Raw genomic sequence first — 46,232 nt, 5'->3', positions numbered from 1 at the left:
GATAACCGCTGAAAGCATCTAAGCGGGAAACCAGCCACAAGATAAGTTCTCCCTTGTCGCAAGACACTTAAGATCCCAGGAAGACCACCTGGTAGATAGGCCGGAAGTGTACGCGCAGTAATGTGTTCAGCTGACCGGTACTAATAGATCGTGAGTCTTAACTCTCTCTCTTCACCTGTTTTTCTTACATATTTCGTCCTGGTGACCACGGCGGAGGGGCCACACCCGATTCCATTCCGAACTCGGAAGTTAAGACCTCCAGCGCCAATGATACTGCCAGTCCACTGGTGGGAAAGTAGGTCGTCGCCAGGACTTTTTTTATTTCTGCTCTTTATCCCCCATGTCCGCCGTAATCTGAGCCCTCGCCTTCCACTTTTTTCATCGCCTTTGCTACGCTATCTTTGTAGTCCCATCTCCTCGTTATTGCTGAATTATTTTGACATATGAGTCTTTCTGGCCTTGTGCGGTACGATCAGATAAAATGATTGTGTGTTGCTAACTGAGCACTATAGACATCAATCATGAAGCAAATAGTAGCGTGGGCCGGGAATGCCTACTTCGTTTCGCACATGCGCAATGCAGGATATCATGTCGTTGTCCTGCCAAAAAGTTTTCGCGCGGTCGGCTGGGATGACATCATTGAACATTGCGGCACGGTTCCCGACATGTTCATCTACGGTGATTGCAGCGTCCTCCCATTTCTTCGGGATATTGAATCATTCCCGTGTCCCACGATTTTTTACGCGATAGATACGCATATCCACAGTTGGTATCCACGGTTTGCGCAGGCCTTCGACTTGTGCTGTGTTGCGATGCGCGATCATCTTTCAGCGTTTGCGGGGCATCGGCTCAGAGATGATCAGATCTCTTGGTTGCCGCTATTTGCCAAGGACCAGGATCGGCGAACCGATATCCATGATAACCCTCGCTACGATGTCGTATTTGTCGGCAAGAACGATCCGTCTCTCACTCCAGTCAGGCACAGGCTCCTTCAGGAATTAGGCGACAAGGTCCCCCTGACGGTTTTGCAGGGCAGGTACAATGAAGTGTATGCCCGCGCGAAACTCGTGCTGAACATATCCGAGCATGGCGATCTGAACTTCCGGGTGTTTGAGGCCCTTGGATGCGGTGCCTGCCTGATCACGCCTCGAGTCGGTCATGGCCTTCTCGATCTTTTTTCTGACGGGAAGGATCTGTTCACCTATGATGCGGATGATCTGCCGGCGCTGGTGAGGCTCATAAGGGAACTGCTGGCGGATGAATCGAGGCGGGACAGAGTTGCCGACGCCGGTCTGGCTGCCGTTGAGGGGAAGCATCGAGCGGCAGACCGTGCGCGCGAGTTCATGGAGTGGATTTCAGCCCAGGACCTCACGCACCTGGTCCGGGAAAGACTGGCCGCGAAGGAAGGGATCAGGCAGGGCTATCTGCGCCTGCTGTACCTTCATCTGGCCAAAGCCGAGGCTGACGCCGAACGGGCGCGGATGTATATGGAATTTGCCGGTTCGGGACCGGTCCTTTGATTGCCTGCGCACCTCCCGCATGATTCGCGGATGATAGCCGCTGCAGATTATCGGTGTTGGACCGGGTAGATCGCCGTCATGTCGACTGCTCACCCCAGGGTGGCTTTGAGCGCCCTGGCGACGTCCTCAATAATCCACGACGGTGTCGACGCACCGGCGGTGAGTCCGATACGTTCGAAGGCTTCAAGTTCGCCCCAGGGCAGCTCATCGGAGGTTTCGACATGCACGGTGAACACGCCAGCCTCCTGGGCGATTTGGGCCAACCTGCGGGTGTTGCCGCTGTTTTTTCCTCCCACCACGACCATGGCCTGAACCTCCCGCGACAGGATGCGCACCTCTTCCTGCCTGTCTTTCGTCGCCGTGCAGATGGTGTCCAGAATGGTCATCTCCTGATCGATTTCACCCAGAAGAAATTCGCGGATGGCGGTGAATGACTCGCGGTCCTGCGTTGTCTGCGCGGCAAGGAAATATCTGCTGCCCTGCGGAAGCGTCATGGCTTTCACTTCCTCAAGGCTTTCAAACACCGTGTGCTCCGGTGCGTAGCTGATGAGCCCCTTGACTTCGGGGTGGTCCCGCTCGCCGAAAAGCAGGAGATGCTTGCCCTGCTCGGCCTGTTTCTGGATGAGGATCTGCGCCTTTTTAACTTTCGGGCACGTGGCGTCGATCAGGGTTACACCAAGCCTTTCGAAGTTTTCCTGCACCTGCTTAGGGATTCCATGCGCCCTGATGATGACCACATCCGCCGGGTCGAGTCGTTTCGAGCCGTCCGTCTGTTTCACCCCGAGGTTCCGGTAGCGTTCGAGCACCTGCGGGTTGTGGATGATCGGTCCCAGAGTATGGATGGTGCCCTTGCCGGGCGGGTTGCGAACGGCCTTGTCGAGCTTGTTCAGGGCCATGTCCACGCCCATGCAGAATCCCGCGGTTTCAGCGATGATGAGTTCCATGTTCCTCCTCCGTCTCCATGTGCGTCGCTTGTCCTTCCAGCAGGGCAAACACTTCGTCCCAGGTTTTGCAGAACACGATGTCGCGCCGCAGGCTGCGCGCGCCGGGAAGGCCTTTGAGAAAGCGAGGCACCAGAGTACGCATCTTCAAAAGCCCCAACCTGTCCATGCGGGGTCCCGTATAGAGTTCGCACAGCCTGCGAACCATGGTGATGGCCTGGCGGCCGCTCTTCTCCGATGCTTCGGCATGTCCGCGCAAGGCCAGGTAGCGCTCGAAAATCGCCGGATCGTTCAGGGCGCCCCGCGCGAACATGATGCTGTCGACACCGGTCTGCTCGACGCAGCGGACCGCGTCTTCCGCCATGAAAAGGTCTCCGCTGGCGATGACGGGCAGGCCGACGGTTTTCTTCAACTCGGCCAGCCGGGGCCAGTCCGCCTGGCCGGTGAACCCCTGGGCCCCGTAGCGTGGGTGCATGGTCACCCAGCCGGCGCCCAGATCTTCGAGCCCCTTGGCTACATCCAGAAAGACCGGCTGTCCGACGTACCAGCCCAGACGGATCTTGAACCCCATGCATCCGGGTTCCGTGGCGCCGATCATGGCCTTGGCGAGTCGCAGGAGGTGCTGCGGCTCCTTCAGCAGGGCTGCGCCGCTGCCTGTTTTGGAGACTTTGCGCACCGGGCAACCGCAGTTGAGGTCGAAGTAGCGGAAACCGGCCTCCCGCAGGCGTTCAACAGCCTGTACCAGGAATTGCTCCTCGGATCCGAAAAGCTGGACGACCAGGGGCTCGTCCGCCGCACTGGTCATGAGCAGTTCCTGGGTGCCGGGGCTTTGGTAGATAAGTCCTTTGGCGCTGACCATTTCCGTCACGGCCATACGGCAGCCGTATTCGCGGCAGAGCAGTCTGAAGGGCAGGTCCGAATAGCCGGCCAGAGGGGCAAGCCATGGCGCGTCGGGAGAAAAGGATATGCGTGGGGTCATGGGAGCTGTGGTCTATGGTTTCAATTCGATGTGTCGCACGGATCGTGGCGGGTCGCGTGGTGGATTTCAGGCCGAGGCAGCTCGAAAATTCCCGGGGCATCAGGATTCGGTCTTGGGCTGGTCGAGGATCAGTTCCACCTCGTCGACGCTGAGACCCGTGGCCTGAGCCAAGGCCTGGGCAGACTGGCCGCGCCGGAACCCGCTCAGGATGGTCTGCCGCAGGAACTGGGGCGATTTGGTGAAGTTCTCGGCCTGTTCGAGGAGGCGGCGCATTTCCGTGGAGCGCTGGTGCAGCTTGTCTTCGAGCAGGGCCAGCTCTTCCTGCCGCTTGGCGAAGGTTTCGACGATTTCTTTTTCCAGGCGCGCGTTGAAGTCGAGCTTCTGGAGGAATTCCTGCTGCTTGTCCTGCAGGGAGCGGACGAGGAGCTCCGACTTCTTGAGCTTCATGTAGAAGATGCACGCCAGCACCATGAGCAGGAGTTCCACTGCCGTGGACGCTGCCAGAATCCAGTAGGAAAAATCCGGGTTCATCTAGACCTGCGTGTCGATCAGGCGGCCCTGATCCGATTCCGGTTCCGGTTGCGTGTCCTGGGCTTCCCCGTGCCCGGCAAAGAACTGCCCGCTCGACTGGCTGTGGCCCTCGGGATCCACCAGGTTGCCGGAGTCTGTCGCTTCACTTTTGAGGACCTGTTTCTGCTCCTGGCGCTGGCGGCGCAGCACCGCTTCCTGGGCAAGGGCCTGCTGCGCTTCGGGGTGGGCGACCTGGGTATGGTGGATTTTCTGGGCCTCCGGAATCTGGCTGATGAGCGTCGTGAGATTGAGATTGTCGACCATTACCGCACCACATATTCCTCGATAAGGATTTCCGACACGGTCCCGCTTTTCATGTGCCGGTTGATGACCGCCGCCAGATCGCTTTTGAGCTTATCGGAATTGGCCGGGTTGTCCAGAAAGGACAGGGGCGCGCTCTTCAGGTAGCCATAGATGCCGTCTCTGATGAAAACCGATTTGACCTGCATTTCCAGGCGCATGATCTCCGTCACGTTGGGGATCGACAGGGTGAAGGTAAGGATGCGAATCTGGTCCGCAAGCGCGAATTCCACCTGAAACCGCTCCAGGCTGTGGGTCACGAGCACCGGAGGCTGCTTCGTTGCGTTGTCGGCTTCGGGCGACGCGGCTTCGGGCTGGGCATGGGGAGCGGCTTCAGTCTGTTGCTGTGGTTCTTCGGCTTCCGCCGGTTGCTTTGTTGGCTCGTCGGACGAGGATTTCATGAAGAAATACGCTCCGACCGCGCCGAACAGCAGGCAGAGTGCCGCAGCGAGACCGAATATCAAGATTTTTTTCCGCGAACGTTTGGGGGCTGTCTGCTCTTGGGGGGCCAGAGCCGGGACTGTCTGCTCGGGCTCCTGTTCGGCGGGAGGGGGAGGCGGTTCTTCCTCTTTCTCCTCGAATTCGAGGAACAGGGCGTCGTCCAGGTCGAGTTCGACCTTCTGCAGGCCCTTGGGGACCTCGTCCCGCAGACGTTCATCATCCAGGGCGACATTGGTGTCGCCATTCTGGAGCGGCTGGGCGAGAAGGACGAGAAGGATCATGGGGCGGCCCCGACCGGCAACGGGGGACGCTGCCGGCCAGGATGGTTATTCAAAGATTTTGTTGATTTTCTGGCCCAGGGTTTCCGCAGTGAAGGGCTTGACGATGTAGTTGGAAACCTTGGCCTGCACGGCCTCGATGATGTTCTCCTGCTGGGCCTCGGCCGTGACCATGAGGAAGGGCAGGTCCGCGAACTCCTCGCTGGCGCGTACCTTGCGCAACAGTTCGATGCCGGTCATCTGGGGCATGTTCCAGTCGGAGATGATGAAATCCACCTGGTCCTTGTTCAGGAGCTCCCAGGCCGCGGCGCCGTCGTCGGCCTCGATGATGTTGGAGAAGCCGAGCTGTCTGAGAATATTTTTAATGATCCGGCGCATGGTCGAGAAGTCATCGACAATGAGCACCCGCATGTTCGTGTTGACCGCCATGTATTCCTCCGCATTGGAAATTCATGAAACCGAAGGGCCCGTCAGGTGATGTCCCCGTACTCGCGCATGAACATATGCTTGAGCTTCCCCAGGGCCTGCGAGTGCAGCTGCGAGACCCGTCCCTCGGTGATGTCCAAGGCGGAAGCCACTTCCTTCATGTTGAGTTCTTCGGTGTAGTACAAGCTGAGCACCAGCTTTTCCCGTTCGCTCAGTCTATCGATGAGATGCCCCAGCTTGTCAATGATATCCTGGAATGCCGCGGCGGCAAAGGGTTCCTGGTGATTGCGCCCCTCTCCGGCCTGCTCTCCGTGCTCCTGGATCGCCTCGAGACTCAGGATGATCTGGGAGTTCAGGGCTTCAAGCGTCGACTCCAGTTCCAGGCGGTCCTGGCCCGTGACTTCGAGCAGTTCATTGCGGGACGGGGCGTGTCCGTTCTCCTGCTCGAACTCGCGGATGACCTGTTCCAGCTTCTTGATTTTCTGTCTGAGCCCCCGCGAGAGCCAATCCATGCGCCGCAGTTCGTCGAGCATGGCGCCGCGGATCCTGTTGTCGGCGAAGGTTTCGAAGCGGATGCCCAGATCTGGCCTGAATTTGCCGAAGGCCTCCATGAGGCCCAGGGTCCCCGCGCTGATCAGGTCCGGCAGTTCGATGTGGGACGGGAGTTTGGACTTGAGGTGCAGGGCGCTGGCCTTGATGCGGGGGGCGAAGGCGCGGGCGATGCGGTCCTTGTCGGCGGGGGACAGGGACGAGAAGGAGGTTCCGGTCTGCTCCAGCACGGACCAGACCGGTTCGGCGGCGTTATTCCGCAAAGAGGAGCTTCTTCCAGAAGAACTTGATGTTCCCATCGAGATGGTCCTGCGGTTTCCATTGCGCCAGCTTGCGGGCCACGGCGGACATGGCTCTGGACGCCTCGGCCTCCGGGTTCAGGCTGCAGAAGGGCTGCTGCCGGATGACGGCCTGGCGCACCGTTGGGTCCTGGGGGATTGCGCCGACGAAATCCAGGGAGATGCCTCCCAGGAAATGGTCGCAGGCGTTGTAGAGCTTGGCGAAGATTTCCCTGGCCGCTTTTTCGCTGCCGGCCATGTTGACCAGCACGTGGAACGAGTCGACCCCATGCCGCAGCTTCAGGACCTTGATGAGGGCGTAGGCGTCGGTCAGGGACGTCGGCTCGGGCGTGATGACCAGCAGTCGGTTCTGGACGGCCAGGTTGAAGTAGAGGACGTTGTCGTTGATGCCCGCCCCCGTGTCGACGATCAGAAAGTCGATGCTGTCCTCCAGGACGTCCATGGCCTCCAGGAGTTCGAGCTTCTGTCCCGTGGACAGGGACAGCATGCCGCTCACGCCGCTGGCCGCCGGCAGGATGGAGAACCCGAATTCCGTCGGGTGGAGGATGTCGCCGATGGACACGCCTTCGTGAAAGACGTGGAACAGATTCTTTTCCGGTGTCATGCCCAGTACGACATCGACGTTGGCCAGGCCCAGGTCCGCGTCGAGGATGACGCAGCGCTTGCCCAGCCGTGCGAGGCACAGGGCGAGATTGACGGAGACGTTGGTTTTTCCGACGCCACCCTTGCCGGAGGTGACCGAGAGAACGATGGGGAGGTTGGCGCTCATGCTCTGTCCGGGACGTGTTATCAGTTGGTTGCGAGGGGCAACTCGTGCCGCAGCAGGAGTTTCCAGACATCGTGCCCGCAGGGCTGGGCCAGGGTGTTCTTCAGATCCGGCCCGACGGAAAAGAGGGAGACGGGCAACCCGGTGCTGCTGGCCAGATTGATTATTTCCCCGTAATTACAGGCTTCGTCCAGCTTCGTCCAGATAATGCTGGACGCCGACGGGCAGCGCAGCCGGCTCATGAAGCTCTCCATCTGGGACGAGCCGAACAGCGGGCTGAGGACCAGGTGAACGTGGCAGGGGGGCAGGGCGCCGCCGGCGGCGTCGTCCAGCCAGGACGTCAGGCTCTGGCGGCCGGGCAGACCGGGCAGGTCCACCAGGATGAGGTCGTAACTTTGCGCGTCGCCGCGCAGGGCCTCCCAGTGCTCCCTCGTGTCCAGTTCCCGGTACGAAAGCCCCGAAAGCTCGGTGTAGTGGCGCAGGTAGAGGCGCCCCTTGCCCTGGGAGCGGTCGGCGTTGACCACCAGGATGCGCGGGCCTTTTCCGTTTTTCTTCGCGGCCAGGGCCAGGCGCAGCGCCGTGCTGGTCTTGCCGCTGCCGAAGGGGCCGGCCAGGAGATGGATCTTGTGTTCCCAGGGGGTGTCCAGCCAGGGGGCGACGCCGACCATGTCGTTCATGACCGAGAGGGTGGGCGTGTCGGGCGAACGGCGGAATTTCTCCCACAGGTCCATGAGCACGTCCTCCTTCACTCCCTCGCGTTCCAGGTATTCGAAGACCAGCTGCTGTCGGGGCGTGAGCAGGCCCACATCCATCTGGGGCTTGAGCACGGCCATGAGCTGCTTGCGCAGCCTCGTCCACTCCTCGCGCAGGCAGGATGCGTCGTCCTGGCCCAGGGGCGGGGCGATCTCGGCCGTTTCCGTGGCGGCGGGGGGCACATCCAGGGCGGCCATGATCTCGTAGGTGGTCACCCCTTTGACGGACCGCTTCTGGTTGCTGAGGATGATGGCGTCAGGGCCCAGCTCGTTCTTGATCCGGGCCATGATGTCCTTGGTGCTCGTTCCGGTGAATGTCCTGACCTGCATGCTAGATTTCCACCATGGCTACGGATTCGAGTCTGATGTCGGCCGGAATCTCCGCCTGGGAGATGACCGGCATGGTCGGCAGGAAGCGGGCCAGGAGCTGGGCGAGGTGCTGCCGGATGACCGGGGAGGTCAGCAGCACGGGCTGGCCCTCGGCCACGATACCCTTTTCGGAGGCCTTGTTGATGGCCTGGATGATCTTGTGCGCCAGCCCCGGCTCCATGGCCAGGTAGGTGCCGTTGTCCGTGCGCTTGATGCTCTCCTGGAAGGCGTTTTCGATGGCCGGGTTCAGGGAGATGATGGGCAGCAGGTTGCCGGATCCCAGGTAGGGCTTGATGATGGTCCTGGACAGGCGCTGCCGCACGAATTCCGTGAGCTGGTCCGGGTCCTTGATGGAATGGCCGTAGTCGGCCAGGCATTCCACGATACTCAGCAGATCGCGGATGGACACGTTCTCTTTCACCAGGTTCTGCAGGACCTTCTGCACCGAGCCCAGGGCCAGGATGCCGGGCACCAGTTCCTCCACGACCTTGGGGGCGCGCTGGGACAGGTTGTCCAGCAGAGCCTGGACCTCCTGGCGGCCCAGGAACTCGTGCAGGTTCTGCTTGAATACTTCGGTCAGGTGTGTGGCGATGACCGTCGAGGGGTCGACCACGGTGTACCCGGCCATGACGGCCTCGTCCTTCTTGGCGTCGGGGATCCACAGGGCCGGAAGGTTGAAGGCCGGCTCCAGGGTCTCGATGCCCTTGATGCGGTGGCGCGCGTCGCCAGGGTCCATGGCCAGGAAGTGGTCGATCATGATCTCGGCCGAGGCCACACGGTTGCCCTTGATCTGGACCACGTACTCGCCGGGCTTGAGCTGCAGGTTGTCGCGCAGGTGCAGGGACGGCACGATGACCCCCATGTCCAGGGCGAACTGGCGGCGGATGGAGCGGATGCGCGCCAGCAGGTTGCCGTTCTGCTCCTCGTCCACAAGGGGGATGAGCCCGTAGCCCACTTCCAGTTCCATGACGTCGAGGGGCAGCAGGGCCTGGACCTCTTCGGGGCTGTCGGGCGCCGCGCCCTTCTTTTTCCTGGGTTCGGGCTCCTTGGTTTCGGCCTTGATGCGGTCGGCCAGGACGGACACGCCGAAGAGGGCGCCGGAAATGATCATGAAGGCCAGGGTCGGCATGCCCGGTACGATGGCGAAGAGCAGCAGCACGCCCGAGACGAGCTTCAGGGCCTTGGGGTGGTTGGTCAGCTGGCCGATGAACTCCTCGCCCATGCGCGCCTCGGCCGCCGCGCGGCTGACGATGATGCCGGCCGAGGTCGAGGTGATCAGCGAGGGGATGGTCGAGACCAGGCCGTCGCCGATGGTCAGCAGCGAAAAGGTCTTGGCCGCTTCCATCCAGCTCATGTCCTTCATCAGAACGCCGATGAAGATGCCGCCGACGATGTTGATGAAGGTGATGAACATGCCCGCGTTGACGTCACCGGATACGAACTTGCCCGCGCCGTCCATGGCGCCGTAGAAGTCCGCCTCGCGGCGCAGGTTCTCGCGCTGCCTGACGGCCTGCTCCTCGTCGATGAGGCCGGCGTTCAGGTCGGCCTCGATGGCCATCTGTTTGCCGGGCATGGCGTCCAGGGTGAAGCGCGCCGCGACTTCGGCGATGCGCGTCGTGCCGGCCACGATGACGGTCTTGTTCAGGATGAAGAGGATGAGGAAGATGACCGCGCCGATGGCGAAGTTGCCGCCGACCACGAACTCGCCGAAGGCCTGGATGACCTTGCCCGCGGCCCCGGTGCCCTGGTCCCCGTGCAGCAGGATGAGCCTGGTGGAGGCCACGTTCAGGGCCAGGCGCAGGAGCGTGGTCACGAGCAGGACCGACGGGAAGATGGAGAATTCCAGCGGCGAGGTCATGAACATGGAGGTGATGAGGATGACCAGGGAGAAGGAGATGGAGAAGGCCAGCAGCACGTCCAGGATGATGGTCGGCAGCGGCACCAGCATGACGAAAAGCGTCAGAACCACACCGCCGGCCAGGAGGAAGTCTCCCTGCTTGGTGAAGCGCTTGTAGTTGATGGTCATGGCCTGGGCGCGTGAAGACATTATTTTGACGTCCTGAAGCGGTTGCGGTTCTAGGGGCGGCGCTGCCTGGTCCGGTAGATCTGGGCCAGGATCGCGGCCACTGCCTGGTAGAATTCCTCGGGGATGGTGTCCCCGACCTCGACCACCTTATACAAGGCCCGTGCCAGGGGTTTGTTCTCGCGGATGGGGATGCCGTGTTCGCGTGCGATCTCCCTGATGCGTTCGGCCACCTTGCCGGCGCCCTTGGCCAGCACCACCGGTGCGGGAGCTTCCTGGGCGTTGTAGCGGACGGCGATGGCCAGGTGGGTCGGGTTGGTGATGATGACGTCGGCCTTGGGCACGTCCTGCATCATGCGCCGCATCATGACGGCCATCATCTTCTGGCGCTGCTTGCTCTTGACGACCGGGTCGCCCTCGGCCTGCTTGCGCTCGTCCTTGACCTCGCTCTTGGTCATCTTGATGTTCTCTTCGTAGTCCCAGCGGGAATAGAGGAGGTCGGCGACGCCGATGATGAGCATGGGCGCCAGGGCGTACTGGAACATGGTCTGTCCGGCCGAGAGGACGTAGGCGGCGATGGCCTCGGGAGTCTGGTAGAAGAGGGGGATGACCTCACCGAGGGCCTGCTTGAGGACCACGTAGGGCCCGATGGCCACGGCCACGGCCATGAAGATGCTTTTGAGCAGGCGGACGACCGCCTGTTTGCTCAGGATCAGCTTTTTGAGTCCGGACACGAAGTTGAGGAACTTGAACTTGGGCTTGAGGACCTTGGGCGCCCAGAGCTTGCCGACCTGCAGTCGGACCATGACGAAGGCCGCGACGGCGATGACCAGCATGACGGGCAGCACCATGACGGCGACGCTGACGAGGCAGTCCTTGAAGAGCGCGTAGACCGAGGTTCGGGTCAGTTCGAAGGTGAAGCTTTCATGGAAGAACCAGCGCATGAGCTTGTCCATCTCGGCGTGGATGGTGTCCAGATACAGGCGCAGCATGATGATGCCGAAGAGCAGGGTCACGGGCTTGGGCAGCTCCTGGCTCTTGGGCACACTTCCCTCGCCGCGGGCCTTGTTGCGGCGTTTGGGGGTGGCTTGTTCTGTGCGGCTCGGATCGGTCTGGGACATGGGGTCCTAGCGCATGGCGCCGATGAGTTGGGAGAAGAGGAGCGGCATGCGCGACACGAAGCCCTCCATGTGCAGGGTCAGAATCTCGAAGATGATGCCCAGAAACAGAAAGCCGACGCTAATCTTGATCGGGAAGCCGATGATCAGCACGTTCATCTGCGGGGAGGCGCGCGAAACCAGGGCCAGGGCCAGGTCCACCAGCAGGATGGCGGCGATGACCGGGGCGCCGATCTGGATGGCCAGGACAAAAATCTGACCCGAGAGGGCGAAGACTTGGGAGACCAGCCGCTCGGTGATGAGGATGGAACCCGGGGGCAGCAGGTCGAAGCTTTTCATCAGCCCGCTCAGGAGATAGAGGTGGCCGTTGAAGCTCAGGAACGTCAGCAAACTGACCATGTAGAGGAAATGCGCCGTGACCGCCTCGGACGCGCCTGAATCCGGGTCCACGACGTTGACCATGGCGAAGCCCATCTGGAAGCCGATGAGCTGGCCGCCGGTCTGGATGGCGGCGAAGACGAAGCGGATGACCAGGCCCAGGATCAGGCCGATCAGCAGTTCCGCGCCGAGCATGACCGCCAGGGAGAACGGGTGCGCCGGCAGTTGGTCCCCGACCAGCGGCAGCCGCGGCCAGAGGGCCAGGGTCAGGGTCAGGCAGAGGGCCGCCTTGGCGGGCGTGGGCAAGGTCTGGCCGCCGAAGAAGGGCATGAGGAAAAGGATCACGCTGATGCGCATGAGCGCAAACAGAAAGGTCAGGGTGACGCCCGGATCGAAGGAGAAGAGGTCCATGCGCCGCCTGAAGCAAAACGCGGACCACGGGACGGGGCTGGCCCCGATCTGTCTTTGCTGGCTGTGGAAAAACTCGAAATTCGCAGGCCGCTCAAAAACGGCGGATTGCTAGACCATGCCTGGCCAGGACTCGGTCTGCCAGCGGCGCAGGGCGTTGAACATGTTGGTGCGGATGCGCTTGTCGCCCTTGCACAGGGACAGGGCGGCGTCCAGGGTCTCGCTGCGGGCCGTGGCGTCCTTGGATGGGCAGTCGTTCTGCCAGAGGGGGAGCTTCCACTGCCGGCAGGCTTGGGAGATGGTGGACTTGTCCAGCAGGAGCAGGGGGCGGATGAGGGTCAGGCGGCCGCCGAAATAGGTCTCCTTGGGCACCAGACCGTATATTTTCCCCGTCTTCAGCATGTTCATGAAGAAGGTCGAGACCAGGTCGTCGGTGTTGTGCCCCAGGGCCAAGTGGGTCAGGTTGTACTGGCGGCAGAGGTCGAAGAGGCGCTTGCGGCGGTGCCATGCGCAGAAGAAGCACGGCGATTTCTTGCGGTTTTCGGGCGAGTGGGCCCGGGGGCCGAAGTCCGTGGTTTCGAGATGGCCGGCCACCCCGTGCTCCCGCATCCAGTCGGCCAGGGGGGCGTGGTTCGTCGAATCGAAGCCGGGGTTCAGATGGATGACGAAGAGTTCGAAGGGGAAGGGCACGATGCGCTGGCGCATGGTCATGACCTGGAGCATGACCCAGCTGTCCATGCCCCCCGACACGGCCAAGCCGATGCGTGCCCCGGGCCAGGCCATGCCCGTCTGCTGCATGAGTTTGCCGGCCTGTCCGAGGCAGGACTGCTGGGCGTATTTGAGCTTGCCCCACTGGGCCATGGCGGTCTCCGGATAACGGCTTGCAGCGGAGCGCACAGGCGCCCCGCAGGGGTTTGACAGATTCGCGATGCGTATTATGAGCCTTGGGTGCCCGCCTCCCTATCGACGCCGCAGGCCCGTGTAAAGGGCCGGCCCCGGGGAGGAGGCGAGTTGCACGTTGACAGGGCCCGGAGGTTGTGCGTAACGTGAAATGTTATTCCCGACTCGATCCGTTGAGCCGGGCATTTTTTCCGTGTATTCTCAACTCGATATATATTTGCGGAGGTGTAATGGCCAGGATTACCGTTGAAGATTGCCTGGAGAAGGTCAACAACAGATTTCTGATCGTGCAGATGGCCATCAAGCGGGTCAAGCAGTATCACGAAGGGTACGATCCCCTCGTCTCGTCCAAGAACAAGGAAATCGTGACCGCCCTGCGCGAGATCGCCGAAGGCAAGGTCCTGCCCGATGTGGAGCACATCGAGGATTTCAGTTTCGAAGCCGACGATCAGGATGAGTGATGGCTGACAAGCGTGATTACTACGAAGTGCTGGGCGTCGGCCGCAGCGCCTCGGCGGACGAGATCAAGAGCGCCTATCGCAAGCTCGCCCTGAAATACCACCCCGACCGCAACCCGGACAATCCTGAGGCCGAGGACATGTTCAAGGAGGCGGCCGAGGCCTACGAGGTTCTGAGCGACGCGCCCAAGCGCGCCCAGTACGACAGGTTCGGTCATGCCGGCGTCAACGGCCAGGGCTTCGGGGATCATTTCCACTCCTCCGAGGACGTGTTCAGCGCCTTCGGCGACATCTTCGGGGATTTCTTCGGATTCGGCGCGGCCGCCGGTGGCCGGCGCCGTCCGCGTGCCGGGGCGGACCTGCGCTACAACCTGACCGTGTCCTTCCGCGACGCGGCCAAGGGAACCGAGGTCGAACTCAATATCCCCAAGAAGGAGACCTGTTCCGACTGCGGCGGGTCCGGCTCCACGCCGGGGCACACCCCCGAGACATGCCAGCATTGCCGCGGGCAGGGTCAGGTCACCCAGAGCCAGGGATTTTTCCGCATCTCCGTGCCGTGTCCCGTCTGCCGGGGCGAGGGCAAGGTCATCACCCACCCGTGTGCCAAGTGCCGCGGCCAGGGCGTGACGCAGATCAACAAGAACCTCAAGGTGCGCATCCCCGGCGGCGTGGACAACGGCAGCCGCCTGCGCCTGCGCGGCGAGGGCGAGCCCGGTGATTTCGGCGGGCCGCATGGCGATCTCTACGTGGTCATCTACGTCGAGGACGACAAGATATTCACCCGCCGTGGCCAGGATTTGGTCATCGTGGCGGAGATCTCCATCGTGCAGGCCATCCTCGGGGCCAAGATCGAAGTCCCGACCCTCGACGAGCCCGTGAGCCTGGAAATCCCCAAGGGCACCCAGTCCGGCAAGATCCTGCGCATCAAGGGCCTCGGCCTGCCGCACCTGGGTAGCACCCAGAAGGGCGACCTGCTGGTGGAAGTCTCGGTGCGCATCCCGACCAACGTGACCAAAAAGCAGGAGGAGCTGTTGCGCGAGTTCGAAAAGCTCGAGGACAACCGTCCGCTGAACAAGGTCAAGGATTTCTTCAAGAAAGCCATGGGCGACTAGTCCGGGCGAAAGCTGCGAACGGCCGGAACCTGTTTCCGGCCTTTTTCATTTCAGGGAGGGCGTGTGGAAGAGAAATTGACGCATATCGACGAGGCCGGGAACGTGGTCATGGTGGACGTCGGCGGCAAGGCCGACACCAAAAGACGGGCCGTGGTCCGCTGCCGCGTGCTTCTGAACGCGCACACCTTCGACCTGCTGACCAAAAACGCCCTGCCCAAGGGCGACGTGCTGACCACGGCCAAGGTGGCCGGCATCATGGCAGCCAAGCGCACCTGGGAACTCATCCCCATGTGCCACCCCATCCTCCTTTCCAAGGCCGACGTGCGCCTGACCCCGGTGCCGGTCGACCTGTCCATCGAGATCGAGGCCGAGGCCCGCACCACAGGGCCCACGGGCGTCGAGATGGAGGCCCTCATGGCGGCCCAGGTGGCAGCCATGACCATCTACGACATGTGCAAGGCCGTGCAGCGGGACATCCGCATCACGGACTGCAGGCTGACGCACAAGAGCGGCGGCAAGAGCGGCGAGTTCAACGCCGAGTGACGTTCATCTCGATTTCCGGTTTTCACGGCGCGCCCCGGTTCATCCCCGGCGCGCCTTTTTTCGCGGCCCAGGCCTCCCGTGGCGGCATACGCCGCGCAACCCTTTGACACACAAGACAAGGATATATTCGTGACCACTGAGAGCATCATCAAGGACACTTCGGCCAATCCCGCCCCCCTGGGCCTCCTCGGCTTCGGGCTGACCACCATCCTCCTGAACATCCACAACGCCGGGCTCTACCCGGTCAACTCCATGATCATGGGCATGGGCATTTTTGTCGGCGGCATCGCGCAGATCTTCGCCGGCCTGCTGGAGTCCAAGAAGAACAACACATTCGGCCTGACGGCCTTCACGGCCTACGGCTCCTTCTGGCTGTCCCTGGTGGCCATCTGGATCCTGCCCGCCCTGGGCCTGGCCGAGAAGAGCGACGAGACGGCCATGGGCATCTATCTGGCCATCTGGGGCCTCTTCACCTTCTGCATGTTCCTCGGCACCTTCCGCCTGAGCCGGGCCCTGCAGGTCGTCTTCGGCACCCTGGTCGCCCTGTTCTGGCTCCTGGCCATCGGCGACCTGACCCACATCGCGGCCTACAAGACCACGGCCGGCTACGTCGGCATCCTGTGCGGCTTTTCGGCCTTCTACACGGCCATCGCCCAGGTCCTGAACGAGGTCTACGACCGCACGGTTCTCCCGCTGGGCCTAGTGGCGAAGAAGTAGCTCGGGGACGCCATGGCGCCAGGAAAGGCCGATCACGCTGTGGTCGGCCTTTTTTTCGGCGTGCGCCCGGCAAAAGAAAAGCCCCCGTCCGGGAACGAAGGCCTTTGATCGGGCATGTCGAGGGGCGCGCTACCAGATGCGGCGCACCTTGACCCCTTTGTCGGCCATGTAGTTCTTGAGGTCCGTCACCGTGTACTCGCCGTAGTGCACGATGGAGGCGATGAGGGCGGCCGAGGCGCGGCCTTCGGTCACGGCGTCGACCATGTGCTGCGGGTTGCCGGCCCCGCCCGAGGCGATGACCGGGATGCGCACGCTGTCCGCGATGAGCCGGGTCAGGGTCAGTTCGTAGCCGTCCTTGGTGCCGTCGGCGTCGATGGAGTTGACGCACAGTTCGCCCGCGCCCAGGCGCTCGACCTCCCTGGCCCACCACAGGGCGTCGATGCCCATGTGCTTGCGGCCGCCGTGGATGACGATCTCGTAGCCCGAGGGGATGGCTTTGCTTGTGGGCACGCGCAGCACGTCCATGCCGACGACGACGCACTGGGAGCCGAAGGCTTCGGCCCCTTCGGTGATGATGTGCGGCGTCTTCACCGCGGCCGAGTTGACGGAGATCTTCTCGGCGCCGGCCAGGAGCACGTCGCGCATGTCGGCCACGGTGGAGATGCCGCCGCCCACGGAGAAGGGGATGAAGATCTGCGAGGCGACGGCCTCCACGACCTTGAGCATGATGCCCCGGCCCTCGTGGGAGGCCGTGATGTCGTAGAAGACGATCTCGTCGGCCCCTTCCTCGTAGTAGCGCTTGGCCGTCTCGACCGGGTCGCCGATGTCCACGTTGCCTTCGAACTTGACGCCCTTGGTCAGCTTGCCGTTCCTGACGTCCAGGCAGGGGATGATCCGTTTACTGAGCATTGGCCGCCTCCCTGCAGTACGCGTAGAAGTTGGAGAGCAGTTTCAGGCCCGGCCGTCCGCTCTTCTCCGGGTGGAACTGGGCCGACCACAGCCCGTCGCGGCCGTGCACGGAGCAGAACTCCCGTCCGTAGTAGGTCGTGCCGATGACGTATTCGGGGGCGGGGTTGGGGTAGTAGCTGTGCACGAAATAGAATTCGCTTTCCGGGGAGATGCCGTCGAAGAGATGGCAGTCCTTCTTGAGGGCCACGGTGTTCCAGCCCATGTGCGGGATGTTGATGGGCGAACCGTCCTCCTCGGCCAGATCCGGGGTGAAGATGTCGCAGCGGCCCGGGATGAGGCCAAGCGTCGTCGTGTCGTTTTCCGGGCTGTATTCGAGCAGGATCTGGCAGCCCAGGCAGATGCCCAGGAGCGGTTTGCCCGAGGCGATCTCATGGGCCATGATTTCTTTCAGCCCCGACCGGCCGAGGTAGGCCATGGCCGAACCGGCCGCACCCACGCCGGGGAAGATGAGCCCCTCGCAGCCCGCGATGACGTGGGCGTCGGCCGTGATGGTGCAGGGGATGGAGAGATAGTCCAAGGCGCGCTTGACGCTGGTCAGGTTGCCGGCCTTGTAGTCAAGGATGGCGAGCATAGGGTGCTCCTCGTGGAAGTGGTGGACAGGAAGGCGGCACTGTAGCCAAAGCCCGTGCAAAAACCAAGACCCGAATGTTCCTCTGGCCGGAACGCCGGCGCGTCAGGCGGACTGGAATCAGTCCCGTACAGGGGCTGGCGTCTTGCCCCTGGGTCCCTTTCAAGCTAGGGGCGGTGGGAGAAGACTCGAAAGGGAGGCACTATGATCATCATCACCGGCGGCGCCGGCTTCATCGGCAGCGCCATGGCCTGGGAACTGAACCGCCAGGGCATCCGCGACATCCTCGTGGTCGACAACCTTGCCAGCACGAACAAGTGGCGCAACCTCGTGGGCCTCAAGTACCACCGCTACATCCACAAGGACGAATTCCTGGGCCTGACCAAGACCCGGTACATGGAAGGCCGCATCGAGGCCGTGATCCACATGGGCGCCTGTTCGGCCACTACCGAGGCCGACTGCGACTACCTCATGCGCAACAACCTTGAATACTCCAAGGCCCTGTGCCGTTTCGCCCTGGAGCGCGACGCGCGCTTCATCTACGCCAGCTCCGCCGCGACCTACGGCGACGGCAGCCGCGGCTTCGACGACTCCGACGAGGCCATGGAGTCCCTGCAGCCGCTCAACATGTACGGCTACTCCAAGCATCTCTTCGACCTCTGGCTCAAGGGCGACGGGCTCCTGGAAAAGGTGGCGGGACTCAAGTTCTTCAATGTCTTTGGCCCCAACGAGTACCACAAGGACGACATGCGCTCCGTGGTCTGCAAGGCCTTCACCCAGATCCGGCAGACCGGGAAGCTGAAGCTCTTCAAGTCCTACCGCCAGGAATACGCCCACGGCGAGCAGCGCCGCGACTTCGTCTACATCAAGGACTGCGTGCGGGTCATCGACTGGCTGCTCAAGAACCGCGGCGTCGGCGGCGTCTTCAACGTCGGTACGGGCCAGGCCCGGACCTGGAACGACCTGGCGCGCGGGGTGTTCGCGGCCATGGGCCGGGAGACGCAGGTCGAGTACGTCGAGATGCCCGACGCCCTGCGCGGCAAGTACCAGTACTACACCTGCGCCGACCTGAAGAAGCTGTCCGGCCGCGGCTGCGACGTGGACTTCCGTCCCCTGGAGGACGGCGTCGCCGACTACGTCCAGAACTACCTGATGCACGGCTACGCCCACCTGACATCGCGCTACTGACGGTCGTCATAGAAACAAACAAGACAGGCGGCCCGGGGTTTTCCGGGCCGCCTGTCTTGTTTGCTGCGGATGCGATCTGGTTTCGCCCGGCGTGCTTGATCGCTCAGGCGCTTTTTCGATGCCAGGAAGGTTCGTCCACAACGCCCAGCAGCGCGTCTATGGACAGGTCCTCGTCGAGCAGGGGCCAGTGGATTCCGTAGCCGGAGGGCGAAACCTCGAAGGTGTCGCGTTCCCGTGGAGAGGCACCGGCCAAGAGAGGAGAAACGGCCTTGAGGGGGAATTTTTTCTGCGCCCCATCGATACGGACCAGCAGACTGCCCATTTCGAAGCGAATATCTTCAACGACGTGCTTCTTCATTTCTCCCGTCCTGGAATATTTTCCACTGTTCTTCAATATATTCGAAGTGTTCGAAGATTATTTTGCGGACAACCCTTTTTTCGGAGCGTGTGACATTGAAAGAAAACGCCTCTTCGATGTCAAACGTTTGGGTGTTGAGCCAAAATTTGCATTCCATATCCCCTTTTCGACAATGGATGTGGATGGGCTCGTTGCCTTCGTTGGCGTAAAAGAAAAGTCGCCAGCCAAGAAGCAGGAGGATTGTCGGCATGCGCATCCCATTTGGTATCAATTTGTCACAACATAGCGCCGACTCCTGAGTTCGACAAGTATGCCCCTTGATTACAGTTCCAGGAAGGGGCCCGTGACTGAGCCGGGGTTTTGTTTCAGTTCCTCGGGCGTGCCCTGGGCCACGACCAGGCCGCCGTTCTCGCCGCCGCCGGGGCCCAGGTCGATGACGTGATCCGAGGCGGCCACCACGTCCAGGTTGTGCTCGATGACGATGACCGAGGCGCCCTTGTCCACCAGGGTGTGCAGCACCGAGATGAGCTTGCCGACCTCGTGCATGTGCAGGCCCGTGGTCGGTTCGTCCAGGATGTAGAGGGTGCCGGGGAGGCTCCGCTTGCCCAGCTCGCGCGAGATCTTGATGCGTTGCGCCTCGCCGCCGGACAGGGTCGTGGCCGGCTGGCCCAGGCGGATGTACTCCAGGCCCACCTCCTCCAGGACCCCGAGCTTGCGCTCCAAGGCCGGGTGGTTGGCGAAGAACTGCCGGGCCTGGCGGACCGTCATGTCGAGAACGTCGGCTATGGACTTGTCGCGGTACAGGATGTCCAGGGTCTCGCGGTTGTAGCGCTTGCCGCCGCAGACCTCGCAGGTCACGAAGACGTCGGGCAGGAAGTGCATTTCGACCCGGATCTGGCCGTCGCCCTGGCAGGCCTCGCAGCGGCCGCCGCGCACGTTGAAGCTGAAGCGCCCGACGTTGTAGCCGCGCTTGCGGGCGTCCTTGCTGCCGGCGAAGATGGCCCGGATCTCGTCGAAGATCTTGGTGTAGGTGGCGGGATTGGAGCGGGGCGTACGGCCGATGGGGCTCTGGTCGATGGAGATTATCTTCTCCAGGGCCTCGGCGCCGTCGATGCCGCCGATGGTCCCCGGCGCCTCGACCTTGAGGCCTTGGGCGAGGGCCAGGTGCTTGTACAGGGAGTCCACCACCAGGGAGCTCTTGCCCGAGCCCGAAACCCCGGTGATGCAGACCAGGGAGTCCAGGGGGAAGCGGACGTCGATGCCGCGCAGGTTGTTGGTCGTCACCCCGCGCAGGGTGATGGCCCGGCCCGATGTCCTGCGCGCCGGCGGCCGGGCGATGCGCAGGTCGCCGCGCAGGTATTTGCCCGTCAGGCTCTGGGACTCGTTGACCAGCTTCTCGGGCGTGCCGGCGAAGACCAGGTCCCCGCCCAGGAAGCCCGAGCCGGGGCCGAGTTCCAGCACGTGGTCGGCCGAACGGATGGTGGGCTCGTCGTGCTCGACCACCAGCACCGTGTTGCCGCGGCTTTGGAGCTGGCGCAGGGTGCTGATGAGGCGCACGTTGTCGCGCGGGTGCAGGCCGATGCTCGGCTCGTCCAGGACGTAGGTCACGCCGACCAGGCCCGAGCCCAGCTGCCCGGCCAGGCGGATGCGCTGGGCCTCACCGCCGGACAGGGTGGTCATGTTGCGGGCCAGGCAGATGTAGTCCAGACCCACGTTGGCCAGGAATTCCATGCGGTGGCGCAGCTCTTTGAGCAGCGGCGTGCTGATCTCGGCGTTCACGCCGGCGAAGTCCAAACCATGCAGCCACTTCAGGGCGCGGGCGATGGGCAGGGCGCAGAAGTCGAAGATGTTGAGCCCCTCCACGCGTACGGACAGGGCTTCGGGCCGCAGGCGGGCGCCCCTGCATTCGGGGCAGTCCATGGTCTGGCGGTAGCGCGCAAGCTCGTCGCGCCAGATGTGGCCGAGTCCCTGACCCTGTTCGAGGAAGTGGATGACGCCCGGCCAGTCGCCCTCGCCGTGGAACAGGGCGTTCCGGGCCTCGGGCGTGAACTCCCGCACGGGCGTGTCCAGGGTGAAATTCTGGCGCAGGCCCAGGGCCTTCAGGTCGGCGGCGAAGCGGTCGAAGGCGCGGCCCTTCCAGGGTAGGATGGCGCCCTGGCGCAGGGACAGGCCGCCGTTGGGGGCCAGCAGGACCGGTTCGTAATATTCCACCGCCCCCAGGCCCGAACAGTGGGGGCAGGCGCCCTGCGGGCTGTTGAAGGAGAAGAGCTGGGGGCTCGGTTTGGGCAGGCTCAGGCTGCAGCGGGGGCAGACCGCGTCGGTGGAGAAGAAGATGTCCTCGCCGCCGATGACGGACACGACGATGCGTCCCTCGCCCGAGGTGAGGCCCAGTTCCACGGAGTCGGCCAGGCGCTTGCGCATGTCGGCCTTGAGCACCAGGCGGTCCACCACCAGGTCGACGCTGTGCTTCAGGTTCTTGGCCAGCTCCGGCATGGGGTCCAGGGGCAGGACCTCTCCGTTCACGCGCACGCGCACGAAGCCCTGGCTTTTGAGCTTCTTGAAAAGATCGGCGTGGGTGCCCTTCTTGTGGTCGACCATGGGCGCCAGGAGCATGAATTTTGTGCCCTCGGGCAGGCTCATGATGCGGTCCATGATCTGGTCGCCGGTCTGGGCCTGGATGGGCACACCGCACTCGGGGCAGCAGGGCGTGCCCAGGCGAGCGTAGAAGACGCGCAGAAAGTCGTAGACCTCCGTGACCGTGCCCACGGTGGAGCGCGGGTTCTTGGAGATGGTCTGCTGCTCCAGGGAGATGGCTGGGGTCAGGCCCTCGATGAGGTCGATGGCCGGCTTGTCCATCTGGGGCAGGAACTGGCGCGCGTAGGCCGACAGGGACTCGACGTAGCGGCGCTGCCCCTCGGCATAGACGATGTCGAAGGCCAGGGTGGACTTGCCCGACCCCGAAGGCCCGCAGACCACCACCAGCTTGTCGCGGGGGATGTCCAGGGTCAGGTTCTTGAGATTGTGCTCGCGCGCGCCTTCTATATGTATGACTTTGGTATCCATGAACGCCCTGTTGCAGCTGCAGGGAAAATGCAGGTTTAGACTTGCGGGATGCTACCTATAACCATATGAAAATCACTGGCAAGTGGGACATGAGGAAATGAACGTGACGCCATCCCGGAGACGACCATGAAAATATCCCTCGGGGCCAAGACCCTGGCCCAGCCGACGCCCTTGTGGATCATCGGCTCCTATGACGAAAGCGGCAAGCCCAACGCCATGGCCGCGGCCTGGGGCGGGATCTGCTGTTCCAAGCCGCCGTGCGTGGCCGTTTCCCTACGCGAGGAGCGGCACAGCTTCTCGGCCATCACCGTCCGCAAGGCCTTCACCGTGAGCGTCCCCTCGGTGCGTTTCGCCTCCCAGGCCGACTTTTTCGGCATCGCCTCGGGCCGCGACACGGACAAGTTCGCCGCCGCGGGCCTGACCCCGGTGCGTTCGCAACTCGTCGACGCCCCGTACGTCGGGGAGTTCCCCCTGGTGCTGGAGTGCGTATTGCTGCGGACCGTGCCGCTAGGCATGCACGTGCAGTTCATTGGAGAGATCGTAGATGTCAAGGCTGATGAGGATGTCCTGGATGCGAGGGGATATCCGGATGCGGCCAAAGTGCAGCCCCTCATCTTCACCCCCGTTTCCAGAGCCTATCATGCCGTGGGTGAGTATGTCGGGCAGGCTTTCGAAATGGGTCAGTCCTTCTGCGGGAAGGACTAGCCCGGACCTCAACCTTCCGGATTCAGGGTCATGACCGAGCAATACGCCGATTTTTTCTGTTCCCGCGACGTCGTCCTGTCGCTTGTCAAAGCCGGCGTCCCGGCCAACTCCAAGTGGGGGGCCCTCATCCTCTACATGCGCTCCATCACGGAATACGACTACCTTTCAGCCGAGCAGAAGCAGCAGATGCAGGACCTGGTCATGCAGGTCATCCGGGAGCGGGACTACTCGGAAACGCGCTTCAAGGAGTTCGTGCGTCTGCAGGAGCAGATCCTCTACAAGCCCTGGAACAAGAAGCTCGAAGAGGCCTTTCGCGAGACCGTGGGCCTGATCGAGCACATCCGCTCCCAGAACATCCAGCGGGCCAAGGAAGTCAAGGATCTGCGCGAAACGACCATCAACACGGTGCGCGATCAGAACGCCCTGGAGGACATCGTCGTCGAGATCCGGGCGGCCTTCGAGAAGGTCATCTCGCAGCTGGAGGAGGACACGCGGGACCTGGTCGAGATGAGCTACACCGACCAGCTGACCAAGCTCAACAACCGCCGGGCCTTTGACCGCTACTTCCGGGCCACCCTGGCGGAGCACGTGGTCACGGGCAAGCCCATGAGCCTCATGTTTCTGGATATCGACCATTTCAAGGCCTTCAACGACTCCTACGGGCACCGCATCGGCGACCAGGCCCTGGTCACGGTGGCGGGCAAGCTCATGGGCTTCGCCCACAAGTACCGCACGATGCCCAACCGCAGCTTTTTTCCGGCGCGCTTCGGCGGCGAGGAGTTCATCGTCGCCCTGCCGGGCGTGGGTCTGGACGAGGCGAAGGAGGACGCGGAATCCCTGCGCACCATCATCGAGGAATACAATTTCATCATCCGCGACCACAACGGCCAGGTGCTGCAGAAGGGCATCAAGATCACCGTGTCCGTCGGCGTGGCCACCCTGCGGCCCGAATGGACCGGCAGCCACGGCGAACGGCTCCTCGACGAGGCCGACCGGGCCATGTACCGGGCCAAAAATCAGGGCCGCAACCAGGTTTGCGCCATGGGCGAGTGCTGAGAGGCTGCTTCGGGCAGCGCTGCACGGAGGGCTCCGCGGGATTTCCGGGAGCCCTTTCGCGTTTCAGGGGCTAAGCCCGGAGCGTGTCCAGGATGGCGTTCAACCTGCGGGTGTAGGTGTGCTCCGACAGGACGTGCTCCTGCCAGGACCGGCGCAGTTCTTCCTTGCGCTTTGGCGCGGCGGCCAGGGCCGCCAGCAGGTCCGCTGCCTGCCCTGGTGTTTCGAAGGCCACGGGCCGGGTCAGCTCCGCGGGAAAGATCGAGAGTCCCGGCGTGTCATCCGTGAGCAGGAAGCCGCCGCAGGCCCAGACGTCGAAGTGACGCTGGGTCAGGCCGTGGGGCAGGAGCAGGCTCGTCAGGTTCAGGGTGAAGGATGCCCGGCGGCAGACGTCGGACAGGCCGGAGTAGTAATCCACGGGAGGTAGGAGACGAACTCCGGGCATAAGGCTGCGCCAGGCGTCGTCCCCGATGACGGTCAGATCCGTCACGGCATTCAGGGCGATCAGGCAGTTCCTGCGCCACGCGGCCGACGCCGTTTCCGCCCCCAGGCCCAGGATACGCACGTCGTTACCGGGCCAGAGGGGGATGTCCGGCAGTCTGTCTCGCCACCAGCCGAAATGAGCCTGTTTGCCCGACAGGTTCCCTGCTTCCGCGGCCAGGCCGTCCGGAACCCTGCAGGCGGCGAAGAAGCGGTCGCGGTCCGGGAAGGACGAACGTCCGACGAAGGTCAGGTCGCGGCCTGTCGGACACGCAGCTCCCGGCGCGAAGAATTTCGGGCTCACGGCCAGGGGCAGATGGCGGGCGTCGGCGCCCATGGAGCGCAGAGGCCCGACGAACCAGTCGTCGGTGACGAAGAGGGGCAGGCGCTTCCAGAGCAGGGTTTTTTGGCCCGTAAGCAGGTGGAAGGGGTTGTCCACGCACCATACGGCTACAGGTACCCCTGCCGCCTCCAGCAGGGACTGGTTCTCGCCCCAAGGGTCCAGGCCGTGGAAATTGACGCTCAGGAACAGGCCGGGCGCTTCGGCTTCCAGCATCGTGGCCAGTTCGACGGGCTGCAGTCCGGCCGGCAGGCGCCTGGGCCGAAGCCCCAGGGCGAGGGCGGCGTCTTCCAATTCCGGGATGATGAGTCCTTTTTCCGGGCAGGGCATCCAAAGTTCGGCCGACCGCCGGGCCTTCGGCGCGGGGTGCAGGGCTGCCAGCAGCGGCGCGTAGATCGAGGGCAGCAGGCGGGTCGCTGGCGTGTAGTGCAGGACGCGCGCTTCGGGGAGCAGGGCCGGGGCGGCCTCCATGGAGACGGGCTCCCAGTCCGGCGGGAAGGCGCCGGGCCATGCGGGGGGCATCCGCCTTTCGAACTCCGGTTCCCGGAGCACGAGGATGCGCCGCGCTCCGGACAGCAGCGGCACGCACAACTCGGGCTCGGGCCCCGGACAGAGGACGAGGATGTCCTCCCCGCTGCCCAGCAGACGAAGATATTGCTCTCCTGCGGGGAGCGTTGTAGATATCCCAAGCTCGTTTTTGAACTTTACACGTATGGGTCTGGCTGGCATGAAGGCGCTCGCTTGGGTGGTCGGGATGCTGCCCCGGTCATGAGAGCATGAAACAATACCGCGATTACTATTTCAAAAAGGCCAAGCAGGACAACTACCCTGCCCGCTCCGTATACAAGCTTCAGGAAATGGACAAGGCGCACAGGTTGCTGCGCCCCGGCCAGAAGGTCCTGGACCTCGGGGCCTGTCCCGGCTCCTGGACCCTGTACGCGGCCGAGCGCGTCGGCGCCGGGGGGCGGGTGCTGGGCATCGACCTGAACATGCCGGACACGGTCTTCCCGGAGCAGGTGACCTTTCTGCAGGAAGACATCTTCGCGCGCACGCCCGTGTTTCTCGGGCACCTGCAAACCCTGGCGCCCTTCGATGTGGTCATGAGCGACATGGCCCCGAAGACCACGGGATCGAAATTTACGGACCAGGCCCGCTCCATCCAGCTCGTGGAGGCTGCCTTCGGCGTGGCCGAGGAGTGGCTGGCGCCGCGCGGAACGTTCATCGCCAAGGTCTTCGAAGGCCCGGACGTGCACCCTTTCGTGCAGTCCCTGCGGGGGCGCTTCGCCAAGGTCGTCATGGTCAAGCCCAAGAGCAGCCGCTCCGAGAGCAAGGAAATCTTCATCCTGGGTCTGGGGTTCGTCCCGGTCGGGCGCGAAGAACATCGCGAATAACGAATTTTTTTGGAGGAAAACATGGCAGGACATAGTAAATGGAAGAACATCCAGCACCGCAAGGGCCGCCAGGATCTCAAGCGCGGCAAGATGTTCACCAAGGTGACCAAGGAAATCATCCTCGCGGCCAAGGGCGGCGGCGACCCGGACATGAACGCGCGGCTGCGCGCGGCCATCGATGCGGCCAAGGCCGTGAACCTGCCCAAGGACAAGATCGACACGGCCATCAAGAAGGGCACGGGCGAGCTGGCTTCCGAGGCCCTGGAAGAGATCATGTATGAAGGCTACGCGCCCGGCGGCGTGGCCATCCTCATCGAGGCCGTCACGGACAACCGGAACCGCACCGTGGCCGAGGTGCGCCACATCCTGAGCAAGGGCGGCGGCTCCATGGGCGCGGCCGGCTGCGTGGCCTGGATGTTCGACAAGAAGGGCGTCTTCGCCTTCGACAAGAAGTACACCGAGGATCAGCTCCTGGAAGTGGGCCTGGAGGCCGGCGTCGAGGACGTGCTCGATGACGACGATTCCTGGCAGGTGCAGTGCGCGGTCGAGGATTTCCATTCCGCCAAGTCCGCCTTCGAGGCCGCAGGCATCGAGATCATGAGCGCCGAGCTGAACCGCATCCCCCAGAATACCGTGGCCGTGGACGTGGAGACCGGACGCAAGGTCCTCAAGCTCTACGACGCCCTGGACGACAACGACGACGTGCAGAACGTCTACGCCAACTTCGAGCTGCCCCCGGAACTCCTGGCGGAGATGTAAGCCCGGAGCATGGCTGCCGAACGCATCATCCTGGGCGTGGACCCCGGGTCGCGCTGCATGGGCTACGGCCTGGTGCGGGAGCGGTCCGGGGTTTTGTCCCTGGTCGAGGCTGGCGTGGTCCGGCCGGCCGAGGAGGCCATGAGCGCCCGGCTGGGGCTCATGTACTCGCGCATCACGGAGCTGCTGCAGGCCCATTCTCCGCAGGCCGTGGCCGTGGAGAATGTTTTTTTCGCCCGCAACTCGGCCTCGGCCCTGAAGCTCGGGCAGGCTCGCGGGGCGGTGCTGGCCGCCTGCGGCGTGCATGGGGTCGAGGTTTTCGGCTACGAGCCCACCCTGGTCAAGAAATCCCTAGTCGGCGCGGGGCGAGCCGAAAAGAGTCAGGTGTCCTTCATGGTCGGCCAGCTCCTGGGCGTGCGTCCCGACTGGGCCGAAGACGCCGGCGACGCCTTGGCCCTGGCCATCTGCCACCTCAATCACTCCCGCTTCCTGGCCGCCGTTGCGGCTGGTCAAGACGGGGCAACTCGTCTATAGCCTCTGTCCATGATCGCATATCTCGAAGGAATCGTGCTGCGCCGCGACGCGGAGGCCTGCATCCTGCTGACCTCCGGCGGAGTGGGGTACCAGGTCCACATGACCGTCGGCGCCCTGTCGTCCCTGCCCGGGGCCGGCGACACGGCGCGCCTCTTCGTGCACACCCTGGTGCGCGAGGACGCGCTGGTGCTGTACGGTTTCGGGACCTGGGAGGAGCGGGAGGCCTTCGAGACCCTGCTGGCCGCGCCCAAGCTCGGGCCCAGAACGGCCCTGGCCATGCTGGGCTGCTATGGCCCCTCGGAGCTCGCGGCCTGTATCGCCAGGGAGGACGTGGCCGCCCTGACGCGGGTGCCCGGCATCGGGGCCAAGACGGCCAAGCGGCTGCTCCTGGACCTCAAGGACAAGCTCGTGGCCTCGGCCCCGCTCTCGTCCGGCAGGACCGCCCCGGCGGTAACGGCCGAGTCCGACTGCGCCGCTGCCCTGGTTTCCCTGGGCTACGGTCGGCACGAGGTGGACGAGGTGGTCAGGAAGGTGTTCGACACGGAGCCCGACCTCGACGCGGGCAGCGCCATCCGTCAGGCGCTCAAGATTTTTGCGGCAAGGCAGCACGGCTGACATGGCCCAGAACCCAGGCGAAGAGCACATACGTCCGCGCACGCTGGACGATTTCATCGGCCAGGAGGACGTCCGCGGCAACCTGAAGATCTATCTGCAGGCAGCCAAGGAACGCGGACAGCACCTGGACCACTGCCTGCTCTACGGCAACCCGGGCCTCGGCAAGACGACCCTGGCCCAGATCATGGCCAGTGAGCTGGGCGTGAATCTGGTCTCCACCTCCGGCCCGGTGCTGGAGCGAAGCGGCGACCTGGCCGCCATCCTGACCAGCCTGAACCGGCACGACCTGCTCTTCATTGACGAGATCCACCGCATGCCCGCGGTCGTGGAGGAGATCCTCTACCCCGGCATGGAGGATTTCAAGCTCGACCTCATCGTCGGGCAAGGCCCCGGGGCGCGCACGGTCAAGATCGAACTGGAGCCCTTCACCCTGGTCGGGGCCACGACACGCATCGGCCTGTTGACCTCGCCCCTGCGCGACCGCTTCGGGGTCATCTGCCGCCTGGAGTTCTACAACCCTCGCGAACTGGCCCAGATCGTGACCCGCGCCGCGCGCATCCTCGGCCTTGAGATCAGCCACGAGGGCGCCCTGGAGATCGGGCGGCGCTCCCGCGGCACGCCGCGCATCGCCAACCGGCTGCTGCGGCGCGTGGCCGACTACGCCCAGGTGGCCGGCAGCCCGGTCATCGACGCCGAAGTGGCGGCCAAGGGCCTGGACATCATGGACGTGGACTCCATCGGCCTGGACATGATGGACCGCAAGATCCTGGAGTGCATCATCGACCACTTCGGCGGGGGGCCCGTGGGCGTCAAGACCATCGCCGCGGCCTGCTCCGAGGAGGTCCGCACCATCGAGGACATCTACGAGCCCTATCTCATCCAGTGCGGGTTCCTGAAGCGCACCCCGCGCGGCCGCGTGGTCACGGCCAAGGCCTACCAGCACATCGACGGCGGCCTGAAGCTGCGCAACGCCTAGCCGGGTCGCGCGTTCAGCCGGCCGGTTTCCAGACGGCGCGCCATTCATCCTTTCACCAACCAGTTCAGCGAGGAGCCATGAAAGTCATCGACCCCAGTTTCTCCTTCATGCACCTGCCCGACGGCGAGTTCATCCTGCAGCACCTCGAACTGGCCGCCCGCACCTGTTACAAGTCCGAGGACAAGGCCAGCCCGGACTCGGCCCGCAAGCTCCTGTCGCGCATCGTCCGCCTGGGCCACGACAGCGTCCTCGAACACATCTCCGTCACCGTGCGCATCGTCTGCGACCGCGGCGTGACGCACGAACTGGTCCGCCACCGCCTGTGCTCCTTCTCCCAGGAGAGCACCCGCTACGCCAACTACGCCCAGGACAAGTTCGGCAGCGAAATCACTGTGATCCGTCCCTTCTTCTGGGCCGCGGACGACGCCCGCTACGCCCTCTGGCTCTCGGCCATGCAGGCCTGCGAGGACGCCTATCTGCGCCTGGTGGACGCCGGCGCCACGGCTCAGGAGGCCAGGAGCGTCCTGCCCAACAGCCTGAAAACCGAAATCGTGACCACGGCCAACATCCGCGAGTGGCGGCACATCTTCAAGCTGCGTTGCGACAAGGCCGCCCATCCGCAGATGCGCCAGGTCATGCTGCCGATGCTGGCCGCCTTTGCCCAGCGCATCCCTCTGCTTTACGACGATCTGGTCGAGCGGTTCGCCGATTCCATCCGCGAGATGAACGATCAGGGCGCCGCCGCGTCCGTCTTCTGATCCTCCCTGCCAGCGCGTTTTCATCCGGGCATGTTCAAAAAACGTGCCCTTTTTTTCGTTTTCTGATGTGAGAAATTGTCCGACAAAGATGTCGGCTCCCCTCCAAACGGCGCCACAAACGATAAATCACGTGTTTTGGCCCTCCGATGCAGATATTTCGGAGCGCTCCTGCCGGTTATTGTCTGCCCAAGCCTTTACATGCAAAGCTGTAGAAATTTCCTCGTATACCGGGGTGATTTTATTTTATTCATTATTTCAGTATATTGTTCAAAGATGCTCCCTGTTTGGGCGCTGTACGGAGATTTGTTCCCATTAAGGGTCCCGTGATCTAAAATTTAAAGAAAATAAAAGAAAAATTGAGATAATAAATTTGTAGTTGTGGATAAATTTTTTCCTGATGTTGAAAAATATGCGTTGACAATCCGGGAGCGTCGGCCAAGCGGGACAATGACGTTTCCGCGTCGAAGCCCCGGAAGTCGAAGGAAATATTGAAATTGTTTAATTACGCAATGTTAGCCTGTATAGAAAGAGTTAGCCCGAGTCGCGACAGGCTCCCCTTACCGGAGTTGTCGCAGGTCTGTCGCTTGGCTAAGACCCCTTCCCATGATTGACGCATGGGACCGAATTTCACACTCGCTGGAGAGGACGCTTTCTCCGGGGCACTTTCAGCTCTGGGTCAAGCCGTTGCAAGGCTGCCTCGAGAACGACACGCTCGTGCTCCGGGCGCCGAACGACTTTGTCTGCACCTGGGTCAAGGATCGCATGCTTGGCCGGATCAGGGATGCTGCGGCGGACGTGTTGGGATTTGCGCCCCGCGTCGACCTGGGTTCCGCCCAGGCCGGCGCTCCCATGCTTCCCGTGGAACCGGCCGCGCCCCAGAGACGCATTGTCACCCAGCAGATGGGGCTGCCCATGGCGCACGCCCTGCCCACCCAGACCATTCACAACTGGCGGCATCAGTTCGACGATTTCATCGTCGGCCCGTGCAACAACCTCGCCTATGTCGCGTCAAAGAGCTTCTGCCAGGACGTCGCGGGCTCGGATCAGCTTTTTCTCTGCTCGGCCCCGGGCCTGGGCAAGACCCATCTCGCCCAGGCCATCGGCAGCGAGATCGCCCGCCAGACCAACCGCCAGCATCTGCGCGTCTGCTATCTGAGTGCCGAGGAGTTCTCCTCCCAGCTCGTCATGGCCATCAAGGCCAAGGCCGTAGAGCAGTTCAAGACGCGTTTCCGCTCCGATCTGGACCTTCTCCTGCTCGAAGACGTGCATTTCCTGCAGGGCAAGGAAAAGATGCAGGACGAGCTTCTGAACACGCTGAAATCCCTGCAGAACCAGGGGCGGCGCGTGGTCATGACCAGCACCTTCCTGCCGCGGGAGCTGGCGGACATCGACCCCAACCTGACGTCGCGCTTCGCCCAGGGCTTCATGGCCGTGATCAACAAGCCAGACCACCAGACCCGGCTGTCCATCATCGACGCCAAGGCGCGGGCCGCCCAGGTGAACATGCCTGGGAGCGTCGCTGAGCTCCTGGCCACGCGCATCACCTCCGACGTCCGCCAGCTGGAGAGCTGCCTCAAGAACATCTTCCTCAAGTCCAGGCTCCTGAACATGGACATCTCCATGGACCTGGTCTGGGACATCCTCCAGAACTACGACCTCGGCGGCGGTTCCATCGACCTGGACAAGATCATCAGCTTCGTCTGCCAGGCCTACGGCTTCGGCTTCGACGACCTGTGCTCCAAGAGCCGCAAGCGCGACCGCGTCGTCGCCCGCAACACGGCCTTCTACCTGGCCCGCAAGCACACCGACCTGTCCCTGGTGGACATCGGCCGGCGTTTCAACCGCAAGCATTCCACGGTCATCAAGGGCATCGCCTCCGTGGAGCAGGAAGTGGCCCGCAAGACGTCGCTGGGCAACCAGATCGCCAGGACCATCAACCAGCTGCAGGCCTGAACCGGTTCCCCCTCACTTTTTCGGCACAACGAAAGGCCCGGATGCTGCCAAGCGCCCGGGCCTTTCGCGTTGCGTGTCGTCGATCAGCGGCTAGGAGCAGACCACCGCGCACTCCATGGCCTTTTCCAGCACCCGGCCGCCGCGGGCCGTGCCCAGGGCCGACTGCAGGGCGTCCAGGACCTGCGGGTCGTAGCTTCCCGCAGAGGCGCGCATGATCTCCAGGGTCTGGTCCGTGCTCATGGCCGGGCGGTAGGACCGGGGGCGGATCATGGCGCAGAAACTGTTGGCCACGCTCAGGACCCGGGCCTGGAGGCTGATTTCCCGGTCCTGCAGACCCTTGGGGTAGCCGCTGCCGTCCAGGCGTTCGTTCATCTGGTAGACGGCCTCGTAGACGGGCAGCTCGAAATCGATCTGACGCAGGATGTCCCCGGCGTGCTCCACGTGCTTCTGGACCCTCTGCTTCTCATCTTCCGTGAGCTGGTCCACCTTGGTCAACAGCGACTTGTCGATGAAGATCTTGCCGATCTGGGAGAGGTGGGACGCGATCTCCACCGTGGCCTTGTCCTCGGGCGAGAGCTTCAGGGTCTCGGCCAGCAGGGACGCCACGTCGCGCATCAGGATCGAGTGGCCGGCGAGGTACGGGTCCGTGAACTCGATGGCCTTGACCAGGGCCTCAACCGTCTGGGAGATGGCCTGGCGCTTGCGCTCCTCGGCCTTGACCATGCTCGTGATGTCGCGGAACACGGACACGATGCCCGTGGGCGCGCCCGAGTCCTCCTTGAGCATGACCTTGGTGATCTGGAAATAGTGCTCCTGCGACTTCAGGAAGATGCGTTCGGTGAAGGTCACGGGCCGGCCCGTCTTGAGGGCCTGGTCGTCGGACTGTTCCAGGCGCTTGCCCGTGTCGAAGCCGAACAGGGCGATGTCGTCGAGGCCCAGGACCTCCTCCTCGGGCCGTCCCACGCCGTCGGCCAGGGCCGGGTTGGCGTAGGTGTAGTTGCCGCTCAGGTTCTTCACCGCGATGAAGTCCGGGATGGTGTCGTTGATGGAGTCCAGGAAGTTGCGCTGCTGTTCGAGCTCCTGGGCCAGGTGCTGGAATTCCCCGGCGATGCGCTTCTGGTTCTGGCCCAGGGTGCGCCACCAGATGGCGCCGAAGAGCAGGCTCAGCACCATGGCGATGAGCCCGGCGATGAGCACGGAGATGCGCGTGTAGTCCTGCAGGCTCTTGGTCGCGTCCTGCACGTCCACTTCCTGCACCATCCACAGGTCGAGGTCGGGAACCTTGATCCCGAGGGAGAAGACGGGAGTCTGCCCGCCCAGGCTGTCACGCTTGGCGAACCCGAGGCTCCGGTCCGACTGCAGTTCGGGCGCAGCGGCCAGAGCCACCGCTCCCTCGGGCTTCCAAGGCACGATCTCCTGGAATCCGGACTCGGTCAGCTGCATGAGCCGCGTGCGTTCGCCTTTGGCCGACAGCGGCGTGTTGGAAACCAGGGCGGTGACGGTCGTGCCCGCGCTCTTGGTCAGCATGACCACAGCCACGGCCTTCTTGGTCCCGTTGTCCTCGGCCGTGGACAGGATGGGCACGAACATGTCGATGACCATGCCGTTGTCCGTCTGCCGCAGGGGCGCGAAGTGAGGCATGGGATAGGCGAAGGTCTTCTTGATCAGGCCGGACTGGACCGGCGAGAGCGGGACCATGCGGTTGTCCGAGCCGATGTAGGACTGGCCGCTGCGGTGCACGATGCGCCCGGACAGGAAGCCGGCGAAGGACGTGAAGTCGGCGAAGGTCTGGTGCATGAGGGGGAACTGGTCCGTGAGCTGGGCCAAGTGGTCGTAGTTCTTGCCCTCGGGGATGATGCCGGTGATCAGGAAGCTCGGGTCCACGTCGATGAGGTCCATGTCCGTGGCGTACAGCCGGAACAGGTCCGACGAGATGAGCTTGTCCGTCTGCTGCACCAGCCCCGACAGCCAGGTGCCGAAGACTTCCGCGCGGCTGTTGGCCAGAAGCTCCAGGCGTTCATGGACTTGCTCCTGCAGTTCTCCCTGCTTGACCCTGACGGTCCAGGCCACCCATGCCAGCAGGGCCGTGAGGATCAGCGAGATGATCGCGACACCCATCACAAGTTCCGACTTGCTCCTGCCTACGGGTGGAGTCGTTCTGCTGTTGTCTCGTGTCATATTCCCGTCTCCATTAAGGTTTTGTGTCCAGAGGGATGTGCGACCACCTGTACCGTTCGTTCAAGGAGTAGTACGGCGCGTAATGCTTGTACTTGTCGTGCGAGAAGATCACGCTGGTGACGTTGTCGAGGACCAGGGCGTCGCCGTCGATGAAGACCGCCAGGATCGCGTGCGCGATGCCCCGGATGCGGTCCTTCAGGATGACGATGCGCAGGTCGTCCGGTGAATAGCCCAGTTCCCGCAGCGCGAAATACTTGGTGATGGCGAAGTCCTCGCAATCGCCCGAAATCTTGAGAAATTCCTGCGGCGTGGCCCACCAGTCCGAGGTTCCGTAGGCATCCTGGTCCAGGCGGTAGGGCCATTTGTTGAAAAACGTGTTGACCGCCTTCAGTTGCTCCATGGGCGCAAGGCCCCTGGCCTGGGACATGATGCGCTGCCAGCTCGTGGCCCCCGGGGGGCATCCCGCGCCGCTGCAGGAGTTCAGCACCCGGACCTGGGCGTCGGCCTTGGACAGGACCCGCTTCCATTTGGGCAGGGCGTCGAAGTTGCCCCTGAACGCCGCGGTCTGAAAGAGCCGCACGGGTTGGCCCTTGGCGTCCTGTCCCGGCTGTCCCGAAGGCTGCGGCTGCCCCGAAGCGCGGCTTGCCGCTTCCTGCGTTCGGCTCTCGCCCCGCCAGGGCCTGGCCACCGCCTGTCCCGTCAGAGGCTGCGCCGGAACGTTTTCGGACGGGTCCGCCGGCGGCCGGGGCCTGACGCGCTCCGCGTCGGCAACCTGTTCCGGAGCGGGGTCGGCCGCCTCGGCCTTTTCGTCGGATACGGCCTGGACCGGTTCCGGGACGCCCTGGTCCTCCATCCTGTCCGGCGCGTCGCTGGCCCCGGTTACTTCGGCCCGGTCCCGCACCGACTGTCCGTTCAGTTCGGCGGGTGTCGCTGCGCCGTCTTCGCGGCCCTGATCCCCGGCCACGCTTGCGTTGTTTCGCGGGGAAGGGTTTTTTTCAGCCTCGCCGTCCGGTTCGGGTTTCGCGCCCTGCTGCGCCTCTGCACCCTGGGCCTGCTCCTGCCCGGCCCTGATTTCCGGGCCCGGCCCCTGCGCCCCCATGGGCTCCGCCCGCTCCGCCAGGAACAGGCCCGGCAGCAGGATGGCCGCCGCGATCAGCGTCAGGAGTGCCCGGGGCCGTCGCGTCAAGACATCACCGCTCCCTCAAGGCGTTCTCCTTGGCCTTGAGAATGGGTTTCAGGAGGTAGTCCAGCACGCTCTTCTTGCCCGTCAGGATGTCCACGCTGGCCGTCATGCCGGGGATGATGGGCAGCTTTTCGCCGCGATAGACGATGGCCGCGGCCTTGGTGCGCAGCTTGACCTTGTAGAAGCTTTCGCCCTTCTGGTTCTCGATGGTGTCCGCGCTGATCTGCTCCACGGAGCCTTCGAGTCCGCCGTAGATGGAGAAGTCGTAGGCCGTGATCTTGATCATGGCCTTCTGGCCCGGGTGCAGGAAGGCGATGTCCGCGGGCTTGATGTTGGCCTCGACGAGCAGGGTGTCGTCCAGGGGCACGATCTCGAGGATGGGCTCGCCGGGTTTGACCACGCCGCCGATGGTGTTGAGGATGACCTGCTTGACCGTGCCGCGCACGGGGCTGCGCACGTCCGTGCGCATGACCCGGTCCTTGCCGGCCGAGAGGGCGTGCAGCTTGGAGTTCAGCTCCACCTGGTGCTGGTTCATCTCCTGCAGGGCCATGGCCTTGAACTCGGCCATGCGCTGGGCCTCGCGCTGCTTGATCTCCTGGGCAGCCTGCTGGGTGCGCGGGATGGCCACGTTGAGGCTCTGCACGTCGCCGCGCAGGGAACTCACGGCGCGCTCCAGGGAGAGGTAGTCCACCCGCGGGTAGACGTTCTTCTCCATGAGGGGCTTGGCGATGGACAGCTGCTCCTGGGCCAGCTTCAGGTCCTGGGCGGCCTGGTTGCGGCGGATGGTCATCTCCTGGGCTTCCTGCACGCGCTGGGAGTACTGGCTGCGCAGGATGGCCATCTCCTGGTTCAGCTGGGCCATGCGGGCCTGGTAGATGGCCAGCTGGTCCCGGACGGCGTCGGGGGCCTTGGCGCTGACCTCTTCGGGGAAGGACGGCTCCGTGCCCGAGGCCTCGGCCTGGAGGCGGGCGATGGCGGCCTTGTGCTCCAGGGCCTGGCTGGCCACGTCCTTCAGGGTGCTCTGGGCCAGTTCGTTGCTGATGCGCACCAGGATGTCGTCCTTCTCCACGATCTGGTTTTCGCGGACCAGGATTCCTTCGAGGATGCCGCCTTCGAGGTTTTGGATGACCTGCACCCGTTGGGACGGGATGACCTGGCCCATGCCGCGCGTGACCTCGTCGAGGATGGCGAAGTGGGTCCAGGCGAGGAAGGATCCCAGCAGCAGGCAGATGGTCAGGGACAGGACGTAGGCCCAGCCGTGTCCGCGGCGGTAGAGGGCGGCGTCGACCTCGCTCATGAAGTTGAGGTCGGCTTCGGAATATTTCGGATTACTCACGTTTGGCTCCATTGCCGCGTTTCTGCAGTTCGGCCAGCACCGCGTTGCGCGGCCCGTCGGCGACGATCTTGCCGTCATCAAGGGCGATGACGCGGTTGGCCAGGGAAAGCAGGCTCGGCCGGTGGGTGATGAGGATCAGGGTCTTGCCCTTCAAGGCTGAGGCCAGGCGCAGCTTGAGCACTGCCTCCACGCCCACGTCCATGGAACTGCTCGGCTCGTCCAGGATGACGATGTCCGGGTCCAGGAGCAGGGTGCGGGCGATGGTGATGGCCTGCCGCTGCCCGCCGGACAGGGCCAGGCCGCGTTCGCCGACCTGCAGGTTGAAGCCGGCCGGGTTGTTCTTCACGAAGTCCGTCACGCCGGCGATGGTCGCGGCCCGCAGCAGGGCCTGGTCGCTGACGTGGGGGGCGCCAAGGGTGATGTTCTCGCGCACCGTGCCGTAGAACAGGAAATTGTCCTGGGCCATGTAGCCGATCTTGGCCCGCAGTTCGGCCGGGTCCAGCTGGCGGATGTCCATGCCGCCGATCTTCACCGAGCCGCGCTGGGGCATGTAGAGTCCTGTGATGAGCTTGCCAAGCGTTGTCTTGCCCGATCCCATCTTGCCGATGACGGCCACGTGCTCGCCCTGGGCGATGTGGAAGTCCAGGTAGGACACGGCGTTGGTCAGGCCGCTGGGGTACTTGAAGCTGACCCCCTCGAAGGTGATGGTGCCGCGCAGGTCCTGGTGCTCCATGCGCTGGGCCTCTTCGGGGCGTTCGCTGGGGATCTGCATGAGCAGGTCCAGGTTCTTGAGGGCCATGCGGCTCTGCTGCAGGCGGGTCAGCATGGCGGCCACGGCGCCCAGGGGGCTCATGGCCCGGCCGACGAGGATGGAGCAGGCGATGATGCCGCCCGTGGTCATCTCGCCCTGGGCGATGCGGTACACGCCCCAGATGACGACGCCGCAGTAGACGACCTGCGAGGCGAACTGGGTGAAGCTCATGGAGAAGGTGGACAGGGCCTTGGAGCGGATGGCCGAGCGCGCGCCCTGGCCCACGATCTTTTCCCAGCGGCCGAGCATGGAGCCTTCGGCGCGGCTGGTCTTGATGGTCTCCATGCCGCTGATGGCCTCGACCAGCAGGGCGTTCTTCTGCGTGGATTCCTTGTAGCCGCCCTCGATGGCGCGCTTGAGGGGCCCTTGCATGACGATGCCGACCAGGATGACGATGGGCGCGACCACGGCCGGAACCACGGCCACGGGGCCGCCGATGTAGGCGATGATTATGATGAACAGGATCAGAAAAGGCAGGTCCACCAGGGCCAGGAGGGTCGTGGAGCTGAAGAACTCGCGCAGGGCGTCGAACTCGCGCATGTTGTTGACCAGGGCACCCGTGGATTCGGGCTTGTGGTCCATGCGGATGGACAGGAGGTGGCTCATGAGCTTGCTGGCCACGAGGATGTCCGAGTTGCGCCCGGCGATGTCCACGAAGTAGCCGCGCAGGTTCCTGAGGGCGAAGTCGAAGAAGAATGCCAGGCCCACGCCCACGGCCAGGACCCAGAGAGTCTCTACGGCGTTGTTGGGCACCACGCGGTCGTACACGTTCATGGTGAAGATGGGCGAGGCGATGGCCAGCAGGTTGATGAAGATGGAGGCCAGGACGACGTGCCGGTAGATGGGCAGGAAATGGAAGATGGTGCCCCAGAACCACTTCTTGGTGTCGAAGATTTTGAGGCCTTCGGTGCGGCTGTCGAGGCGCCCCTTGGGCCGGGCGAAGACCGCGTGGCCGGAGTAGTTCTGCCGCAGGGTCTCGATGGGCGTGTCGAAGGGCGCGTCGGGATTCTCGGGCATGATGATGCGCGCGCTCTGCCCGTCCACCGCGGCCAGCACGCAGGCGCCGCCGTCGGTCATGAGCAGGATGCAGGGCATGTTCAGGGGCGAGATCTTCCCGATGTCCGGCTTGTGCCCGATGCGGGCGTCGATGCCCTCGCGCCGCGCTGCCCGGATGCAGGCGTAGGGAGTCAGTCCCTCCTGGGTCCGCGGCAGTCCGTTCTCCAGGGCCGTGACGGTCACGGGCCTGCCGTGCAGCCGGGAGACGATGGCCAGGCATTCGACCAGTGGGGGGGTGAAGGCGACCTGGGAGGGCGCGAGTTGCAGGGTAATGGAGGGCCGCGCCGGTTTGGCGGCGACGGTGGGGTTGACCTCCACGGGAGTGACATTCGGGTCGTTCATGCGCTCGCTACCTCTAGGATACAGAATTTGTAGAACATTATGCGCTCCCCCCTGCGCATGCAAGGGAAATCGGGGGAGACGACCATCGCCCGAAAGTGTGAGGCCGAATCGGGCGACGGGAAAATGGTCAAGGTTGGGTGTTGGAATTTTGCTATTGTTGTCAGATCGTTGCTGTGGAGAGGCGGTGCCCTGGTATGAGTTTCATGTAAAACACCACCTATTTGTATGTATTTCTTGGGTGCGCGTTTGTACTGTCTGCGGCATTTTGCGTCAAGGGCGCATGTAGGTATTTGGAGTGAATGAATAATTATATTTGTAAGTATGAAGATACGTTTTCATACTTGCCCCTCTGTATCCCCTGTTTACCGGAAGAGCATGAAGAGTGATTTCTCGGTTTCGTTATCGGCCTGTCGGCCAGGGAAGGGAGGGCATCATGGCAGAGACAATCAGCAACACGACACGAGTGGTCGAGGCGCCGCTGGCCGGCCAGACGATAGTCATCACGGCAACGGCGGGGCAGGACATTGCCCTGTCGGCGGCATTCGAACTGGTTGAACCCGTGCGCGAGGGGGAGAACGTCATTTTCGCCTTCGACAATGGCGGAAAGGTTGTCATCGACTTCGCCGATCTCGGTGAAACCCAGGTACCGAACATCGTTCTCGCCGACGGGACCATGTTGAGCGCCGAGGAGTTCCTGGCTTTCGTGGCCGGCGACCGCATGGCGGCCCTGGAAGGAGAGGGGGTCGAGCCCGCCGCCGGTCCGGCCGGGGGTGCTGCCGGCGGCGGTGTCGGCGCGTACGTGGATGACGCGGGCAACATCATCGACGGCGTGGACAAGCTGGGCGGCCTGGACCCGAGGGACTTCGCCACCATCACGGTGGAGCCCCTCGAAGCCGACCCGGAAGAGGAAGTGGCGGCGGTCGTGCCGCCGAACAACCCCCCGAGCATCGTCATCAATCTCGACGCCATCGGCGACGAGGTGGACGAAGCCGGGCTGCCTGAGGTCGGGTCCAATGCCGGGTCCGATGCGGAGTACGCGGCGGGCAGCTTCACCCTCTCGGACCCGGACGGCCTCGACAATCTCGCTGCGCTCACCATCAACGGCGTCTCCATCGCCATGGCGGATCTTGTCGGCAGCGCGATCATAACGGACAAGGGCACGATGACCATTACAGGATACGACCCGGCAACGGGCATCGTAACGTATGGTTACGTCCTGACGGCTGCGCAGGACCATGCAGGCGGTCCTGTCTCCGATTCCTTCACCCTGGTCCTGACCGACCTCGGGGGCCTTTCTTCCGCACCGGTCGACATCGCGATCAACATTGTGGACGACATGCCGACGGCGGACGATGACGGCCCGGTCGCAGTGACCGAGGACTCCGTGGGCTTCGTGTCCGGCAACGTCCTGGACAATGACGCCTCTGGCGCCGACGTGTCCAAGGAGTTCGTGTCCTGGACGGCGGACGGCCACGACAACGCGGCCGCCCTGGCCGCCCTTGGCGGGTACGGCAGTCTGGTCCAAGGCCCTGGCGGATCGTGGAGCTTCACCCTCGACAACACCCTTGCCTCGACGCAGTCCCTGACTGCCGAGGACAGCCTCAGCTTCGACATCTGGTACACCATGAAGGACGCCGACGGCGACGAGTCGTCGGCCAAGCTGACCATCGTCATCAACGGCGCCGACGATAGCGCCACGGTGGTCACGGCGGCGGCCCAGGGCCCGGACAACACCGTCGACGAGGCGGGCCTGAACCCTGACGGTTCCGAGGCGGCCCTGAACACCGAGACGGATGACGGCACGTTCGCGGTATCCGCCACGGACGGCATCTCCAACATCGTCATCGGCGGTCAGGTCTTCACCCTTGCGCAGATGCAGGCCTTCGACGGCACGCAGACTGTCGACACGGGTGAGGGCGTGCTGACCCTGACTGGCTACGCGGGCGACTCCTTCGGTGGAACGGTGAGCTACACCTATACACTGAAGGCGACCATCGACAACGACACCAAGGCCGGCGCGACGGACGGGCATTTCGACGACGCCGTGGCCCTGACGGTCAACGGCATCGGCGGGACCACGGCCAGCGACGATCTGGTCGTGCGCATCCTCGACGATACGCCGACGGCCGTCGACGACGCTGACAGCGTGACCGAAGGCTTGGGCAACATCGCCGACGGCAACGTGTTCACGGGCGCCGGCGGGACGGATGACAACTCCACGGACGGCCATGCCGATGTTCTCGGCGCAGATACGGAGAACCTCGGCGCCACGGTGACGGGCGCCCGTCTCGGAGTCGAGGCCGGCCCCGGCGCCCTGACGCTGGTGACCGCGGGCGGCGTGATCATCGCCGGTACGTACGGCGACCTGAAGATCGCGGCCGACGGCAGCTACACCTACACGCTCAAGACGGATTCGATTCCCCTTGGAGTGGGGAGCGAAACCTTCACCTACGAGATCACGGACGGCGACGGCGACACGGATCTGGCCCAGCTCGTGATTGATCTGAACCAGGACCTCCGCGTCCCCGACGTGACCGGCGACGCCCGGACCGTCTACGAGGATGGCCTGGCCGACGGTCAGCAGTACGGCGCCGACAGCGAGATCGTGACCACGGGCAGCTTCACGGTCAACGGCAACAACGAGAACTACACGCTGCTGCTCAACGGCGTGCCGATCGACGAAGCGGGCGACACCGTGGACACCGGCAAGGGCGTTCTGCAGATCACCTCCATATCCGACCCGGACGCGGGCGGCGTGGTGACCTACGGCTACACCTACACCCTGTCCGCCAATCTGGCCCATACCGGCCAGGGCGAAGTGAACCCCATCCTGGACGCCATCGCCATGTCGGTCACGGACGCGACCGGCGACAGCGACCCGACGCCTGGTTCCATCCTCATCTCCATTGTCGACGACATCCCGACACTCTCGGCGGGGAACCTTGCGGTGGCCAACGAAGTCGGGACGCACACAGGGGAATACGCCTTTGAAGTCGGCGCGGACGAGCAGGCTTTTGCCGACAGTTTCGACGCGGCCTCGCTGGTCTGGTTGAACCAGGCGTCTGGATTCGTCTTCGAATACGACGGCCTCGCGTCCAGCGCCTCGACGCTGGTCTATAACGCCAAGGACGCGGAAGGGAACGTGTTCTTCACCGTGTCGGTCAACAGCGACGGCACCTATGACTTCAACCTCGTCAACCCCGTGCCGGTAGCCGAGATCGAGATCCCGAGTCTGCTGGCCGGCATCTCCGGCGGCACGGGCCTTGAGAGCTACACCTTCCAGAGCGCCATGTTCGGTGGCCAGTTCGAGCTGGTGGCCACGGGCACGAGCAACGGCGCGGACGACGGGCTCTGGATTTCCGCCACGGACCTGGGCGTGGGTGACAACGTCATGCACGGCAACAAGGGTGATGTCCTCACCTTCGACGTGGTGCCCGTCGGCGACTCGACGGCCTCCATCTCCGAACTGACCATCTCCATGTCGGGCACGGCCGGGACAAAGGCCACGGACATGGTCACGCTCAAGGCCTACTACACGGACGGGACCTCGACCTCCGTCGATCAGGTCATCGGAAGCGATCTGGAAGTGACGTACGAACTCAATGTCGCCAAGACCGTGGATTACCTTGAACTGTACCCGTACGACAGCTCCGTGAGCTTCAAGATCGACGGGTTGTCCGCCAAGTACATCACCCAAGTCTACCCCGACGACTACGAACTGCAGTTCCAGCTGACGGGCGACGATTCGGACCTCGATACCGCTTCGGCCGGGTTCGTGGTCGCCGTGAACACGGAAGACGAAGACGGGTACGAAATCCACGGCACCAGCGGCCACGATTTCGTGTACGGCACGGACGGCGACGACGTCCTGTTCGGCCACGACGGCAACGACGTCCTCTTCGGAGGCAAGGGCGGTGACACCCTGACCGGCGGGGAAGGGGCGGACACCTTCGTCATCCTCGGCGGAGACCTGGACGGCGGCGTCGACCACATCACCGACTTCCATGTCGGCGGTGGGGACACCCTCGACGTGAGGGGCCTGTTCACGCCCGCCGCGGGCAGCGAGCTCGGGGACTATCTGGAATTCCGGAACGTGACGACTGTCGACGCGACGGCCAGGACTGCGGACCTGTACGTTGACCAGGACGGCTCCGGAGCCGGCGCGGCCGTTCATGTGGCCACGATCACCATCACGGGCCTGGCCGCCGACGTGGACACCGGGGCCGAGGTGCTCGGTGCCATGGAAAGCCAGATCAAGCCCGAAATGCCCTGACGGCGAGGGATTGCGGGAGGGCGGGCGAAGGCCCCCCCTCCCGCCGTTCAGCAGGAGTGTTCGCGAGTTGAGGGAAATCGTCGGAGGCAACTCCCATGATCGAGACACTGCGCATGATATCTTTTGCCGGGCAGCCCGTGCCCGATGACGGCCTGACCATCCAGACGCCCCAGGGCTGGGACCTGACGGTCTGGCCGGACGGGCGCTACGCCTTCGCACAGCCGGAAGGCGGCGCGGCGGGCGGGCAGGCGCCGGTCACGACCTACTACAGCTACGTCATGGAAGACATCGACGGTTCGACGTCCGTGGGGACCCTGGCCCTGAACCCAGGGGACGAGGCGCCCGGCCCCATGGAGGACTTCCAGGCCTGGTCGCTGCCCGAGCTGCTTCACGACGAGGCCGATGCGGCCCGGCTACTTCTCGGCGGCGAGGACGGACATGACCATGCGGCGGCCGCCGCGGATGCCCTTGTGCATGAGCCTCACCTTGATTTCATGGGCGACGGCTCCTTCGATGACGATCTGACGCGTCTCATTCTTCACTCCCAGAATTCATGACCCGGTTTGCTCAAAAGGCAGGCCGGGTTTCAGGGCGCAAGGCGCCCTTTCCGTTTCTGTCGTCCGGACAGAGCTGAACTTTCCTTTGCTTTGCGGGCGACCCGCCTGTGCGCTTTCGGAGATAGTCGGGTCTTCGTGACGCGAATACGGCGTGTTGATCGTGATTGTCATAAAAGAACATAAATTCGGCATGTTGCTGGGCCGTTGAAAAGGAGGGACGGCCGGGGCCTCACCCGAAAGTGTGAGCTGTGAGGTATGATTGTTCGGTTCCGATACTCATTCTTGTTAGCACTTTCTTCTTTTAACCACCTGAAATCATGCCTGGCGCTGTTGGGTGAGTACGAGAACTAATTTAATACGTTGGAAAATTTTTTTCATACTTGACCCCATTCTGGCTCACATTCATATACGTAACCATAATAAGAAAAATTATTTTTAATTCTTACCTATACCAAGTCCCGATCCGGGCGGAGGGTTCCATGGCTGAGACGACGCAGAACACCAAGCAGATAGTCCAGGCACCGCAGGCAGGCGAGACCATCGTCATCAAGGCCATGCCCGGACAGGACATTGTGTTGTCGGATGCCTTCGAGCAGGTCGATCCTGTCCTCGAAGGCTCGACGGTACTCTTCGCCTTCGACAACGGCGGCAAGGTCATCATCGACTTCGCCGACCTGGGCGAAGTCCAGATCCCGAACATCGTCCTCGCCGACGGCACGATGCTCGGCGTCGACGAATTCCTGGCCTCGGTCGCCGGCCAGAAGGAAGCGGCCCTGGGCGGTGAAAACATAGAGCCTGCCGCCGGCCCGGCAGCGGGCGGCACGGCCAGCGGCGGTGTCGGCTCGTATGAGGACGGAGCCGGCGACACCATTGACGGCGTGAGCAAACTGGGCGGGCTGGACCCGCGGAATTTCACGACGATTACGGTGGATTCGCTGGAGGCCAGTGACGCTGAGGTCATCCCAGACAACATTCCCTTCACCTTCGAAAACCCGATTGTGCAGCTGGACGACGACGCCCTCGGCGGGAATCCCGGCGGCTTGGGCGACGATGCCGATTCGCTTTTCGCCACGGGAACGTTGGGGTTCAGTTACGGACTCGACGGCGTCGGTTCCGTCCTGCTCTCAACCACCGGGCTCTCCCTGCCTACGGACTTCTCGGCTTCTGTTTCGGCTGACGGGCTTGAAATGATCATCAGCCAGGGAGATACTGATGTCTTGCGGATCACGCTGAATGATTCGACATCCGGCCAGTACTCCGTCGAACAGTTGGCCGCCATCGACCACCCGACTCCTGGGGCAAGCGAGGAGAATCTCCAGTTCACCTTGGGCTACCAAGTCACCGACGCGGATGGGGATTCGGCTTTCGGGACACTTTCCATCAATGTCGATGACGATACCCCTGTGCTTTTGGGTGAAGGGTCTGGAGTCGAGACGCCGGGTCAGGGAGGGGACATCTCCTACGAGGGCATTCCGGGGCCTGGTGAAGGTGGGAATTCTTTGGTCAATGGATTGGGTGGCCCAAAGGGGTTTGGTGAGACTTTTTTTGCCGCAAATGATGACGGTTCTATTGAGATTAATGTCACGTCGATTTTTCCAGAGGGTATGAATTTTTTTGGACAGACCTATACGAAATTTTGGATCAACAACAACGGAAATATTACATTCGATGGGCCATTGGGCCAGTTTACCCCAGACCAGATCACAGGGAATTACTCAAACCCCATGATCGCCCCGTTCTTTGCAGATGTTGACACTACAGGTGGCGCCGTCACTCCGACTCCTGGGGGAACCTCTACGGGAAGCAATCTTGTTTGGTATGACTTTGATCAGGCAAATGGTGTCATCACCATCACTTGGGATGATACGGGCTATTTTGGATCGAATACCGACAAGTTGAATGCTTTCCAATTGCGCATTTTTGACCAAGGCGGAGGGAATTTCTCCTTCGAGTTCCGTTACGAGAATATCGATTGGACGACTGGTGACGCCAGCGGCGGCACAGATGGGTTAGGTGGAACTGTCGCGCGTGCCGGTTGGACTGCGGGAGATGGTGAAAACTTCTATGAACTGCCTCAGTCTGGTGACCAGTCCGCGATTTTGGGCCTTGAAGGAACCAGCAACCCCTCCACAACGTCGGACGGCAACTGGGTTTTCAATGTAATCAACGGACAGGTTGTGGTTGGAGGCGGCATCGATTTCGTTACCGTCGAGGAAGAGTCGGTTCCGGTTTCTCCCCCCGACGAAGGCGTCATCGGTATCAACGAAACGGATGACAATTACTTGCACACGCTTCCAGGCACGATTCTGGACAACGCCAACTGGGGCGCAGACGGGTTTGGCGGAGCGACCGGATTCACTATTAATGGTACGACGTTCGCCGCAGGCGTGACGGTTTTTTGGGCGCAGGACGGAATGTTCCTTGGAACGACCGCTGATGGTGCCGCAGCGTCCCTGATCGTGAATGCCGACGGTACATATACCGTCACTATGTTGGACAACATGCTCATGGGACAGGATCTCCAGGGAGAGCAGATCGATACTTTGGCTACGGTGTCAGTCATCGGCATTGACGGCGATGGAGACCCGCTGAATGTTCCGCTGGTGATCAGTGTGGTGGACGACATGCCTGCTGTGAGTCCGGATACGGACAGCGTGCTCGAAGGTGGCATGGCCACGGGCAACGTGGTGACGGATGCTTCGGCCGGCGATGTGGGCGACAGCGACACCGGTGCTGACAAGTCTGGTGCGGACGGCTGGAATTCTGGTACGGTGGCCGTTGTAGGCGTCGTTGCTGGTGACGATGTCACTGTTGATACTCAGAACGCTTTAGCGCCGGTTGTTGGCCTGTACGGCACACTGACGTTGAATTCGGATGGCAGCTATACTTATCAGTCGAATCCTAACGTCATCGAAGCGGAAGACAATGCCGTGGACACGTTC

General features: G+C 63.1%; 41 protein-coding genes and 2 rRNA genes. 20 read left to right on the top strand and 23 right to left on the bottom strand.

The window, feature by feature from the left end:
* The 3 genes from G394_RS0115285 to G394_RS0115275 all read left to right on the top strand — a co-directional run.
* Positions 1-165 (top strand): 23S ribosomal RNA (locus G394_RS0115285); the annotation flags it as partial.
* Between the two features lie 32 nt (positions 166-197).
* Positions 198-312: ribosomal RNA gene (rrf, locus tag G394_RS0115280) — 5S ribosomal RNA — on the top strand.
* Between the two features lie 209 nt (positions 313-521).
* Positions 522-1,520: a glycosyltransferase family protein gene (locus G394_RS0115275; protein ID WP_028578410.1), complete on the top strand. Its 999-nt coding sequence runs from the start codon at positions 522-524 to the stop codon at positions 1,518-1,520.
* A gap of 89 nt (positions 1,521-1,609) precedes the next feature.
* Here G394_RS0115275 and ispH read toward each other — a convergent pair whose 3' ends face one another.
* The 13 genes from ispH to G394_RS0115210 all read right to left on the bottom strand — a co-directional run bounded on the left by ispH (position 1,610) and on the right by G394_RS0115210 (position 12,978).
* Positions 1,610-2,464 (bottom strand): 4-hydroxy-3-methylbut-2-enyl diphosphate reductase, encoded by an 855-nt coding sequence (gene ispH / locus G394_RS0115270; RefSeq protein ID WP_028578409.1) that lies wholly within the window; start codon positions 2,462-2,464, stop codon positions 1,610-1,612.
* The gene (locus G394_RS19500) at positions 2,445-3,440 is read right to left on the bottom strand and encodes a tRNA dihydrouridine synthase (protein ID WP_043776194.1); all 996 of its coding nucleotides are present in this window, start codon (positions 3,438-3,440) and stop codon (positions 2,445-2,447) included. Before G394_RS19500 ends, ispH begins: the two co-directional genes overlap by 20 nt.
* Before the next feature lie 99 nt (positions 3,441-3,539).
* Positions 3,540-3,971 carry a hypothetical protein gene (locus G394_RS0115260; RefSeq protein WP_028578408.1) on the bottom strand — a complete coding sequence of 144 codons (432 nt, stop codon included), beginning with the start codon at positions 3,969-3,971 and terminating at the stop codon, positions 3,540-3,542.
* Positions 3,972-4,274 (bottom strand): hypothetical protein, encoded by a 303-nt coding sequence (locus G394_RS0115255; protein ID WP_028578407.1) that lies wholly within the window; start codon positions 4,272-4,274, stop codon positions 3,972-3,974.
* Positions 4,274-5,032, bottom strand: a complete 759-nt coding sequence (locus G394_RS0115250; protein ID WP_028578406.1) for a flagellar basal body-associated FliL family protein — start codon at positions 5,030-5,032, stop codon at positions 4,274-4,276. Before G394_RS0115250 ends, G394_RS0115255 begins: the two co-directional genes overlap by 1 nt.
* 45 nt (positions 5,033-5,077) lie before the next feature.
* Positions 5,078-5,458 (bottom strand): chemotaxis response regulator CheY, encoded by a 381-nt coding sequence (locus G394_RS0115245; protein ID WP_028578405.1) that lies wholly within the window; start codon positions 5,456-5,458, stop codon positions 5,078-5,080.
* Positions 5,459-5,499: 41 nt separating this feature from the next.
* On the bottom strand, positions 5,500-6,303 hold the full coding sequence (locus G394_RS0115240; RefSeq protein ID WP_028578404.1) for a FliA/WhiG family RNA polymerase sigma factor: 804 nt from the start codon (positions 6,301-6,303) through the stop codon (positions 5,500-5,502).
* Complete coding sequence (locus tag G394_RS0115235; RefSeq protein WP_028578403.1) at positions 6,257-7,072, bottom strand: MinD/ParA family protein; 816 nt, start codon at positions 7,070-7,072, stop codon at positions 6,257-6,259. The genes G394_RS0115240 and G394_RS0115235 overlap by 47 nt, the downstream gene beginning before the upstream one ends.
* Positions 7,073-7,092: 20 nt before the next feature.
* The gene (locus G394_RS0115230; protein ID WP_028578402.1) at positions 7,093-8,151 is read right to left on the bottom strand and encodes a flagellar biosynthesis protein FlhF; all 1,059 of its coding nucleotides are present in this window, start codon (positions 8,149-8,151) and stop codon (positions 7,093-7,095) included.
* Position 8,152: 1 nt separating this feature from the next.
* On the bottom strand, positions 8,153-10,237 hold the full coding sequence (gene flhA, locus G394_RS0115225; protein ID WP_028578401.1) for a flagellar biosynthesis protein FlhA: 2,085 nt from the start codon (positions 10,235-10,237) through the stop codon (positions 8,153-8,155).
* A gap of 29 nt (positions 10,238-10,266) precedes the next feature.
* A complete protein-coding gene (gene flhB / locus G394_RS0115220) occupies positions 10,267-11,334 on the bottom strand; it encodes a flagellar biosynthesis protein FlhB (protein ID WP_028578400.1) in 1,068 nt (355 codons plus the stop codon).
* Positions 11,335-11,340: 6 nt separating this feature from the next.
* Positions 11,341-12,120 (bottom strand): flagellar biosynthetic protein FliR, encoded by a 780-nt coding sequence (fliR, locus tag G394_RS0115215; RefSeq protein ID WP_028578399.1) that lies wholly within the window; start codon positions 12,118-12,120, stop codon positions 11,341-11,343.
* A 108-nt stretch (positions 12,121-12,228) separates the two neighbouring features.
* Positions 12,229-12,978: a tRNA lysidine(34) synthetase gene (locus tag G394_RS0115210; RefSeq protein WP_028578398.1), complete on the bottom strand. Its 750-nt coding sequence runs from the start codon at positions 12,976-12,978 to the stop codon at positions 12,229-12,231.
* 269 nt (positions 12,979-13,247) lie between these two features.
* Between G394_RS0115210 and rpoZ the strand changes: the two genes are divergently transcribed.
* The 4 genes from rpoZ (at position 13,248) to G394_RS0115190 (ending at position 15,847) form a co-directional block, all read left to right on the top strand.
* Positions 13,248-13,478 (top strand): DNA-directed RNA polymerase subunit omega, encoded by a 231-nt coding sequence (rpoZ, locus tag G394_RS0115205; protein ID WP_028578397.1) that lies wholly within the window; start codon positions 13,248-13,250, stop codon positions 13,476-13,478.
* The gene (dnaJ, locus tag G394_RS0115200; protein ID WP_028578396.1) at positions 13,478-14,587 is read left to right on the top strand and encodes a molecular chaperone DnaJ; all 1,110 of its coding nucleotides are present in this window, start codon (positions 13,478-13,480) and stop codon (positions 14,585-14,587) included. Before rpoZ ends, dnaJ begins: the two co-directional genes overlap by 1 nt.
* 63 nt (positions 14,588-14,650) lie before the next feature.
* Positions 14,651-15,130, top strand: coding sequence for a cyclic pyranopterin monophosphate synthase MoaC (gene moaC / locus G394_RS0115195; protein ID WP_028578395.1), 480 nt, complete (start codon positions 14,651-14,653; stop codon positions 15,128-15,130).
* Between the two features lie 147 nt (positions 15,131-15,277).
* Positions 15,278-15,847 (top strand): acetate uptake transporter, encoded by a 570-nt coding sequence (locus G394_RS0115190; RefSeq protein ID WP_211226303.1) that lies wholly within the window; start codon positions 15,278-15,280, stop codon positions 15,845-15,847.
* A gap of 129 nt (positions 15,848-15,976) precedes the next feature.
* On the opposite strand, the gene hisF is transcribed toward G394_RS0115190, so the two are convergent.
* On the bottom strand, positions 15,977-16,756 hold the full coding sequence (gene hisF, locus G394_RS0115185; RefSeq protein ID WP_028578393.1) for an imidazole glycerol phosphate synthase subunit HisF: 780 nt from the start codon (positions 16,754-16,756) through the stop codon (positions 15,977-15,979).
* Positions 16,746-17,387 carry an imidazole glycerol phosphate synthase subunit HisH gene (gene hisH / locus G394_RS0115180; protein WP_028578392.1) on the bottom strand — a complete coding sequence of 214 codons (642 nt, stop codon included), beginning with the start codon at positions 17,385-17,387 and terminating at the stop codon, positions 16,746-16,748. The genes hisF and hisH overlap by 11 nt, the downstream gene beginning before the upstream one ends.
* A 201-nt stretch (positions 17,388-17,588) precedes the next feature.
* Between hisH and rfaD the strand changes: the two genes are divergently transcribed.
* Positions 17,589-18,572 carry an ADP-glyceromanno-heptose 6-epimerase gene (rfaD, locus tag G394_RS0115175; protein WP_028578391.1) on the top strand — a complete coding sequence of 328 codons (984 nt, stop codon included), beginning with the start codon at positions 17,589-17,591 and terminating at the stop codon, positions 18,570-18,572.
* A 103-nt stretch (positions 18,573-18,675) separates the two neighbouring features.
* Here rfaD and G394_RS0115170 read toward each other — a convergent pair whose 3' ends face one another.
* The 3 genes from G394_RS0115170 to uvrA all read right to left on the bottom strand — a co-directional run bounded on the left by G394_RS0115170 (position 18,676) and on the right by uvrA (position 21,993).
* Positions 18,676-18,930, bottom strand: a complete 255-nt coding sequence (locus G394_RS0115170; RefSeq protein WP_028578390.1) for a DUF2442 domain-containing protein — start codon at positions 18,928-18,930, stop codon at positions 18,676-18,678.
* A complete protein-coding gene (locus G394_RS20905) occupies positions 18,911-19,180 on the bottom strand; it encodes a DUF4160 domain-containing protein (RefSeq protein WP_084435727.1) in 270 nt (89 codons plus the stop codon). Before G394_RS20905 ends, G394_RS0115170 begins: the two co-directional genes overlap by 20 nt.
* A 71-nt stretch (positions 19,181-19,251) precedes the next feature.
* Entirely contained in the window at positions 19,252-21,993 is a 2,742-nt protein-coding gene (gene uvrA / locus G394_RS0115160) for an excinuclease ABC subunit UvrA (protein WP_028578388.1), read from the bottom strand.
* Positions 21,994-22,119: 126 nt separating this feature from the next.
* Here uvrA and G394_RS0115155 point away from each other — a divergent pair, with 126 nt between their 5' ends.
* Together G394_RS0115155 and G394_RS19495 are read left to right on the top strand one after the other, a co-directional pair.
* Positions 22,120-22,698, top strand: a complete 579-nt coding sequence (locus tag G394_RS0115155; RefSeq protein ID WP_028578387.1) for a flavin reductase family protein — start codon at positions 22,120-22,122, stop codon at positions 22,696-22,698.
* A 30-nt stretch (positions 22,699-22,728) separates the two neighbouring features.
* Positions 22,729-23,754, top strand: a complete 1,026-nt coding sequence (locus tag G394_RS19495; RefSeq protein WP_051307242.1) for a GGDEF domain-containing protein — start codon at positions 22,729-22,731, stop codon at positions 23,752-23,754.
* 70 nt (positions 23,755-23,824) lie between these two features.
* Here G394_RS19495 and G394_RS19490 read toward each other — a convergent pair whose 3' ends face one another.
* The gene (locus tag G394_RS19490; protein WP_043776192.1) at positions 23,825-25,300 is read right to left on the bottom strand and encodes a glycosyltransferase family protein; all 1,476 of its coding nucleotides are present in this window, start codon (positions 25,298-25,300) and stop codon (positions 23,825-23,827) included.
* A 47-nt stretch (positions 25,301-25,347) separates the two neighbouring features.
* Here G394_RS19490 and G394_RS0115140 point away from each other — a divergent pair, with 47 nt between their 5' ends.
* The 7 genes from G394_RS0115140 to G394_RS0115110 all read left to right on the top strand — a co-directional run bounded on the left by G394_RS0115140 (position 25,348) and on the right by G394_RS0115110 (position 31,554).
* Entirely contained in the window at positions 25,348-25,962 is a 615-nt protein-coding gene (locus G394_RS0115140) for an RlmE family RNA methyltransferase (RefSeq protein WP_028578386.1), read from the top strand.
* Positions 25,963-25,983: 21 nt separating this feature from the next.
* Positions 25,984-26,721, top strand: coding sequence for a YebC/PmpR family DNA-binding transcriptional regulator (locus tag G394_RS0115135; RefSeq protein ID WP_028578385.1), 738 nt, complete (start codon positions 25,984-25,986; stop codon positions 26,719-26,721).
* Positions 26,722-26,730: 9 nt separating this feature from the next.
* Entirely contained in the window at positions 26,731-27,252 is a 522-nt protein-coding gene (gene ruvC, locus G394_RS0115130) for a crossover junction endodeoxyribonuclease RuvC (protein ID WP_028578384.1), read from the top strand.
* A 9-nt stretch (positions 27,253-27,261) separates the two neighbouring features.
* On the top strand, positions 27,262-27,867 hold the full coding sequence (ruvA, locus tag G394_RS0115125) for a Holliday junction branch migration protein RuvA (protein ID WP_028578383.1): 606 nt from the start codon (positions 27,262-27,264) through the stop codon (positions 27,865-27,867).
* 1 nt (position 27,868) lies between these two features.
* Positions 27,869-28,843, top strand: coding sequence for a Holliday junction branch migration DNA helicase RuvB (ruvB, locus tag G394_RS0115120; RefSeq protein ID WP_028578382.1), 975 nt, complete (start codon positions 27,869-27,871; stop codon positions 28,841-28,843).
* A gap of 77 nt (positions 28,844-28,920) precedes the next feature.
* The gene (thyX, locus tag G394_RS0115115; protein WP_028578381.1) at positions 28,921-29,601 is read left to right on the top strand and encodes an FAD-dependent thymidylate synthase; all 681 of its coding nucleotides are present in this window, start codon (positions 28,921-28,923) and stop codon (positions 29,599-29,601) included.
* Between the two features lie 603 nt (positions 29,602-30,204).
* A complete protein-coding gene (locus G394_RS0115110; RefSeq protein WP_028578380.1) occupies positions 30,205-31,554 on the top strand; it encodes a chromosomal replication initiator protein DnaA in 1,350 nt (449 codons plus the stop codon).
* 90 nt (positions 31,555-31,644) lie between these two features.
* Here the strand turns inward: G394_RS0115110 and G394_RS19485 are convergent, their stop codons facing one another.
* The 4 genes from G394_RS19485 to G394_RS0115090 form a co-directional block, all read right to left on the bottom strand.
* Positions 31,645-33,672, bottom strand: a complete 2,028-nt coding sequence (locus G394_RS19485; protein ID WP_051307241.1) for an HD domain-containing phosphohydrolase — start codon at positions 33,670-33,672, stop codon at positions 31,645-31,647.
* Between the two features lie 73 nt (positions 33,673-33,745).
* Positions 33,746-34,918 (bottom strand): transglutaminase-like cysteine peptidase, encoded by a 1,173-nt coding sequence (locus G394_RS20400; protein ID WP_051307240.1) that lies wholly within the window; start codon positions 34,916-34,918, stop codon positions 33,746-33,748.
* Positions 34,919-34,922: 4 nt separating this feature from the next.
* Positions 34,923-36,263, bottom strand: coding sequence for an HlyD family type I secretion periplasmic adaptor subunit (locus G394_RS0115095; RefSeq protein WP_051307239.1), 1,341 nt, complete (start codon positions 36,261-36,263; stop codon positions 34,923-34,925).
* Positions 36,244-38,460 carry a type I secretion system permease/ATPase gene (locus tag G394_RS0115090; RefSeq protein ID WP_028578378.1) on the bottom strand — a complete coding sequence of 739 codons (2,217 nt, stop codon included), beginning with the start codon at positions 38,458-38,460 and terminating at the stop codon, positions 36,244-36,246. Before G394_RS0115090 ends, G394_RS0115095 begins: the two co-directional genes overlap by 20 nt.
* A 433-nt stretch (positions 38,461-38,893) precedes the next feature.
* Here G394_RS0115090 and G394_RS0115085 point away from each other — a divergent pair, with 433 nt between their 5' ends.
* From G394_RS0115085 to G394_RS20395, 3 genes are all read left to right on the top strand, one after another.
* Entirely contained in the window at positions 38,894-42,733 is a 3,840-nt protein-coding gene (locus G394_RS0115085) for a VCBS domain-containing protein (protein WP_028578377.1), read from the top strand.
* 95 nt (positions 42,734-42,828) lie between these two features.
* On the top strand, positions 42,829-43,290 hold the full coding sequence (locus G394_RS0115080; RefSeq protein ID WP_028578376.1) for a hypothetical protein: 462 nt from the start codon (positions 42,829-42,831) through the stop codon (positions 43,288-43,290).
* 479 nt (positions 43,291-43,769) lie between these two features.
* Positions 43,770-46,232 (top strand): nidogen-like domain-containing protein (locus G394_RS20395; protein WP_211226299.1); only part of this gene is annotated, 2,463 nt, incomplete at its 3' end.

Origin of the sequence: Desulfomicrobium escambiense DSM 10707, from assembly GCF_000428825.1 — a bacterium.
Lineage (GTDB): Bacteria > Desulfobacterota > Desulfovibrionia > Desulfovibrionales > Desulfomicrobiaceae > Desulfomicrobium > Desulfomicrobium escambiense.
The sequence above is the reverse complement of the archived record's forward strand: the minus strand, read 5'-3'. Positions and strand labels throughout refer to the sequence as shown.

Bases quoted from the DNA above. Each gene is read 5' to 3' on its own strand.
- G394_RS0115275 (WP_028578410.1), top strand. From the start codon at position 522: ATGAAGCAAATAGTAGCGTGGGCCGGGAATGCCTACTTCGTTTCGCAC.
- ispH (WP_028578409.1), bottom strand. From the start codon at position 2,464: ATGGAACTCATCATCGCTGAAACCGCGGGATTCTGCATGGGCGTGGAC.
- G394_RS19500 (WP_043776194.1), bottom strand. From the start codon at position 3,440: ATGACCCCACGCATATCCTTTTCTCCCGACGCGCCATGGCTTGCCCCT.
- G394_RS0115260 (WP_028578408.1), bottom strand. From the start codon at position 3,971: ATGAACCCGGATTTTTCCTACTGGATTCTGGCAGCGTCCACGGCAGTG.
- G394_RS0115255 (WP_028578407.1), bottom strand. From the start codon at position 4,274: ATGGTCGACAATCTCAATCTCACGACGCTCATCAGCCAGATTCCGGAG.
- G394_RS0115250 (WP_028578406.1), bottom strand. From the start codon at position 5,032: ATGATCCTTCTCGTCCTTCTCGCCCAGCCGCTCCAGAATGGCGACACC.
- G394_RS0115245 (WP_028578405.1), bottom strand. From the start codon at position 5,458: ATGGCGGTCAACACGAACATGCGGGTGCTCATTGTCGATGACTTCTCG.
- G394_RS0115240 (WP_028578404.1), bottom strand. From the start codon at position 6,303: ATGGGAACATCAAGTTCTTCTGGAAGAAGCTCCTCTTTGCGGAATAAC.
- G394_RS0115235 (WP_028578403.1), bottom strand. From the start codon at position 7,072: ATGAGCGCCAACCTCCCCATCGTTCTCTCGGTCACCTCCGGCAAGGGT.
- G394_RS0115230 (WP_028578402.1), bottom strand. From the start codon at position 8,151: ATGCAGGTCAGGACATTCACCGGAACGAGCACCAAGGACATCATGGCC.
- flhA (WP_028578401.1), bottom strand. From the start codon at position 10,237: ATGTCTTCACGCGCCCAGGCCATGACCATCAACTACAAGCGCTTCACC.
- flhB (WP_028578400.1), bottom strand. From the start codon at position 11,334: ATGTCCCAGACCGATCCGAGCCGCACAGAACAAGCCACCCCCAAACGC.
- fliR (WP_028578399.1), bottom strand. From the start codon at position 12,120: ATGGACCTCTTCTCCTTCGATCCGGGCGTCACCCTGACCTTTCTGTTT.
- G394_RS0115210 (WP_028578398.1), bottom strand. From the start codon at position 12,978: ATGGCCCAGTGGGGCAAGCTCAAATACGCCCAGCAGTCCTGCCTCGGA.
- rpoZ (WP_028578397.1), top strand. From the start codon at position 13,248: ATGGCCAGGATTACCGTTGAAGATTGCCTGGAGAAGGTCAACAACAGA.
- dnaJ (WP_028578396.1), top strand. From the start codon at position 13,478: ATGGCTGACAAGCGTGATTACTACGAAGTGCTGGGCGTCGGCCGCAGC.
- hisF (WP_028578393.1), bottom strand. From the start codon at position 16,756: ATGCTCAGTAAACGGATCATCCCCTGCCTGGACGTCAGGAACGGCAAG.
- hisH (WP_028578392.1), bottom strand. From the start codon at position 17,387: ATGCTCGCCATCCTTGACTACAAGGCCGGCAACCTGACCAGCGTCAAG.
- rfaD (WP_028578391.1), top strand. From the start codon at position 17,589: ATGATCATCATCACCGGCGGCGCCGGCTTCATCGGCAGCGCCATGGCC.
- G394_RS0115170 (WP_028578390.1), bottom strand. From the start codon at position 18,930: ATGAAGAAGCACGTCGTTGAAGATATTCGCTTCGAAATGGGCAGTCTG.
- G394_RS20905 (WP_084435727.1), bottom strand. From the start codon at position 19,180: ATGCCGACAATCCTCCTGCTTCTTGGCTGGCGACTTTTCTTTTACGCC.
- uvrA (WP_028578388.1), bottom strand. From the start codon at position 21,993: ATGGATACCAAAGTCATACATATAGAAGGCGCGCGCGAGCACAATCTC.
- G394_RS0115155 (WP_028578387.1), top strand. From the start codon at position 22,120: ATGAAAATATCCCTCGGGGCCAAGACCCTGGCCCAGCCGACGCCCTTG.
- G394_RS19495 (WP_051307242.1), top strand. From the start codon at position 22,729: ATGACCGAGCAATACGCCGATTTTTTCTGTTCCCGCGACGTCGTCCTG.
- G394_RS19490 (WP_043776192.1), bottom strand. From the start codon at position 25,300: ATGCCAGCCAGACCCATACGTGTAAAGTTCAAAAACGAGCTTGGGATA.
- G394_RS0115140 (WP_028578386.1), top strand. From the start codon at position 25,348: ATGAAACAATACCGCGATTACTATTTCAAAAAGGCCAAGCAGGACAAC.
- G394_RS0115135 (WP_028578385.1), top strand. From the start codon at position 25,984: ATGGCAGGACATAGTAAATGGAAGAACATCCAGCACCGCAAGGGCCGC.
- ruvC (WP_028578384.1), top strand. From the start codon at position 26,731: ATGGCTGCCGAACGCATCATCCTGGGCGTGGACCCCGGGTCGCGCTGC.
- ruvA (WP_028578383.1), top strand. From the start codon at position 27,262: ATGATCGCATATCTCGAAGGAATCGTGCTGCGCCGCGACGCGGAGGCC.
- ruvB (WP_028578382.1), top strand. From the start codon at position 27,869: ATGGCCCAGAACCCAGGCGAAGAGCACATACGTCCGCGCACGCTGGAC.
- thyX (WP_028578381.1), top strand. From the start codon at position 28,921: ATGAAAGTCATCGACCCCAGTTTCTCCTTCATGCACCTGCCCGACGGC.
- G394_RS0115110 (WP_028578380.1), top strand. From the start codon at position 30,205: ATGATTGACGCATGGGACCGAATTTCACACTCGCTGGAGAGGACGCTT.
- G394_RS19485 (WP_051307241.1), bottom strand. From the start codon at position 33,672: ATGGGTGTCGCGATCATCTCGCTGATCCTCACGGCCCTGCTGGCATGG.
- G394_RS0115095 (WP_051307239.1), bottom strand. From the start codon at position 36,263: ATGGAGCCAAACGTGAGTAATCCGAAATATTCCGAAGCCGACCTCAAC.
- G394_RS0115090 (WP_028578378.1), bottom strand. From the start codon at position 38,460: ATGAACGACCCGAATGTCACTCCCGTGGAGGTCAACCCCACCGTCGCC.
- G394_RS0115085 (WP_028578377.1), top strand. From the start codon at position 38,894: ATGGCAGAGACAATCAGCAACACGACACGAGTGGTCGAGGCGCCGCTG.
- G394_RS0115080 (WP_028578376.1), top strand. From the start codon at position 42,829: ATGATCGAGACACTGCGCATGATATCTTTTGCCGGGCAGCCCGTGCCC.